Source organism: Sulfurimonas sp., assembly GCF_050296975.1.
Lineage (GTDB): Bacteria > Campylobacterota > Campylobacteria > Campylobacterales > Sulfurimonadaceae > Sulfurimonas.
Genome location: NZ_JBNKRX010000022.1, coordinates 1 through 43324 on the forward strand (window position 1 = coordinate 1; position 43324 = coordinate 43324).

Sequence of the window (43324 nt, forward strand, 5' to 3'; positions counted from 1 at the left end):
TTGAATTGTTTAATCTTTTGCCCAAGATTTTAAAATCATTGGCTTTATTAAAGTTATCTACTAACTACTATAAGTTAATAGACGGTTGTTGTTTTTTGTATTATTCAAGCTTCCGCTTGCTTAGTTTTCAATGATCTCAAACGTCTTCTCTGACTTCAACTCGAAGTCTCTCTTCGTTTGTGGACGGGAATTATAGAGAAATTAAACTTAAAATGCGTTTAATTAGCTGAAGGTCTTTTATAAAAGTTTTTTTATTATCTAATTAGCCTCAATTATCCAGCCACCACCAATTAATTTATCTCCATCATAAAAGACTGCTGCTTGACCTACTGCAACGCCAAATACACCTTCTTTTAAATCTACATATGCTTTATCATTTTCAATTTTCACATGACATGCAACTGCCTGAGTTCTATATCTTAGTTTAACAGTTGATTCAAACTCTTTTTCATCATTAAAAAAATTCAACTTATTAAGTATAACCTTGTTACAAAAAAGCTCTTCTCTCTTGCCAACTACAATTTGATTTTTTTCTGGAATAATCTTTGTCACGAAATGTGGATCATGTGCACCATTAACACTAAAGCCTCTTCTTTTTCCAATTGTATAGTGCATATAGCCTTTATGTTCACCTACAACATTTCCCTCTTTATCGACTACTTCTCCAAGCTGATCAACTTCTACATAATGTTTTAACACATCTGTATATGTAGTTTCCACAAAACATATTTCACTAGATTCTGCTTGTGATGCAAAAGATTCTAAGCCTTCTATAGAAGCAGCCAACTCTTTTATATCACTTTTCTTTCTTTCACCTAATGGAAACTTCAATCTTGGTAAAATATCTTTATTTATATAAAACAAAAAATAGCTTTGATCTTTTGTATCATCATCGGCAGCATACAAATATTTACCATCAGTTTTAATATAATGTCCTGTAGCTAAATATTCAGCTCCTATCTCATCAGCAAATTTAATCATTTCACCAAATTTTAGATTTCTATTACATAGTGCACATGGATTTGGTGTTTTTCCTTCTGAATATGCATGTATAAATGGTTGAAAAACTTTTTGATTGAAGATATCTTGAAGATCTAAGACATGCAGTTTTACACCTACATAATCTGCAGCTTTTTGAGCACGAGCTAAGTGAATCTCATGATAACCAGGTTTGGAGTGAAGTTTCATATATACACCTTCAACTTCATAACCTTGCTCTTTTAACAATAGTATCGTTATTGTAGAGTCAACACCACCACTCATACCAACTAAAACTTTTTTCACTTCATTAACCTTCAATCTAGTATAGTCACATTTTTGTAATTATATCAAATTAAAGTATATGAAAAACTTATTCTTTTAATTTATTTAATCTCTCTTTTTTAGTACCAATTGCTGTAATTTGTACACCAAAGTTTCCATCTACAATTACAACCTCACCCTCAGCTATAACATGATTATCAACTAAAATTTCCAATGGATCGTTTGCCAACTGATTCAATTCTATAACAGAACCAATATCCATATTTAATACATCTTTAAGTAACATCCTTTTTTTACCAATTCTTACTTTAACTGGTAACTTAACATCCATAATCAATGATATATTATTCATCTCTTCTTCTGAAAGTTTTATTTTATTATCTCTACAAGGTGAAGTATTATTAGTTGAACTATTATGAGTTGTAGATTCTACTTCAGAAGTTTGTGAAACATTTTCCGCTTTAGGATCAGCAAAAAGTTTATCAGTGAGTTTTTGATCTATTATAAACATTAAAAGGGAGTTTAATGAAGCTAAAGTAAATTGATACACATACATTTTACTAAATTGCTCTAAACTCACATCTTCACTTTCACCAATCAGTTCAATGTTTTCTACATTAAATGATAATATTGGCAACTCTTTTTGAGCAGAGAGTGAGTTAGCTATAGCACCAAAAATATTTGAAATTATCTCTTTAGTTGCATCGATATCATCATCACTTACATCTTCTCGATCACTCGCTTCTTCACCCATCATCATATCTGATAATGATGCTGCTAAATTTGGAGGTAAAGCAATCATAGCATCTGCTTCTACATCACCACTAATTTTTAATCTTACCAATACTATGGGTGGTACAATATTAGAGATAATGCTTAACTCTTGTTTTTCTTTAAGCTCTAATGTTGGAGCTGAGCCTACAAGTGCCTCTATGGTAGCAACTGTTTCATCTTCAAATAGTTTTATAAAGTCACTCATCTAATCCCCTTTTTCCTCTTCATTTTCTTCTAATAAATCATAATCATTTTCGGCTTCGTGTATTATATCTCGTACACCAGAAATTTTATCATGTCTTTGTCGCTCTAAATTTTCTAGTGCATATTTTACTTCATCTTTTTCTGTTTCAATAATTTCTGTAACATTTATAGATTTTCTAAATCTTCTTAGACCTATCTCTCCACGGAATCTATCTTTTCCATCAACAGACACAGTTACAATATCATCTGCTGGGCTTGATAATCGTAATACATCACCAATTTTTAATTCTAGTATTTCTCCCATAGAAAGATTAGCATCACCAAGCATCGCTTCAATATTTACTTTTGCACCACCAAGAAGAACTTTTAACTCTGTATTTCTTGATTTTTTTGAACTTGTTTCATTCAACATAAGATCACGTGATGCTAGTTTAGGGAGTACCGGTTCAAGAGATATAACTGGATAACAGATATTCATCATCCCTGAGCTGTGTCCAATAATAATCTCCATTACAACCATCACAACAATCTCATTTTGAGCAACGATTTGAACAACATTTGGACTTGATTCTTTTGACTCTATCGTTGGATATACATCCATAACAGGCCCCCAAGCCTCTTTAAGTGTACTCATCATTACACGTAAAATTGTCTCAAATAAAGAGAGTTCTATATCAGAAAACTCTCTTGTAGAGTCAAAAGGTTCACCTTTTCCACCAAGTAATCTATCTAACATTGGGAATGCTATTGAAGGGTTGATTTCAATAACACCACTTCCTTCCAGTGGTTTCATAGAAAAAACGTTGAAACTTGTAGGATTTGGGAGCGACATCAAAAACTCACCATATGTCATCTGATCAACTGAATGGAGCTGAATCTCAACAATACTTCTCATAATCGAAGAGATTTGAGATGCCAAACTTCTCGCCATTTTGTCATGTACACCACGAAATGCACGAAGTTGTTCTTTTGAAACTCTATTTGGTCTTTTAAAATCATATAAAGTTACTTGACGTTGGGGGATTAGATTTTCATCACCACTCTCAAGGACATCATCACCTTCGTCTTCAACAACATCCAATAATGCATCAATCTCTTCTTGGGAAAGTATATCTGCCATACTACGCTCCTATACTCTCTTTAATTTTATGTAAAACAGATTTATGAATTTGAGAAATTCTAGATTCTGTTATATTTAACACATCACTAATCTCTTTAAGTGTTAACTCTTCAAAATAATATAACTGAATAATCATCTGTTCTCTCTCTTTGTATCCAGAAAGCACATTTTTAATAACATCTATAAGCTCTTCTCGCTCAACCTGCGCTAATGCTGCACCCTCATCACCAACTTGCAGTTGGTCATGAAGAGGCATCACTGTATAAATATTTGAAGCTACACGTGCTTCATGAATTTTTTCTACATCTTCTTCTAAAACTGTTGCTAGTTCTTCATCAGATGGTTCTTCATCATGTGTCAATCTATACTCTTCTATTGCATGATCGATTGCTTTTACAAGTTTTCTATTTGCGCGACTTAAAACATCTAAACTTCGTAGATAATCTAACATAGCGCCATATACACGTTTTTTTGCATAACCCCAAAAATTATCGTTAAGTGAATCATCATAACGACGAGCTAGTTTAATTAACTCTTCAGTACCAATAGCAGAAAGATCAGAATATTCAATTGAGCTAGGAAGTCTTTCTTTGAGTCTAAATGCCATTGCTTTAACAGCTGGTAAATATTGTATTGCTAGTTGATCTTCACGATGTTTCATATCTTCAACGTAAGCATTTGGAATCATAATTTTTGCCCTGCTACATCTTCAGAATTCATTTTAATCGCGTAATCAGTTAATTTACATGCTGAGTCTATAAGCTTTTCACGTTTATTAATCTCTTTTACAAAAATATCAAGCTCTTTTTCATGATCATCTTTTGGAAAATGGTATGCACGAATGCTCACAGTTTTATAATAAAGAGCCACTATGATATGTGAGAACAGATAAAAGAAAATAGTGATAAAAAAAGTATATGTTAACAGCCCACCAGCGTCAAAAGATTTTAAAATGCCAAAAATAATCCCTACGAAAAAACCTTGAACTGTAAAAAAATACACAAAATTTTCACCTAGCATCTCAACTCCACCCTTTATTAAAAATGGTCCATCAAACGTTTAAAAAGACCACTAAGACCACTCTCAGCAGATTTTACGAGCACATTTCGTTCCAGCTTTGAGATAATTTTTTCAATAATAACTTCAATATCTTTTGTTGCTTGGGCTGAAGGATATAAAACTGAAAACAATGCTCTTTGTTTTACAGCAGAAGATACTCTTTGATCAATATTTATCTTCCCTAACAACTGCAAGTTTAAATTGCCACCGATATTTGCAAGGGCTACTTTTTTTATCTTTTCAAACACTCCAACTGCTTCTTTTTCACTTTTAACCTGATTCATAATCATATTTACATCGTCTCTAAGTGTTGCTATAGTTTTAATAGTCGCATATGCATCTGTAATAGCTGCTGGATCAGGGACAGTTACAACTATAACATCATCTGCGGCATTTAAAAACATTTGAATATGTTCTCCTATCCCAGCTCCAGTGTCTATAATCATTACATCAAGTTTATCTAAAACCTGTGCCTCTTCCATAAAACGCTCAAAAAGTGCTTTGTCAGAATATTTAAGTATCTCATCACCACTCTCTCCTGGGATAAGGATTAAATTACGAGTAATTGGTATCAAAATATCAGAGACTGTTGCTTCCCCTTTGAGAACGTGTAATATATTTTTTTTGATCTTTACATTAAACATTACATCAAGATTAGCAAGACCGATATCTGCATCAAAAATGCCTACATTTAAACCTCTTTGAGATAGAGAGTATGCAAGGTTTGAGCTGATAGTACTTTTACCAACACCACCTTTACCACTTGTAATAGCAATAAAACGTGTTTTCTTAGATTTTTTGGCACCATTTGATGAAACAAGTTCTTCTAATTTTTCAGCTTGATGTCCCATCATGCTTTACTCCTGTTAAATCCATGCAATAAACATTCAATTAAAAAATCGCTTGAAGCTACCACTAGGTCTTCGGGGACCTCTTGTCCAACTGAAAAATAACTAATTGGTTTTTTTGTCTCATAAGATAAAGAAAAAATATTTCCAAAACCTCTTGTTTCATCTAACTTTGTAAACATTAAAGTATCTACTCCAAGTGATGAAAAGTTTTCATATGTAATTTTTAAATCATCATATTTGATACTACTTGGCATAACAAGTACTACATCGATTTCATAATGTGTCGTATTAGAGTGTAAACACTCATAGATTTTTTCAATTTTCCCTTTATCATAAGGGCTAGAGCCCATAGTATCAATCAAGATACAATCACAATATTTGAGTGAGTCAAGCGCTGAAGAGAACTCTGGTGGATCAACAACAGTTTCAATACCTAGTTTCATCATACGAGCATACTGCATCAGTTGCTCAACTGCCCCAATTCTATATGTATCGAGTACTACTAAACCAACTTTATATTTTTTCTCCATTAAAAAAGAGTAACGTGCTGCTAATTTTGCAATCGATGTAGTTTTTCCAACTCCTGTTGGTCCTACTAACATAATCACTTTTTTAGCTCCAACTGCTGGCATTGATTCCTTGCGGATAGGTACCATTTTTCGTAAAATCGTTTGAAAGTAACGTTTAACTGTTGCAGAATTTTCTCTCATTTTAAGAGGCATATGCTCTAAAGTTACTTGCATTAACATATCTAAATGCTCTTTATTCATCCCACTTTGACTAGCCAGTCGATAAATCTCTGAAAACTCTGGTGGAATTTGATTTGAAAGATTTGGTGATTTTTCATCCCAAAACATATTTTGAATTATTTTTACTTTATCGGCAAGTTTATTGATCTCAGATTTGATCTCTTTTAACTCCAATGGTTCAACCAAAGGTACTTGAAAATCATTTTTTTGTTCATATTGGCTAAAAGGGTCTGTAACTTGTGAGATTTTTGAGATTTGTTCTGCTGCATTAGATATATCAAAAAGTACATCTTTAGATTCATCTTTTACAGGCTGCTGTGAATTTAAAGGCTTCTTTGGTCTTGAATACTCTGCTACTGTAGTGTTATCATCAACGCCAATAACTATCTCATAAAGCCCGTCTCGTCCTAAAGCTTTTTTCCGTAGTTCACGAGTTTCAATGAGCATCCCCTCATCACCAATTTGCATCTTTGCTTTTTTTAAAGCTTCTGATGGGGATTTTCCTGTAAATGTAAGCATTTTCATATCTTAGCACCTGTTAATGGAATCACTACACTCTCTCTTTTATACCAATGTGGATGTGGGACAACTAAATCTTTTGTTTTTATAATTCTATTGTTAAAGAAAATTATATCCAAATCTAGAGTCCTTGGTGCATTTGCAAAACTTCTTTTTCTTCCATATCGTTTCTCAACCCTTAACAAATAGTCCAAAAACTTTTTTGGCTGCATCGAAGTTTTAAAAAACATAATTGAGTTAAAAAAATCATCTTGGTTTGCATAACCAAATGGAGGATTTTTCAAAATCAACGATGTTTGAAATAACTCAACCCTTTTATCTCGTTTAAAATCAACAAATAGATGCTCAAACCTTCTTCGAACATCTCCAATATTTCCACCTATTCCTACTACAACTTCGTATCTACGTCTTGATCGAACTCGCTTAGAAAATGGAAAACGCAAACCATAAAATGAAATTAACCTTTCATCTATTTTGCGTTTTAAGTACATACTATGCTTGTTGGGCAGCAGCTTGTTGTGCTTGTTGAGCAGCTTTTATCTCATTCATAATTTGTAACATTCCCATCATAGCTAAATGATATCCAAAAGGACCAAAACCTACAATAGATGATGTACACACAGGAGCAATCATATTTGTTTGACGGAACTCTTCACGTCTGTGAATATTTGAGATATGTACCTCAATTGTTGGAATATTTACAGCAGCAATTGCATCACGAATAGCGATAGAAGTATGTGTATATGCTGCTGCATTGATGATAATACCATGTGCTTCACCATAACACTCTTGGATTTTATCTACAATTTCACCCTCTAAGTTACTTTGAAAAAATTCTATTTCTACACCATTTTGAGATGCAACTTCTTTCATTTGAGCATGAATTTGTTCTAGTTTCATTGGACCATAAATTTGTGTTTCACGAACACCTAACATATTTAAATTTGGACCTTGAATAACTACTATTTTCATTTTTTACCTTCATTTGTTTATTTGAAGTTATTCTACCGAAAAAAAGATTAAACAAATCAAAGTGTATAATTTTATTGAAATCTAATTGTAAAGAATTGTACAAATGAAAATTATATCACCAAACTATATTTTAACCCCAAATGAGTTATTTCAAAATCTCTCTATTGCTTTTGATAAAACAATCCAAAAAATTGGTTTTGAAGAGGATCTGATAAAAGAGTTTCCAGAAGCAGAAGTTATCAAATTGGCAAAGAACTCTTTATTGATGCCTGGGCTTATCAACGCACATGTACACATAGAGTTTTCAGCGAACAAAACACAACTCAGTTATGGTGATTTTATAAATTGGCTTTATAGTGTAATAGAAAATCGTGAAGAGCTCATCAATGGATGTGATCAAAACTGTATGTCAAAATCCATTGATGCTATGCTTGATCGAGGAATTACTACTTTTGGGGCGATTAGTTCCCATGCGATGGATTTAGATGCATGTGCAAATGCAAAACAAAATGTCGTTTTTTTCAATGAGCTTATCGGCTCCCAAGCAGGTATGGCTGATGCTTTATTTGGTGATTTTTTAGCAAGGCTTGATGCAAGTAAAGCTGTCAAACGTGAAGGTTTTATACCAGCAGTTGCAATCCATTCACCTTACTCTGTACACCCAATTCTTATCAAAAAAGCTTTAGAGATTGTTGCACGTGAAAATCTTAAACTCACAGCGCATTTTATGGAAAGTCAAGCTGAACGTGATTGGCTTGATGAGAGTAAAGGGGATTTTCAAGAGTTTTTCAAAAACTTCTTAAATCAAGAGAAAAATGTAAGCGATTCAAAAGAATTTTTAGAACATTTTAATACTACACCTACCCTTTTAACACATGTTGTAAAATCAAATGAAGATGAGCTACAAAAGATAAAAAACTCAAACCACACAATCATACACTGCCCAATATCTAATAGGCTTTTAGGCAATGGTGTACTTAATATAAAACAACTCAATGAAAATAATATCCCGTGGATAATTGCTACAGATGGTCTGAGCTCTAACTATAAACTTGATCTCTTTGAAGAGATGAAAATCTCTTTAATGACTCATGCAAATGCACCTCTTTTAGGTTTTTCCCAAAGCCTCATCAATGCAGCAACAAAAAATGCTGCCAAGGCACTTGGACTTAATACTGGAGAGATTAAAGAGGGGAAAAATGCTGATATGATTGTGCTTGATTTAGAAAATGAACCAAATGATGAGCTTATGACACATTTAATATTACATCACTATAATATATCAAAAGTTTTTATCAATGGAAAACTTGAAAAAGGGGAAATATAATGGGATTTTTAAAAGCTCTTTTTATACCAATAACTGCACCAATTAAGTTTATTCAAGAACATTTTAAAGCAACTGTTCTTGTACTAATAATTATATTACTATTTATGCCAAATGAAAATCAATCGAGTTTCAATCACAACTTAGAAAAAATCAATCTTGTTGGTCCTATCTTTGATGCAACTGAGGTTGTTGAAAAAATCGACAAAGCTACTAACAACACAAATGTAAAGGGGATACTTTTATGTGTCGATTCACCTGGTGGTGCCGTTGCTCCATCCATTGAAATCTCGTATGCTATTAAACGTGCAACAGCAAAAAAACCTGTGGTTGTCTATGCAAAAGGAACAATTGCTAGTGGAAGTTACTACGCAAGTATCTGGGCAGATAAAATTATCTCAAACCCTGGAAGTATGATTGGAAGCATTGGTGTGATTATGCAAGGGGCTGATGTAAGTGAGTTAATGGGGAAAATCGGTATCAAATCTCAAACAGTTCAAGCTGGAAAGTATAAACAAGTAGGGACATTGGACAGACCTTGGAGGGACTATGAAGTAAATGAACTCAATAAAGTGATCCAAGATACATATGATATGTTTAGCCATGATGTTGCAGATGCACGAGGACTTGATTTTACAAAACGTGATATCTATGCAAATGCACATATTTTTACAGCTTCACAAGCACAACAAGTAGGTTTAATAGATCAACTTGGTGTTGAAATTGATGCAAAAAATGAACTTATGCAACTTAGTGGTGTGACTGAAGCTATTTGGAATGAAGAAGATAAGTTTGAAAAACTTATGAAGCAACTCTCAACATCTACAGCAGTTACTTTGTATACATATTTTCCAAAGCTCTCTTTACAATAGCTATATTTCTCTTTTTTGAAGCACTTTAGCATGGATTACGACTGTATCACTTTGTGCTTCAAACTCTTCATCTACATTTAAAGAGTTCAGATCGATCACTTTATTTGCTTGAGAGATTTGAGCAAAACCTTTTTTTCGTTTTAATTTTGGATGATTAGATTCTAACATCTTTTGTAAATTGCTAATCTGCTCTTTATACCCATTTATTCTATTTTCAATTAGCTGAGGAAATCGCTCTAAAATATTTTTAACTTTTACGTCATAATTTTGCATTTTATATGCAATTGTTTGATTAAATCGCTCTTGTAAATTATTTATACTCTCTTTATAAAGTGTCAATTTTCGCTCAACTGAATGCTGTACAAATGATTTTTGTAAATGCTCTAATTCTTGACGTTTATTATAAACTTTTTGTGAAAGTGTCTGTGTCAATTGATTCGATAAAGAATCTAGATATTGCAACAATTCATTTTCATCAGGGAGTGCAATTTCCATAGCTGCACTTGGCGTAGGTGCTCTTACATCTGCTACAAAATCTGAAATGAGATAATCTATCTCGTGCCCAACTGCTGAGATAATAGGAGTATTTGCTTGATAGATTGCATCGGCAACACTCTCCTCATTAAAAGCCCACAAATCCTCTATACTTCCACCACCACGTCCTACAATAATAAAATCATACCTGTGTTTATCTGCTTGAGCAATGGCAGATGCAATAGCAAATGCAGCACCATCCCCTTGTACTAAAACATCATACAAATCAATTGATAGGTTTTTATATCGTTTATTTGCTACTCGAAGCATATCTTGTAAAGCAGCACCCGTAGCAGATGTGATAAGTGCTATTTTGGAAGGAAATTTTGGAAGTTGCTTTTTTCGTGCTTGATCAAAGTAGCCTTTGTCTGAGAGTTTTTTCTTTAACTGCTCATACGCTAAAGCTAGTGCACCTTGACCAGCTGGTTCAATCATAAAACAGTTTATCTGATATGAACCACGAGGTTTATAAACTGAGATTGCTCCATCAACTAAAACTTTAAGCCCCTCTTCTAAACGAAACTTGAGTTTTGTTGCATTACCTTTAAACATCACACAACTAATAGCTGAATCTTTATCTTTTAAAGTAAAATAGATGTGACCTGAATTATGAAAAGTGATTCGAGAGAGTTCCCCCTCTACAAAAACTCGCTCAAAACTGTTTTCTAAAAGAGATTTTATCTGTTCATTGAGAGCCGAGACAGAAAGTGTGTTCATAGCAAGAATTTATTTTTTTCTCGCTATAAAAAGTGTAGAGATATCCATAGAAAAACTTTGTGTGTATAACATCTCAAATCCAGCTTTCTCAAGTTCTTGTTGCATCCCTTCAATCGTTACAAAGTTTTCTATTGAATCTGGAAGATATGTATACGCTTCTAAATTTTTTGAGATTGCTCCACCTACATAAGGCAAAATTTTGTGCATATAAAAGTCTCTAATCTTGTCTTTGAGTGTTTTTTTATCTTGCTTCATAAACTCTAAAATCACTACAAGCCCACCTTGTTTTAAAACACGATTAAATTCATAAAATGCTTCTTGACGCTCTACAACATTACGAATTCCATATGTAATACTCACAATGTCAGCACCACCATCTTCTAATGGAATCTCGGTCGCTTTTGCTATATGATAAGAAAAATCTGGAAATTTTTTACGCGCAACATCTACCATTCCATTGGATGGATCAACACCAACAATCTCTTTTATCTCAATATCTGCTTTTGTTGCTTGTTTTTGCCAATGTCCCATCATATCACCTGTTCCACAAGCTACATCTACAATTTTTTCTATCTCTTTTTTATCAAGATAATTGTATGCAAGGTCACAAGCTTTTTTTCTCCAAGCGATATCTACACCCATACTCATAACACGATTGGCTGTATCGTATGTTGGAGCGATATTGTCAAACATTGAGACAATTTTTTCTTGTTTTTGTTCAGACATTTAAATTCCTTCTTTTCATCCACATAATTATATCTTCACCGACTTTATCTGTATTTAAAATCTCTAACTCTGCCTCAATATTTGTAAATACTCTACTGCCACCTAACTTTGGTGCAATATAACAAAGATACAAATCAACAAACTCTTTTGTAAGATTATAAAGTGTATCACCACCCTCAATCATAATATTTTTATAGTTTTTCATACTATCAAAATTATCTGCAATCATAACTTTGCGATTTTCTACTTGAAACAGAGGAATAGTAGTATCAAACTCTTTTTGCTTTGAGATAATCAAAATGTCAGGTGCCTTTCCATCTACAAGTCGTGCATCAAGTGTCGGTCGATCAACTCTTACAGTATTGCCACCAATGATTAAAAGATCACAGCTATCACGCATAGCATGTACTTGTTTTTTTGATTCTTGTGAGCTGATTGAGCCACCCTCAAAAGTTCCATTAAGTCGCTGAGCCCATTTAAAAAATACAAATCTACCCTCTAAAAACTTTTGAAATGGGATAAGTAAATCATTACACTCTTTTTCTAAAACACCATTTTGTACTTCTATGTGATTATCTGAAAGTATCTGGTTTCCATGTGAAGCTTCGGCATTAAAATCATTTGCCCCTACATAGACTTTTTTTACACCTAGTGCACTTAATAAATTTGCACACGATGGTGTTTTTCCAACATGTGAGCATGGCTCTAATGTTGTATATACATTACATTCGTGAAAAATGTCGTTATGGTTTTGAAGTAAAAAATTGTGAATCTCTTGTGATGAGGAAAGTTTTAAAATCTCTGTGTTGTTTGTAAGTTTATAATATGCTTTTTGCAAGGCATTAACTTCAGCATGTGGAGCACCTGCTTTTTGATGTGCTTCAACAGCCAAAATTTCGCCGCTTTGTCCTGTTATACAACACCCTACAGCAGGGTTTGGATATGTGAGTCCTTGATATTTCCAAGCCTCTTGCAAGGCTAAATGCATAAAAAAGTTGTTATCTATTTCCATTCAAAATAAGTTTTTGCTTTTTTTATGTCGTTAAAATCGATCTCAAACTTTTCATGTTCATCTTCAAATGTAAGGTTTGAGCCGTCAACTGCAACAAGTTTTGCTTTAATCTTATCTTTTTCACTTGTTGTAAATGAGATATCTTCATTAACAGATTTTGCAAAGTGATCTAAAGTGGTAAGTTTTCTCTCTAAACCAGGACTTCCAACTTCAAGTCTGTACTCACCAGAGAGCGGTGGTGTTACATCTAAAAGTGGTGAGATCAGATGTGTTAAGTCAACACATTGATCCATAGTCACACCTTTTCTTTTTCCATCTTCAAATTCAGGTGAAATGATAGAAACTCTATAAATAGTATCTCCAAATTCAGACACTACAGAAGTATCATAAAGCTCTAAGCCTACAGATTTCACCAATGATTCTATATCGTTTTGTAAACTCATTACTTCTCCTCTTTTGTATCTTTAGAGATTTTTTTAAATAACTCTTCGATTGTTTGTGTTTTTTTCAAATGTTCATCAAATTCAAAAGCAAGTTTAGGAGATTTAAACCAACCTTGATCTTTCATACAATAATCTTCAATAATTGGTCTTGCTTTTTTAATCTGTTTTAGTAAAAGTTTTTTTTCTTCATCATTAAAATAAGATGGGTCAATATACACCTTAGCATCACTTCTACCACGAGAACATTTCACAGCAGTTATACTTAACTCATGCAAACGTCCATCATTAAGTTGTGAAAGGGCTTCAGGAATCAACTCTTCAAGAACTGATTCTGTACGCTTAAGTTTGATCTGTGCTTCTGTCATGGCAGACCTCTTGTTATAGACTTACTTCTTGCTCAACTTTTTTGAATGTTTCAATTACATCGCCAACTTGAACATCTTCGTAGTTAGAGATGATAACACCACACTCATACCCATTTCCAATCTCTTCAACGTCATCTTTAAAACGTCTAAGGCTGACAAGTTCACCCTCAAATGCCACAACACCCTCGCGAATAACACGAACAAGTCCACCACGGATAAGTCTACCATCAACAACAACACATCCAGCAACCATACCTTTTGGTGATTTAAATACATCACGTACTTCTGCTTGACCTGTATTTTCTTCAGTGAATTTAGGAGCCATCATACCAGTTAACATTCCAGTCATATCATCAAGTAATTGATAGATAATTGAGTATGTACGGATATCAACATTTCTCTGTTTCGCTAATGCTTTAACTGAACCAGTTGGACGAACGTTAAATCCAAGAAGTACACAGTTTTCAGAGTTTCCAACAAGTTCAACATCGTTTTCTGTAATACCACCAACACCGCTAGAAATAATGTCAATTTTAACCTCTTCATTTCTAAGTTCTGAAAGTGAAGACTTAATTGCTTCAAGTGAACCATGAACATCGGTTTTAAGAACAATTTTAAGCGATTTTAGACGACCTTCAGCGATCATAGATGTCATATCTTCTAATGTTGATTTTGTAGATTTACTTAACTCTTTATGACGATCATATTCATAACGTTTTTGAGCGTATGCTTTTGCTTCTTTATCGTTTTTCATTTTCATCATAATTTCACCAGCAGCTGGAACTTCATTAAGACCGACAACAACTGATGTATGCGATGGTGGCACTTCTTTAACTTGTACACCATTTTCATTCATAAGTGCTTTTACACGTCCATATGCTTTTCCACAAACTACATAATCACCAACTTTAAGCGTACCGTTTTGAACAATCACAGTTGCAACTGCACCACGACCTTTTTCTAATGAAGATTCAACTACAGCTGCTTTTGCATCTGCTTTAGGGTTTGCTTTTAACTCTAAAATCTCAGCAGTTAATAGGATGTTTTCTAAAAGCTCATCAATGCCCATTCCGCTTTTTGCTGAAAGCGGGACAAACTCAATATCTCCACCCCAATCATTTGCAGTGATACCACGCTCCGCCATTTGAGCTTTAACCATATCTGGATTCGCTGTTTCTTTATCCATTTTATTCAGAGCTACAATAATAGGTGCACCAGAATCTTTAGCAATTTTGATAACTTCTTCAGTTTGCGGTTTTACACCATCATCAGCAGCAACCACGATGATAATAATATCTGTAATATCAGTACCACGTTGACGCATAGCACCAAATGCCGCGTGTCCTGGAGTATCGATAAATGTGATCTCTTTACCGTGTTGGTTGATCGTATATGCACCAATATGTTGCGTAATACCACCCGCTTCATCTTCTGTTACTTTTGCTTTACGGATTGCATCAAGGAGTGATGTTTTACCATGATCTACGTGACCCATAATTGTGATGATTGGTGGACGTTCTTGTGCATTTGGATCTTCCTCAGTTATCTCTGCTTCATCTACATAGTTAAACTCATCTTTTGGATCAGTAATGGTTACTTCTACACCAAACTCTTCAGATAAAATCTCAATCTCATCATTACCTAAAAAGTCATTTTTTGTCATCATCATACCAAGATCAAAAAGTACTTTGATGATCTCACCCATTGGACGATTAATTTTTTCTGCAAACTCATATACACGAATATCTTCAGGGATTTCTACATGAGTTACAACTTCATCTACAGGTTTTTCTTTTACATACTTTTTACGTTTATCACGAGCTACTCTTCTTGTTTTTGGAGCTTGTTTTTTATTTGCATTTCTACCAATTGGCTTTGGTTGTTTTGGTTTTTTAGGCTCATCATCAACAACCTCTTTAAGCTCAGTAGAATGGATATCAAGAAGCACTACTTGATCATCCATATCTAATGAAACATCTGACATCGAACCACTAAAAATATCTATATCAAGATCAAGTTTTCTACCTTGTTCTTTTTTCATAGCAGGAGTTGATTTTTCTTTTGCTTTTTTCTTTTTAGCAAGTTCTTCAAGTACCTCTTCGCTCATTTTTCCATATGAGGAAACTACTGCTTCTTGTTTTGCAGGTGCTTCAACTACTTCTTCTTTTACAGGCTTTTTCTTTTTAACAATTTTTAAACCAGATTTTTTTACAGCAGATTTAATTTTAGGAGAGTTATCATCTTGAACTTTTTGAGAAACTTCTTTAGTTTCTGGTAATTTTTTTGCCACTTTTGAAGATTCTTTTTCTTCTACCTGTGCAACAGTTTTAGAGTCATCAACTTTTGCTTCTTTTTTAGGAGTTTCTTCTTTTTTCTCTTCTTTCTTTAGTTCTGGTTTTTTTTCAGGTTTCACTTCAGCTTCTGCTGATTCACCATTCATGATATAGTTTGCTAAATTCTCAGCTTGTTCCATGCTTACAACACTTTGTGCAGATTTAACATCTAACCCTATTTTTGTGGCTTTATCTATAACATCTTTAGAAGTAATTCCTAACTCTTTAGCAATTTCATGTACTCTAACTTTTTCACTCATTCGTGACAATCTCCTTTAATTTATTCATAAGTTCATCTTTTTTATTACTTTTACATTGTCTCATCAATGCTTTTGTAATCTTCTTTTCATCACTTAGACAAATCTTACAAAAATAAAAACTTCTTCCAAACCCATTAAACAAAGATAATTCTGCATCCATGCACTTTATTCTTACAAGTTCTTCTTGTGCAAACTTCTCTCTACAAGAGATACACATCCTTGTTGGTCTATAAAATTTTTCCGCCATTATATCCAAATAATACTTGATTGTAACTGTTTATCGCTCTATTGTAAGACCGCTGTTATCAAAATCTAAAATTTTCACTGCAAACTCAGGAAACTTTTGTTTCAGACGGTTCGCTATCATCGCCGCATCATCATCATAAGCCATTGAAAAAAATGTACTACCACTTCCAGAGAGTGTACTCATCAATGCACCGCTCTCATAAGCAACTTTTTGTACTGCAAAGAGTTCAGGTAATGTTTTCATTCTTGCTTTTTGATGAAATCTATCCTGAGTAGCAAGTTTTAATACTTCCCAATCTTCATTAAAAAAAGCAGCTACTGTAAGTGCTGTATGAGAGAGATTATAAACTGCATTCTCTTTTGAGTAAGATTTTGGCAAAATCGTACGTGATTTTGAAGTATTCATCTGTTTATTTGGGATCACAACTATTGCTTTTAAATATTCTGGCAAATGTTTTTGTTGTGAAAATACTTTATTTTTTTCAATAGTAGCAACATTAAATCCACCCATTACAGCTGGTGTAATGTTATCTGGATGTGGCTCATAAACAAGTGCATGGTTTAAAATTCTACGTTTAGAAACCCGAATATTTGCTGCTTCATGCGCTGATGCAATCGCACTAACAATCACAGCAGATGAGCTACCAAGTCCTCTCGACATAGGGATAGAGTTATAAAAGGTAAATTTAAAGTTTTGCTGTTTATTTGTTAGTCTTGAATAATGCTCATTAAAAATACTTACAAAAAGGTTATTCCCTTTTAAACGTGTGTTATTTTCACCCTCACCTTTTATACTTACACTAAAAAATTTTGATGGATGAAATTCAACTTTGTTTCTTAAATCAACTGCTAACCCTAATGAGTCAAACCCTGGACCTAAATTTGCAGATGTAGCTGGTACGCTTATTGTCACTAATATTTTCCTATTAAACAGCAGCTATTTTATATAGTGGCGCTGTTTCCTCGCTAAAATCTTTATACTCCAGTAGATCGGGGAGCCTAAAACTCACCACCGGTACTGTTTCTAGTTTCTGTGTTTCTATCTTTTCATGCATTCTAACAAAAAATAGCTTTCCTATCGCTTTTATAGGTTGATTATTATTAAAATAAAATGCATCACGCGCATATAAGGGAATATTTTTTAAAATACTCAGTGACTTTAAAAATATATATGCTACTTTTATAGCCATAAAGCTCCCTGGCCCATTCACATAAAAAAGTGCTTTTATCTCATATTTTTCTAAAATTTCTCGAAAAATAAGTGGCAAAACATCAGAACTTTTTTCATCCGATGATTTCACCTCTATGAGTTTTTGATCTTCATAGATGCCAATTTGAATAGGTGAAATTAGCGTGATACAAACAACATCAACACCTTTACGCATACGCTTTTTCTAACTCTTTTAACTCTTCACCAACAAGCTCGATTACTTCATAGTTAGCTGGGTCTTTCAGAAGCTCAAGTGTAAGTTTGTGGTTTAGATCATGACTTCCTGCAAATGCTTCATAGTTTCCTATAAAGTTCATCCCAATTAAACTCATATCTCCAATAGCATCTAAGATTTTATGGCGAACGAACTCATCATCAAAACGCAATCCTTCTGGATTTAAAATCTTTTTATCATCCAACACTACTGCATTTTCTAAACTTCCACCAAGAGCTAAACCTTTTGAACGCAGATATTGTACCTCATGTAAAAAACCAAATGTTCTCGCACGAGAAATTTCCTCTTTATATGATTGTTTTGTAAATTTAAGCACATATGCTTGTTCTTGAATTACTGGATGTGGAAACTTGATTGTAAAATCATAACTCAAATCTTTTGCTGGGGAGAGTTTTACATACTTGTCCCCCTCTTGTATCGCAACTTCTTTTTTAATACGCATAATACGTTTAGGTTTATCTAACTCGACAACTTCCGCTTCATCTAAAAGCATACAATAACTTGCACTACTACCATCCATAACAGGGACTTCATCTGCATCAACAATTACACGTAAATTATCAATCCCATAAGCATAAACAGCGGAGAGGAGATGCTCAATTGTAGAGATAACATACCCTTCTTTACCAATAACTGTAGCCATTTTTGTATCAACAACATTCTCAGGAATTAGTGGGATAGACACATCTACATCACTTCTATAAAATACTATTCCACTCTCAGCTTCTAATGGTTCTAATCGAAGTTTTACAGGTGAACCTTTATGAAGACCTATTCCAACAAGTTCTACACTCTTTTTTATAGTTGTTTGATACATAAAGTCCCTTTTATCTTTGATCTATAATTTTTTTAGATTCTTTAATTATATCACTAATATTGAGTTTTATCCATTGTGAATCCATCCACTCTTGTGGACGCACTTCAATTCCTTGTACTAAAACACCAAAATGTAAATGATCGCCCATTGCATACCCTGTTTTACCAGTATTTGCTATCTTTGTATTTGCTGGTAGATGTTCTCCAACACTCACATCTATACTAGAACAATGTCCATAAAGGGTATAAAGTCCAAGTCCATGTGAAATTATTGGCATATTTCCATATAAACCATTATAGTCTGTAAAAACAACTTCACCACCATTTTGAGTCATAGTAGGTGCCATTGCATAACTCGCCAAATCGATCCCTAGATGATATGCTTCACTTACAAACTTATGATTATAGTAGTACTGTCTATGATCACCAAAATGTGCTACAACTTGTCCATTTTTGAGCGGATATATCTTTTGCACTTTGAAATCACTAATCATATCATTGGAAACTTTTGATGTAATTTCATGAATCAATTTTTCATTTTTTGCACGAACATCTTCATTGATAATTTTAAACTGTTCTAAAGAGTTTTCAATCCCCTGAGTCTCTTCAAACTCCTCAGATAATTCATAAATCTTCCCTTTTAAAAATTTATCAGAAAGGTCAATTTTTGAAAGCTTATAGGTTTTGTCTTTGAGGTAAAACGGTACATAAGATTTTGTTGTATTACCTGCACTATCCCTTGCAACTACTGTTGCTTTAAAACCTTTATCAATAACTGGCCATGCAATAAGTGCAATATAATACCCCTCTTTATAAAAAGGTTGTGCTTTAAATTTTTTATCATGATTTCCAAGAATATAAAACTCTTCTAGGTTTTCATCATTTACACTAAAGATAACTAAAGCAGCGCCACCACGAGAAATTTTATAAGAGTTATTGATAATGTTGATATTTGGTCTTTTTTTATCAATTGTAAGTGCAAATTCCTTTTTCGCATCGTTACCTTTTAAGAGGTTCCACTTACTTGCATCTATAGCTTCAACAACTATCTCTATTTTTTTATCTTTTAAAGCATATATACCCTTTGGAGGTTCTATTTCTAAGTCTAAAGATGTACTAGGCATAAGAAGTTGTTCATATTGTAACTGCTGCTCACCTTTAGAACTTTTCATAGATATTCTATACGCTTTAACTCCACTTTCATCGCTGATATTTAAGTGTAATGGCTCTTTAAAATTCCAAAAACCATTTGTATTAAGTGTTATTTGTGGAGCTACTCTCTCAAAAGTAGATGAAAAATATATATACAAACCTCCAGCAACAAGTGCCAACATTAAAAATAGTGTTATAAACGACGAATTATTTTTTTTTCTCAATTTTCTACCTTTATCTCTTTTAAAATTTTATTTTCATCTTTTTGTATCAAAACAACTTTATGTACATGTATGATCTCTAAAAGCTCTTGTGCTACAAGCAAAGCATCTGTCAACTTTGCACCACTTTGTTTAAGCATCGCTTCATCGATATAAACCTCAACCACTTTTGCTTCATTTTTTAGAACAAAGTTAGCAAATAGCAGTGATTTGAGTCTAAAAAGTGCTAAACTTTTACTGCTTTTTAAAAACTCATTGCAAGTTTTACAATCTGCACCTAGTGTAATCAACTCACTCATAGCACTCAGTTTTTTATCTTCACATAAAATACTTTTTAACCCATCTTCAACTAAAAAAGAGCTATAAAATGAAGTCGCAATCTTTTCATTCATTTTGATTGAATGGCTTTGAAACTCTTGATATAGACGCAAAGTATCTAAGTTCAACTCGATTTTGATATCGCCTGAACTTGGAACTATCTTGCGTACTTTATCAAACCAAGGTAAAAAAACAAACTTTTTATCAATCTCTTGTGTTGCAACTAATGAAACTTTTTTATGTAAAGTCAAAATATAGGTATAAAGTACATTTGCTAATGAAAATGTTTCATTATTTGCAATAAGAACAATATGTTTGTTTTCATTTATTTGATCTAATTCAACCACGATGCAATGCTACTTTTTGATTAAAATTATATACTATTTTCTATTCACTTTATAAACGTAAGCAAGAACTTCTGCAACCGCTTTAAAAAGAGATTCTGGAATTGGTCTATCAATATCTACTTCACTATATAGTGAACGTGCTAATGGTGGGTTTTGCACAATATGTACATCATTTTCTCGTGCAATTTTTTTGATCTGTTGCGCTATATTATCTACCCCTTTTGCAATAACAACAGGTGCACTATATTTCTCTTGATCGTATTTAATAGCTACTGCATAGTGTGTAGGATTGGTAATAATTACATCGGCTTGTGGTACTTCTGCCATCATTCTACGACGTGCTGTTTCCATCTGAATCTGTCTAATTTTTGCTTTTACATGAGGGTCCCCCTCCATGTTTTTCATCTCATCTTTGATCTCTTGTTTAGACATTTTCAAACCATCAAAATATTGCTTTCTCACTATTATCACATCGATGATTGCAAAAATAAATATAATAAGAAGCATCACTAAAGCAATAATAATAACTTTATCTCGCAACCATGAAAGTTGATCTTCAAGTCCAAAAAGTGCAACAGTTGGAAGTTCTAAAATAAAGTAAAAGAAAAAGACAAATCCTATACCTAATGTTGTAAAAGACTTTAGTGTTACTTTTATCCCCTCTATCAGCTTTTTAAGAGAAAAAAGATTTGCTGTTCCTTTGATTGGATCGATTTTTTTGATATCTGGAACAATTGCTTTTGTCGTAAATAAAAAACCAAATTGTGCAAATGCCGCTACAATTCCAGCAAGGGCAACTGCAATTGCCAAAGGCATAATCATAAGTAAAATTTCTCGAATAGATATAAGGAGTATATCCATGACAAACAGTTTATCTATAGGTGTTCCAACTAAAGAAAAATAATATTGAAAAAGGAGAATCATATGTTTTGCTATAAAAGGAAAAAGCATCAATGTAGCAAGTATCGCTACAAATAAGGTCATAACACCTGAAGCATCTTGAGATTTTGGAACATTCCCCTCTTTTCGGGCATCCTCTATCTTCTTGGGGGTGGGTTCTTCGGTCTTTTCTTGATCATCTGCCATTTATATTCTCCTGAACCCACAAAGCTTTTTTTAAAAAACTTTCTTTAGTGGCATAGTACCTAACGTAAAAAAAATCACTTGTTCTTTTTTCGTCAAAATTATGATATTTTCATAGAAAGATCGATCCAATTTGCTTGATGGATAAGTGAACCAGAGCTAATTGCATCTACACCAGTTTTTGCATACGACTCAATAGTCTCTAACGAGATATTTCCACTCGCCTCAAGTAAGATATGTGCATAATATTCATTTCGATATGCAACAACCTCTTGTACCTCTTGTGGTGTCATATTGTCACACATTACTATGTCTACACCTGCTTTAAAAGCCATTTTTGCAATTTCTAGCGTTTCAGCTTCTACTTCAATCTTTGCAGTAAAAGGGATCACTTCTCTTGCTTTTTCAATATATTCACTTAAATTCTCAATAGTTTTTAAATGTGTATCTTTAATCATTAAAGAGTCATCTAATCCCATTCTATGATTTGTAGCCCCTCCACAACGTGTAGCATACTTTTCAAAAACACGCAGCAATGGACGAGTTTTACGAGTATCTAAAAGTTTTACACCATATGGAGCTATGATATCTACATATTTTCGAGTGAGTGTAGCAATCGAACTTGCATGTAAGGCTAGATCAAGAAGTGTACGCTCAGTTTTTAAAACATCGTGGGAATTGCCTTTTACAATAGCAATTACATCCCCTTTTACAAAACGCTCACCATCTTTTTTACCCCAGATGATCTCTAAGTTTTCTTCGTTTGCTAAAACATCTATATATCTTACCCCTGCAAAAACACCATCACATTTAGCGATAATATCTGCTTTTGTAGGTGCACTTGGCTCTACTAAAGCGTAAAGATCACCACGTCCAACATCCTCAGCAAGTGCTGCTTTAACAAACTCTTTTATCATAATGCCAACATTCTTTCTAATGCAATTTTTGCCCATTTTTGAGTAGACTCATCAACATCAATCTCATTGATTGGATTTTCATCTTCAATCGCTTTAAGTGTCATATATACATCTTCTAAAGTTGTTTCATTCATTGTTGGGCATTCTGGTTTTGTTGAACTAAGTACATATGTATTTGCTGGACGCAAACGATTTACCATATTGAACTCTGTTCCAACTGCTACTTTTTGATCAGCTGGAAGTTCTGTGATGTACTTGATCAACTGCGAAGTTGAGCCCACAAAATCACTCGCATCACAAATAGCTGGATCACATTCAGGGTGTGTCGCTATCTTAATCCCCGGATATTTTTTTCTAAAAAACTCTATATCCTCTACAGTGAAGAGTTGGTGCACTGAACAAAAACCGTCATAACAGATAATATCTGCCTCTTTTGGATCACCGCCTTGACCTATAACCATCGATTTTAATCCCATTTGATTTGCGATATTTTGCCCTAAACAACGATCAGGTACAAAAAGAATTTTTTTCCCCTCTTTAAGAGCCGTTGTTATAATTTTTTTTGCGTTTGAGCTTGTACATACCATACCACCCATCTCACCAACTTTTGCTTTTACATCTGCATTTGAATTGATATAAGTGATTGGTAAAATATTCTCTTTTGCGATCCCATGGTCATTTAAAAACTTTACAGATTCATCATAATAAAGTCCATCGATCATTTTTGCCATTGCACAACAAGCAATCTTTGGCATAACTACGCGTTTTTGTGGGCTTAAAACTTTTACACTCTGCCCCATAAATCCAACACCACAAAACAAAACAAACTCTGCATCATCTGCTTGTGTACGCATAGCAAGTTCTAAAGAATCCCCAGTAATATCTGCAATCTCAAACACCTCATCACGTTGATAAAAGTGTGCAACGACAGTAACGCTCAATTTATTTTTTAATCTGTCAATTTCACTTCTTAATTCTTCGTTACTTAATTTCAAAAAAAATCCTCAAATTATTAGTACTGAAATTATATCAAAATTTATTTAGCATAATCATAGTAGAATTTTGATATTGAAATTAACTCAAGGTTATATATGGACATTCTTTTTAATATAAATATTCAATTTTATATTGCTGCTTTTTTAATTGGTGGTATCCCATTTGGTCTACTTTTGGCAAAAACTTTTGCTGGAGTAGATATCAAATCTTCTGGAAGTAAAAGTATTGGAGCAACAAATGTGCTTCGTGTTGTAAAAGAGACAAACCCAGCTTTAGCAAAAAAACTTGGAGCTGCAACACTTATACTTGATGCACTTAAAGGCATAGTGGTACTTTTAGTTGGATATCTAGTAGGGGTCAGTGAAGCTACACTTTGGGCGATAGCTGTTCTTGCTGTAATTGGACACTGTTTTTCACCTTATTTGAACTTTGAAGGTGGTAAAGGGATTGCAACTGGTCTGGGGGTAATGATGTTTATGCTTCCAATTGAAACCTTAATTGCTTTAGTTGTTTGGGTTGTTATGGCAAAAACAGTTCGTATCTCATCTATCTCATCACTCACAGCAGTTTTAGCAATGCTTATTGCTAGTTTTTTTATACATCCAGAGATTGCTCATGCACCTATTGTACTTATAGTATTTATCTTATTTTATAAACACATACCAAATATTATTCGTCTCATCCAAGGTCAAGAGAAAAGAGTTATCTAAAGTGAAAATATATGTAGAAGATCTAAAATTTCAATGTATTATAGGGATTTTAGACTTTGAACGTCATACACCTCAAGATGTGATTATAAATCTAGAGATAGAGTATCTTTTTAATAAAGAGTTTATCAATTATGCTGATATTGTTCAAATGATAAAAACTCTTATGATAAAACAACAATTTTCACTCCTTGAAGATGCAATTTTAGAAATTTCTAAGCGTTTACAAGAGAAATTTCAGCAGATAAATACCCTTAAATTAAAAATCACCAAACCATCTATACTTCCCGATTGCAGGGTAAGTATAGAAGATTTTTTTGATTTCAAATCTTAAACAAAACTTCACTTTTTATTAAAAAAAATTGAAAAAAACTTTAAAGTTACCTAAAATTATGTTATTATTCCACTCACATATTTTTAAGAGATAGGAAATAATTAATGCGTATTCTTATTATAGAAGATGAAGTAACATTAAATAAGATGCTTGCTGAGGGACTTAAAGAGTTTGGTTACCAAAGTGATGTAGTTGAAACTTTAAAAGATGGTGAGTATTACCTAGACATCCGTAACTACGATTTAGTTCTTATGGACTGGATGCTTCCAGATGGAAACTCAGTAGATATCATTGGTGATATCAAAGCAAATACACCAAAAACAGTTGTAGTAGTTCTTTCTGCTAGAGATGATAACGAAAGTGAAATCGAAGCTCTACGTGCTGGTGCTGATGACTATATTAGAAAACCTTTTGATTTTGAAGTACTTATTGCTCGTTTAGAAGCACGTTTACGTTTTGGTGGAAGTAATATCATCGAAATTGAAGACTTAACTATCAATCCTGAAGAGGAAAAAATTACGTATAAAGAGACTGAAATTGAACTCAAAGGGAAACCTTTTGAAGTACTTACTCACTTAGCTCGTCACCGTGATCAAATCGTTTCAAAAGAGCAACTTTTAGATGCTATTTGGGAAGAGCCAGAATTAGTTACTCCAAATGTTATTGAAGTTGCTATCAATCAAATCCGTCAAAAAATGGATAAACCTTTAAGTATAACTACAATCGAAACTGTACGCCGTCGTGGATACCGTTTCTGTTTTCCAAAAGAAGTAAGTTAAATGATGCTATAATCTCCTAAATTTTTTGGGAGATTATCTACAATGTCACGCCAACAAAGTATAAGAAAAAACTTCTTATTTCAACTTTTAATCTCCTCAGCTTCACTTATATTTATTTTTTCATCACTTTTATATTTTTATATTGAAAAGTCAATTTATGATGAAAAAAAAGATGAACTTATCCATTATGCACAAAACATCTCTAATTACAAAGCTGTTTATGATTTTGGTGAATTGCCAGATAACTTTTTATCTTTAAGTATCGAAGTTATCTCTTTAGTATCAGATACTGAGCATATTGAGGTGTATGAAAAAACTGAAAATAAAAAAACATATTTAACGCTTATCTATCCGTTTGATTCTAAAAATGATGTCTATTTAAAACTTATAAAAGATATCTCACCAACAAAACACCTTTTAAAGAAGATATTAAACTACATTTTTATCATCAATATTGTTGGTTTTTTACTTGTAATTCTTTATGCAATTACCTTGTCAAAAATGCTTGTAACACCTATTAAACAACTCAGTCATGATTTGGCTAATATGAATGAACATCTTATGCGTCCTATTCAAATGGATGAGATTCCACAAGAGTTTGCACCACTTGCAAGAACTATCAACCACCTAATAGCAAGAATTCAAAACTTTGTAAAATATCAAAAAGAGCTTTTTATTGGTACTGCGCATGAGCTTAAAACTCCTCTTGCTGTCATTAAGCTCAAAAATCAAGTAACACTCATTAAAAAACGTTCAGTTGAGGAGTATATAGAAGCAATCAATACAACAAATAAAACTGTTGATGAGATGAATATAATTGTCTCAAATATCTTAAATATAGGTCGCCAAGAGGGTGCACAACTTGATAAACCACAACAAGTTGATGTGATTAGTTTTCTCAAACAAAAAGCAAATGATTTTAAACTACTTGCAGAAAATGAAGGTAAAACCTTAGAGATAAATTTTACACCAGATGTTTTTATGGCAACACTTCAAGTGGGACTTTTAAATCAAATTATTCAAAACTTTTTACAAAATGCTCTTAAATTTACCCCTGAAGATAAAAAAGTGATTTTACAAAGTTCTCAAGATGACTTTGGACTTTTAATTGAAGTGATCGATGAAGGATGTGGGATCGATGAAAGTGTTGACCTTTTTGCTCCATTTAAACGCCAAGGAAATAAAAGTGGTGTAGGACTTGGACTCTTTTTAGCCAAAAGTGCTGCAGATGCTTTGGGAGCTAGAATTAATCTCACAAATAGAGATGATGGGATCGATGGGACAAGAGCTTGTTTACAAATCAATTCTCAATTATCTTGTATACTTCCTCAAAAATGATTTGACTTCTGACAAGAAGTTGATTACTTTCAAATTTAATAAAGGTTTATTTTGTTATAAATCGAACACATAAATTAAACTAATACACTATAAGGTTTTTAAAAATGGCTTTATTAATTGATGACGAATGTATAGCATGTGATGCTTGTCGTGAAGAGTGTCCAACAATAGCTATAGAAGAAGGCGATCCAATCTATTTTATTGATCCAGACAGATGTACTGAGTGTGTAGGTGTATATGATGAACCTGCTTGTATCTCTGTTTGTCCAGTTGATTGTATTATTCCTGATAAAGATAACGTAGAAACAATTGCGGAATTACAATTTAAATATAAAAATTTAGACCTAGAAGAGTAACAAACATTGGCAAAACGAGTTTCTGTGATAGATATTGGTTCTAACTCCGTTAGAATGGTTATCTATGAAAAAACTTCCCGTTTTGCATTCCACCTACTTCATGAAGAAAAATCAAAAGTAAGAATCTCAGAAAGTGCATATCAACACGATGGAGTTCTTCAAGAGATTCCAATGCAACGAACTTTTGATGCACTTGAAAACTTTTTAAAGATATCAGAATCTTTTAAAGTCAAAAAGGTCTTATGTGTAGCTACTTCTGCACTTCGAGATGCCCCCAATAGGCAAGAGTTTATCCAGCGTGTTAGAAATACACTTAAATTAAATATCAAAATAATCTCTGGAGAAAGAGAGGCTTATTTTGGCGCAATTGCTTGTGCAAACCTTCTTCCAAAACAATCAGACGCAATGAGTATAGATATTGGTGGTGGATCAACTGAGATCACCTTCATAGATGCAAATAATGTTTCACATACACAATCTCTAAAACTAGGAACTGTTCGCTTGAAGGAACTCTTTTTTGATAAAGATGATCTCAAAGGTGCAAAAGAGTATATAAAAAAAGAGTTGCAAAAAATTCCTTCAAAAGAGATATCTACCCTTATTGGAATTGGGGGGACATATAGAGCTATATCATCTGCCATCCAAAAATCTCAAAGCTATCCACTTAAAAAACTCCATGCTTTTGAAACAACACAAGAAGTTTTTATTCCATACCTAGAAAATATTTTAAAAGCTGATGAACAAAAATTATCTGATTTGTATATTGACAACAATAGATTTGATGTTATTAAACCTGGTGCACTAATTTTAAAGATGATTATCTCAAAGTTTGCTATTGATAAATTCATTACAAGTGGTGTAGGAGTTAGAGAAGGTGTTTATTTAGCTGATCTTCTTAGAAGTTCAAAAGATCAATTTCCAGCCAACTACAATACTTCTGTTCGCTATATTCTTGATGCACATTTAAGCGATAAACATTTCTCAAACAATCTAGCTACATTAACAAAACATCTTTTTAGTATAACACAAGAGTATTTTGGACTAGATAGCTCTTTTAAACAACAACTTACGATTGCAGCAAAACTTTACCCATCTGGAAGTAATATCCACTTTTATTCACAAAATAAACATAGTTATTATATAGCACAAACTGCTTTAGAGTATGGCTTCACACATCAAGATATTACACTTATCTCTACACTGATGAAGTATGCAAAAAACAAACTCCCTGCAAAATCACATCTGGAAAAATACCAAAGACTTTTACCTCAAGAGAGTGTTGTTAATTCACTGAGTTTTATCCTCTCTTTAGGTATCACACTTTTAAATCATAGACCTAGAAATATCGATCTTGAACTTTCATTTAAGAATGGTATTTTAGAAGTGAAAAGCCAAAGTAATCTTTACTTGGCTAAAGAGAGTATAGCAAAGCTACAATGTTTAAAAGATTTTCAGGTCGTTTTTAACTCTTAAAATCTTTGTCCCATTGTAAATTCAAATGTTGATGTTTTATCATTCGTTTGTGGGTTTATAGGTCTTGCGAACATCAACTGAATAGGTCCAACTGGACTAAACCACTCAATCCCTGCTCCATATCCAGCACGTGCAATATTGTTGTCTAAAAGTGTAGTTTCAGAAATTGTATCAGTTATAAATCCCCAGTCAAGATAAGTAACTAAACGCATTTTTGCTTTTGGAACAAGTGGAAAACTCACCTCTAAAGAGTTAGAAAATGTTTGCGTACCACCAATTCTTCTTATGCCATCTGTAGCGGTTGAATCTGAGATAGTTGGCGAAAGTGAATAGGATTCATACCCTCTTACACTTCCTATACCACCCATATAAAACTTTTCAGCTAGTGGGACATAACCTGTATCTATGATATTATAAAATCTTGCTTTATATCTGAAAATTGCATCAAATCCTACAAACTCATCAAGACCTCTATAGATAGCAAAATTAGTTCTAGATTTTAAGAAGTTTGCATCTGCTCCAATACCTGTTTTTTCAAAGCTTTGTGAAAGTTCAAATCCAGTTCTTGGAAGATAATAATCATCAGTATTGTCCCATTTAGCACTTACTGTGACACCAGATTTTGAATACTCTTCAAAATAGTACGATGGGTAAAGAGATGTATTAAAATCACTACCAAAAGAGTAAGAGTTTTTTGAGTAACCATACCCTATATATCCACTTACATATCTTGTAAATCTATGCCCCATTCCAACAGAAGCACCATCAGTTGTAACTGTATAATCGTTATAGTCGTATGATGAATGAAAAATAGACATATTTCCAGAAAAGTCACTATCATTGAGTCTTGGATTTGAAAGACTTAGAGAGATATTTTTGCTTGTTTGTGATTTTTCAGCTTTTACACCAACATTAATTCCACTTCCCCAAATATTTCTATCACTAACACCAATACTTACAAGCAATCCACCATAAGAACCATATCCACCACCAACTTGAATATTTCCAGTTGGAGCTTCTTTTACTTTAACGATTAAATCCATTGACTCATTGTCAACTCTTTTCTCTTCTATTGTTGTACTATCAAAGTATCCTAAACGCCCTATTGCATTTCTTGAATCTTTTAAATCTGTTAAAGAATACATATCATTTGGTCCAAGGAAAAGCTCACGACGCACTATTCTATCAAGTGTGCGTGTATTTCCTGAAATAGTTACATTTCTAATCTTTACCTTATTCCCTGGCTTAATTTGAAAAATAACTTCAACAGTTTTATCATCCTTATTTTTTCTTAAATCTGGTACTACTTGCACATACGCATACGATTGATCTGCAATGAGTGTTTTGATCTTTTCTGCATCTTCTCTAAAAGTTTTAATATTAAAAACTTCATCCTCTTTAAGTGTCAAAAGTTCACGAATTTTTTCATCTGTAACAACTTCTTTTGTTTGATGTATAGAGATTTTTGAGATAGTATACTGCTCACCCTCTACAACTTGATAAGACATATCTGCTTGATAACTATCAAAATTGACGCGTACAAATGGTTCATCAATTTTTGCATCCAAATAACCATTTTGCATATAAAAATCACGAATTCTTAGATTATCATATTCTAGGTCTCTTAGACTCATTTTTCCATCATTTCGACCCCAGAACCACCCCATAAATTGATGCTCTTTATTTGCGATAACATCATCAAAATCATCACTATCTAAACCATAAACACCGTTGTATTTTAAACTATCGATGATGATCTCTTCACCCTCATTAACTAAAAAAGTGACCTGAATACTTCCATTTTCTAAATAAGTAGTTTCAACTTCTACAACAGAGTCCATTTTCCCCTCTGCAGCGATTGCATCAACTATACGACGTTTTGCAGCTTCAATCTTCTTTTCATCGTAAAGTGTCCCCTTTTTAATCTGGATTACACCATCTTTAAAATCTTCATCATTCTCTTTGTAGCCTTTAAGTTCAACTTTTGAGATAATAGCTTTTTCTTTAAAATAATAGTCTAAGTTTCCATTTTCAAACTCTGCCCAGACATCATTAAAGTAACCCTGTTTAAAAAAAGTTTTTATCGATTTATCAATCGTTTTCACATCGATGTTATCACCTTTGTCAAAGTCTAACATTCTTAAAGCAACATTCTCGGAAATATGTACCATTCCATGAAAGTTGATTGACTTCACTACCTCCGCATAAAGCGAAGATGTGAAAACTACAAATAAGACCGATAAAAATATTTTCATTAAAATTCCATATATAAAATTGGAGTAGATTTTACCTATTTTGAGGTTAATATTAAGTAAATTCAGTATAATTTACAAAAAAAACAAAATATAAAGAATGTAACTATGAATATCGCAATAATTGGTTTAGGTCTAATGGGTGGTTCACTTGCACTAAGTTTACAAAAATTAGACTTTGTAGATAAGGTTGTAGGTTATGACCACAATAATGAGCACCAAAAAGTAGCAAAAGAACTTAATTTAGTTCACGAGATAGTTTCCCTAGACGAGGTAAAAAAAGTTGATGTTATCTTTTTGGCTATTCCAGTAAATGGGATTATCCGTGCATTAGAAGATTTAAAAGATGTAAATGAAAACACTACAATCATCGATCTTGGAAGTACTAAAGAAAAAATCGTAAATTCTGTTCCTGCTGAAATTCGGAAAAATTTTGTTGCAGCACATCCAATGGCTGGAACAGAAAACTATGGTCCACAAGCTGCAATCGAAGGTTTATATGAAGATCAAGTTGTAGTACTTTGCAATTTAGAAGAGAGTGGAGAACTTCAAGCACAAGTTGCTAGAAAAATCTTTAAAGCGATAGGGATGAAAAAACATTTTATGAAAGCACGTGAACACGATCGCCATGCTGCTTTTATCTCTCATATGCCCCATGCCATCGCTTACTCTTTAGCAAATACCGTTATGAAACAAGAAAATAAACATAACATTTTAGCACTTGCGGCTGGGGGATTTCGCTCCATGAGTCGTTTGGCAAAAAGTTCACCAAATATGTGGGGAGATGTCTTTAAACAAAATAAGACAAATATTCTTGAAGCAATCAATCTTTTTGAAAAAGAGCTATCAAATATGAAAACAGCTATCGAAAATGAAGAGTGGGATGCTGTTCATAAAGAGATGTCAGATGGAAATAAACTCTACAATATCTTTAAGTGATATTGTACTTTTTAAGTAACTCTTTTAATCTCTTTTTATCTATCTCCTCTTTTTCACTTGTATAAAGATTTTTCTCTAAAGTTTCAACAATTTTCTTGATCTCGCTATCACGCTCTTTGTAAGGTAAAAGTTTCATAAGTAGGAGCTTTTCATCTTTGATAGAGACTTTTTTTTCTGAATTTGTAAATGTTTTATCTTTAAGTAACATGATGCTCACACCTATAAATATCCCTACAAATAAAGCAAATACTATATACAATACATTTGTACTTGTTTCTTGTTTAATCTCATCTTTTTGCTCAGATTTTTGCACTTGTGGTGTTTCATCTTTTTTGATTGTTAGAGGTTGCTGTGGTTTTACAGCTGAACCTTTGAGCGTGATATCTATAGCTTCTGTTTGAATACGTTTGAGTTGTTTTGTTTTGGTATCAAAATATGTCAAAACAAATGGTTCGATTGTAAAATCATGATCGCCCACAAAAACAAGTTTTTGCGTCAATACATCATCATTTATCTCAATCTTTTCATCAAAAACATTGACACCATCAATATGTGGTTTAAAACTCTCAATATCCTCTAAATTACCACTCCCTTTTACACTTACAACAACGTTTACTGCTTCATTAGGATTGGTTGTTGTTTTATCAGCTTTTGCATCAATGGTAAAATCACCTATAAACTTTGCATTATTTGGAAGTGGTTTTACATCTATATTGAGCTCATTTGAAAAGTAACTTTTCCATTGAACTTGCGGCATAAATGAGGGACTCCAGCCACTTGCATTTACCCTTGATGCAACTCTAAGCTCAGCTGGTGTAATTGTGAGATTACCCTCTCGTTGTGGTGTAAGTGTATATTCAACTTTTGTAACCACATATGCTCCATCACTCTCTTGTTTTGGTTTTGATTCAGATTTTTTCCAAAAGCCTTTAAAATCTGATGGGATAAATTTATTATCAATTACAGAAACATCTTTTCTTTGTCTAAGTGTCAGTGTTAATTTTACACTTTCTCCTACATAGGGATCAGTTTTTGAGATATCATAACTAAGAAAAAATGGTTGTCCCGCTTTTTGTGTTTGTTTTTCAACTGTAAGTGAAACACTATTTGATTTTACAGTTTTACCATCTATAGTAAGTGCAACGGGTTCAATTGTACAACTTTTTTGTGCGACAAACTGATACACAAATGTTTTTGTTTTTTTGTAGTCACTCCCTATCATTTCAATATTTGTTCGTGAACCACTGGAGATGATATTTTGTCCACAGAGTTGATAAAGTGAAGGGGCAGAAACATCTGAACCATCCACTTTTAAAGAGTATGAAACTACATCCCCCATTGTTGCAACATCAGGGGAGAGTTCTGCTTTTACTCCTGCAAAAAGTGTCGTTGTTAAAAATATAAAAAATATAAAAAATTTACCAAGGTTTTTCATCTTGACTCCTTTGGATTTGTTGATCTTGATTTAGTTGATATAAAAAAGTTTTTTGTTTTTGATTGAGTGCTTTAAGCCATTTTTTCTCTTCAGCATCACTCATTTTTGCTTTTTGTTGTTGCATAGCTCCATTTTGTTGTGCATCCAATTTTTCCTCTTTATTTTCTTTATTTTGTTGCTCTTGCTCTTTTTGTTTTTGGCTTTGCTCATTATCTTTTTCTTGGTTTTGTTTTTGTTGGTTTTGCTCTTTATTTTTTTGTTGTTGGTCGTTATTTTGCTGATTTTGATCTTGAGAGTTTTGATTTTGCTGATCTTTTTTATCTTGTTTTTGTTGCTCTTTTTGATCTTTATTTTGTTTCTTTTGGTCTTTGTTTTTATCTTGATTTTTATCGTTTTTCTGGTCGTCTTTATTATCTTTTTGCTGTTGTTGCTTTTTCTTAAGTGCTTTTTTTACTGCTTCAAGATTCTCTCGTGTATCTTTATCTTCTTTAAGTTTCAATGAGTTTTCATACGATTCTATAGCACTTTGCAAACTTTTTTCATCACCCATTTTTGCATATGAATTTCCAATATTTGCTAGTTTACTTGCTTCTTGTTTTTTATCTGAAAAATGAGCTTTTTTATACTGAGATATCGCTTTTTTATACTCTTTTTGTTTATACAAAGAGTTTGCACTATTATAATAACTTGCATCATTTTTATGTTGTTTTGCATACTCTTTGTACACATCCTGTGCTTTTTCAAACTCCCCTTTTTCATAAGCAGTTTTTGCATTATTGAGATCAACAAAATCTAAAACACCAGCTTTGAGATTCACCCCATTCATCAAAGATAAAACTAAAATGATCGAAGCTGGAACTTCAACTTTTTTTCGTTTACTCATTGAAGAGGTTGCTATTAAAAATATCAACATAGCAAGACCTAATGGATAATAAAACAGTGGTATATATTTTGTAATTTTTTTAGATTTTCGCTCTTTTTTTTGTGCAACTGATTCTATCTCATGTAACATTGCTGTGATGTCCTCGTTGGAGTTTACAGCTTGTATATACACACCACCAGTTTTTACAGCTAACTCAGAGATATTTTCATTGAGTTTTGAGATGATTATTTTGCCGTTTTGTTTTATAAACTCCCCACTTTCTTCCCGTATAGGTGCACCTTGTTTAGTCGCCACACCTAAAACAAAAACTGCTATGTTATTCTCTTTGGCATAGGCTATCTCTTTTGAAAAATCATCATTATCACCACCATCACTAAGTACTAAAAGGTACTTTTTTCCTTCACTTTGTATGCCGTTTTTTACAACTTCCAACATTGAGAGCAGATTTGTCCCTTTTTCTGTGATGGAGTTTGTATCAAGCTTATCGAGTAAAAATGCAACTACATCATGGTCTAAACTTAGAGGTGAAACAAGGTAAGAATTCTTTGCATACGCTACAACACCCAAACGCTCACTTGGGGAGAGTTTTAAAAGCTCTAAAGCCTTATGTTTTGCAAGTTGTAACCTATTTGGATATAAATCCTCAGCTAACATAGAGTCTGAAATATCAAGGGCGATGATAATATCTGCACTTTTTGCTTGTATCTCAATCTCTTTATCTTTTATAACAGGTCCTGAGAGTGCTAATACCATTAAAATTGCCATTAAAAAAAACAGCGCATTTCGTGCTTGTAAGCTGAGTGTATTTGCACTCACACGTAACTTTTCCATCACCTCATCGGAAAAGAAACTTGCTTGGTTCTCTTTTTGTGTAAGTAAAAGTGCAAAAAGTATAAAGATTATAGGAAGCATTAAGTATAAAAATTCAGGGTGTAAAAAACTCATCACATACCTCCTCGTTTATTTCTTAAGTATACATACAACATTAAAGAGATAAGTGCTATAAAAAGTGGATAAAAAAAGTAGTATTGTTTATAACTAAATGTCTCATTTTTTATCTCCGATTTTTCTTGTTTATCTATCTTTTCATATATCTCTTTAAGTTGTGAAGCATTGGAAGCTCCATATGCTGTCCCATTTGTATCTTGTGCTATTTTCGATAAAACTGCACGGTTATACTCATTTGGTGCACCTATCCCTATCGGGTACACTTTTACATGCTCTTTTTTAGCCATATCAAGAGCAACATCTAGTGGTATTTTATCGATCCCTTGTGTTGAGTAACCATCTGTTAAAAGAATCGCTATCTTTGTTTTAGAATCACTATGTTTTAAAAGATTTACACCTTGAGCAAGTCCCTCATAAAGAGCTGTATACTTTCCGGCTATCCCCTCATGAAGTTGTGAAACTAATGAAGAAAGGATATTTTTATCATACGTAAGTGGGGAAGCTATAAAAGAGTACTGCCCAAAAACAACCAATCCCATGTTGTCATTTTGACGTTTTTGAACAAAATCTTTTACTATATTTTTCACAACATCAAAACGACTCGCTCCTGGGTTTAACATATCAAAACCACGTTGTGCCATAGACTCAGAAGCATCTAAAATAAGCACTATCTCATACCCTTTTTTAGGTTTTAATTCATAAGGTTCATCTTTAACTGGAGACATCAAAGCCAAAATCATCATCACAATTCCAAGCCACTTTAGTAAAAACAATAACTTTGAAGCACTTATGGAGTTGTGTATAAACTGTGCTGAATGCGGGAAATAGATAGAGGGTAATCTCATTTTACAAAGCGTTTCACACGCTATATAAAAAAAGATTACAAATGCTATTTTAGGAAATTCAAAATACAGACCACTAAAAAGATCAAACATCTAATATTCCCTTATATACATCTATCTGTCTAAGAGTATCTGCATCAAATGCCTCTACACTCTTTTTATATTTGTACGCTTGTAGTTTTTCAACCATAAGTTCATAATGTTTGAGATGTCTTGGAGTGTCGTCCTTAAATACTGCTCCATACATTGTTAAATCATACGCTGATTGCTTAGTATCATGCATATCTAAATCTTTTAATCGAGCAAGATAGTCTTTTCTTTTGTTATATCTTTTTCGCTCTTTAAAGTATCTATATAAAAGGTATAAAACCCCTATAACAATAACTGTTACAGCAATTACAATCGCTAAAAAATAATAAAAAGAGTACTCTTGAACCTCCATCAAAGGTTTTATGTCGTGTAGAGGTATCTCATTTGTATTGTTTATATCCATCTATCTACCCTCAAATACACGTCTAAGTGCAACACCAACACTCTCATTTGTATATACTTTTGTAAATCTCACTTGCTGTTTTCTCAGTGTTTCATAAAGTTTTCTATCGTGTAGATGTACTTTTTTTGCATATTCTTTCACACTAGCGTTATTAAAATCACCCTCTAATACAGCCCCACTCTCTGGATCAACCAAAGAGGCAAAACCCATGTGAGGTGGGTGTTCTTCTAAATGATCTCTCACTATCAAAGCGATAACTTCATGTTTTTTTGCCAATATCCTAAAATCAGGCAGTTCAAAAAAATCACCTATAACTACTATGAGAGACTTTCTTTTGAGCCTTTTAAATAAAGTATCTGAGAGATTTTTATAATCTGCTTGATGGTTTAATGGATCGAACTCTAAAATCTCTTCAACTGCACGATGTACTTGGTAGAGTTTTTTACTTGGCTTTAGGTGTGAAATAAGTCGATCACTAAAGTTATAAGTACTTAATAGATCGCCGTTTTTTATCACTGAAAAACTAAGCATTGCTACAAGTTCAGCGATTACATCTTGTTTAAATCTTTTTGAACCAAAATAGATACTTCCATTGAGCATCGTAGCTACTACGACATTAAGCTCTCGCTCTTCACGAAAGATTTTGATATAAGGACGCTGCATCTTTGCTGTGATATTCCAGTCAATATGACGTATATCATCTCCAGCCATATACTCACGCAATTCTATAAAATCATACCCCTCGCCTTGAAAGATAGATGGATTGTTTCCAACCATCTCTGAAAACACTTGACGACGAGCTTTTACTAGGATTTTTTGTAACTTTGACAAATGAGCACCTTAACTACGGAATAGGAACAATCTCAAGCACTTTTTGGATAATCTCATCCGTTGTAATACCATCTGCTTCTGCTTCATACGTAAGCACTATACGATGACGCATCAACTCTTTTACGATGTACGCGACATCAACAGGTGTAACATAATCTTTACCACGCATAAATGCCATCGCTTTTACCGCTTTAAACATATCGATACTCACACGAGGAGATGCACCAAATTGGATAAAATCTTTTATCTCAGCTAAACCATAACTCTCTGGCTCTCTTGTTGCTGAGATAAGCTCGATCATATACTTCTCAACCTCTTCATCAACATGTACAGCTTTTATAGCTTCTTTAATAGTTGTGATATCATCTTTATTTAAAACAGCTTGTATAGTTTCAAAGTTTCCACTTGAGATGCGTCTTGCTATCTCTAGTTCTTCCTCTTTTGTATTATATCCCACTACAAGTTTTAACATAAAACGATCAAGTTGTGCTTCTGGAAGCTGGTATACACCTTCTTGCTCAACAGGATTTTGTGTAGCCATTACAAAAAATGGCAAATCAAGTTTAAACGATGTATCACCGATAGTTACTTGCTTTTCTTGCATCACTTCAAGCAGAGCTGATTGTACTTTTGCTGGAGCACGGTTGATCTCATCGGCAAGTAAAAGGTTTGTAAAGATTGGACCTTTTTTGATTTTAAACTGATTGTTTTGTGGATCATATATCTCAGCACCTAAGATATCTGATGGCAACAAGTCTGGAGTAAACTGTGCACGTTTAAAGTTAAGCCCTAAAGCTTTTGACAATGCATTTACAGTTGTAGTTTTTGCAAGACCAGGGACACCCTCGATTAAGATATGCCCTTCACATAAAAGTGCAATCAAAAGTGAGTCGATCATTTTTTCTTGACCAACTACAACTTTTGCAACCTCTTTTTTTACTTCTTCTATTTTACTTATCATAGTTTCACCTATTACTATTTATAAACTAGTGTAAGTATAGTTATTTGTGGTAAACAATATTTAAATATTGAGGTTTAAAACCTTATCAATTCCATCTTTTTGAATTTTCTCATTTAATTGACGCACTAAATCTTGTCTAGCAACTTCATATCCTTGTGAAGATTGCCCTACTAAATGAAGTACATTTGAAGCTATGTTTACCCCTTTAGAATTTTTTGTCATTATATGTAATTCTGCACGTGCTAACGTAAAACCATAAGCATTTGCTTTACTCACAGCTGTATCTATAACTACTTTATAGTGCATCTTCCCACTACTACTGATATGAAAACTTTTTTCACTTAACGCTTTTTCTATAGGAGTATTTAGATTTTGAACGTTCGAGCTTACAGAAAAACTGATGTTTGATTGGTAATACTTGTAATTTTTATCTATTTCACTCAGAGCTTGTAAGTACTTACTTGAATCAAATCGAGCATTCAACTCCTTCATAACTACTAAAGTGTTTGGTACATCTTCAAACTCTTTTTTTTGTTCTTTGTAAAAAAGATATTTTGTTAATGCGTCTGCACTTAAACTTCTCTGTTTTGAATGCAATAAAGAGATGCGTTGCTCTAACTCTTGTTGTAAACTTGTAAAAAGTTTAGATTTATCCGAACGGATTAAAACTGCATACTTTTTAAATCCTAAACTTTGAGCTTGAATCACTTCATAGTTACTGATTCGTATCTCTTTTACATCTGAAGATACATCAGAATTATACTCACCCTCTTGGGAGTTTATACTCCCCTCTTTGACAGTTGTTTTTGCTCTGTATGTTGAAGAGATTGAGACACTTAAAGTTGAAGCCATATAACTAAGTGCATTTGTGAGCGCTTCTTTTTTATCTTTTCCTTCACCCATCGCATAGAGTGTTGAAGTATTTGAAAGTGGAGGTGTTTGATACCATGCTGGAAGTTCTTGGCTTAGGGGAGCTACCTCTAGTTGTGTTGATGATCCACATCCACTCAATAAAATTCCAACTAGTATAAAAACTGAAACTATCACTTTACTCATCTATTTATCTGCTCCATTGTTCGTTTACGTTTCTCAATTAAACTCTCTATTCTCACTACTGCATTATTGATCTCTTCAACTGGTTCTATCATTAGATTATCTGCATATCCATAGTACTCTTTTGCTTCATCATAGTTCCCTTGTGCCTCTTTGATAACACCCAAATTATAAAAAGGTACATAACTTTTTTGTGCAGTTGCATCAACTAAATCCATCAAAAGTTTTTCTGCTTTGTCATATCTTCCTTGTTCTATATATGTTAATGAAACTTTCAAAAGCTGCTCATCTCGATCTGTATAATCAATATCTGGTTTTTCTAAAAGTGCTACATCAAACTGTTTATAGTGAGGGGTGAGTTTATATGTAAAGCTATCAGCTATCGCATTTGCTAGATATTGCCCAGCCATTTCACGTGACGGTAATACACGAGAATCATCTATACAATGTTTGTCTGTACTTGAGCGAGTAAGTGTGTCTGCATAAATCACATCCCCTTTTGTTACATCAATCACTCGTATATCTGCTGAGAGACTAGAGACTCTTTTCATACAACTAACATTATAGTACGACAACTCTGTACATTTTGAGTTTGCACATCTAACACGCTGTTCATAAAAACGACTATCTTGGATGGATGGAGAACTAACATGCCCAGATATGATCGCTTGAGCCCCTATGATATTTCCAATTTTTACAGCATCTTTTGGATCAACTAAACCACTGTTTTGAAGTTTTTGCTCACTTATAATGTTGTCAAAATCTTTTCTACTTACAATTGTAAAATATTTTTTATTGTCAAGCTGAAACCCTGCTAATTTTGCCTCAACCTTATCAGATAAACCTACACGATCATTATCGAAGTAAGTAACTGTTATTTTTTTTGTTTGAGAGATTCTATCTACCTCTGCTGGTTCAAGTGCTTTTATACCAACTCTTTGTGCACAACTAGTGAAAGTGAGTACTATAAGTATAGCAACTAAAAAACTCTTTTTCATTCATGCCCCTTTGTGAAATGATTGTAGTTAAATATAGTTTAATTTTCTCTAAAATAATCTTCTAAAGAAAAATCGCTATTTTCTTTGAAAACTCTTGACATATGCGTTCTTTTTGTCTATAATTCCAGCCTCTTAAATAAGAGAAACAAAATGTCTTGTTAGCTCAGCTGGTAGAGCACGTCACTTTTAATGATGTGGCCGATGGTTCGAATCCATCACAGGACACCATTTATTTTGTACGCAAAACGAGCAAAAGCCCGTTTTACTACGTTAACACTAGGTTTTACTCAGTGTAAAGCTCATCGTACTAGTTCGATTGTGATAACAGCATACAAATTTAATTATCAACCACAAAAAGTGGCCCCATCGTCTAGCGGTTAGGATCCATGGTTTTCATCCATGTTACAGGAGTTCGAGTCTCCTTGGGGTCACCAACTTTTTATTTTATTTCAAACTATAATCTATCGGAATTGTTAAAGTAAGTTCTTCATCAGGTTTTGGAAGTTTATCTTCTAGACTTTGGATAGTTTCAACTGCTGCATTTGAAAGAATTTCATATTTGCTATCAAGTACCTCTATATTGGAGATTTTTGCATCTTTTGAGAGTGTAAATTTGACAGTTACAACCCCTTCAATACCTTGTTTTCTTGCTCGTCTAGGGTAGTAAAAATTCTCTTTTAAAAGTGCTACGATCTCACTTACATGTAAAGAGAGATATTTGTCACTTAACTCCTCGGGTGATTTTTGAACGATAACTTCTGTTTCGCATTCAGTATCGACATCATCTTTTTGTACTATATTTTGCACCACGGGTTTTGTTGTGTTTATTTCCTCTTTTTGCACTACAACCTTTTGCTCTATGACCTCTTTTTTCTCTACACTTTTTTGCTTGGTAACTTTAGGTGTAACGATTGGCTCTTTTATCTTTTTTTGTACAGGTTTTTTAACTTGTTCAACAGTTTTTACAATCTCTTTTTGAGGTTTTACGACAGGTTTTTCTATTTTTACAGTACTGAGGTTAATTGTAGTAGTACAACATGCACAAAGATGTTGTTCATTATTGGAGTAAGCGGCTATCGCTTTATAGGAGAAAAAAATTGCCGCTGCCAATACACTATGTATCAACAGTGACAAAATAAGGGAATTGGAATATCTAAACTTAAATAGCGCGTTTAAATTCTGGATAAGCTTCAACACCCACTTCTTGTACATCTAACCCCTCTATTTGTGCTTCATCATCAGCTCTAAATTTTACAACTTTATTTATAACAAACAGTACTGTATATGAAACTGTAAAGACAAATATAGCTACAACAGCTACACCTTTAAGTTGTCCAAAGAATGTAATTTCATGTAAAGCTTTTACTTTCTCAGACACAAATAAACCTACAGCTAAAGTTCCCCAGATACCATTTACCAAGTGAACTGAAAGTGCACCAACAGGATCATCGAGTTCAAATTTATCAAACACAGGTACTGCAAAAACAACTAATGCTCCACCAATTGCACCAATTAAGATTGGTGTATACATATCATAAAGGTCTGGTCCAGCAGTAATCGCTACAAGTCCACCAAGAGCCCCATTTAAAATCATAGTAATATCTAAAAGTTTATATCTAAAGTACATAATTATACCAGCAATTATCGCCCCAGCCAAACCTGCTGTGTTAGTATTCATAATAGTTTTTGCAACAGTGTCCGCATTCTCTACACTAGATATCGATCCAACACTTCCACCATTAAATCCAAACCAACCTATCCAAAGTAGCATAGCTCCAAGTACTACCAATGGAATATTTGAAGCAGGAACAACGTGAATCTTTCCATCTTTATATCTTCCACGACGAGGACCCATTATCATGATAGCGGCTAAAAGTGCCCAACCACCAGTTGAATGTATAACTGTAGAACCCGCTAAATCATACATATTTATATCTAAAAATGTATCAGCCAGAACATCAGCTCCCCAACTGATATTTACTATAAATGGATAGATAAATCCACCCATAATGACTGTAAAAAACATTAAAGGGATTATGCGAACTCGCTCACTTACCCCTCCACTCATAATATTTACAGTTTTTCCAACAAAAGCCATTTGAAATAAAAACGCAGCCCAGATACTCATAGATGTATTTTCCCATGATCCAAATGCAATCGTATACCCTACTAAAAGAAACATTATAGAAGCTACTGCATATATCATAGTATTTACTGTAAGTACTGATGAAACATTTTTAGTTCTTACAAGTCCAGCTTCTAGCATAGCAAAGCCTGGAACCATAAATATAATTAAAACCATTGAGAAAAGTGCGAAGAAAGTATCTATTATATACTTTATATCAAGTTCTGACATACAAACCCTTTTTTTGAAGTGTAAAGGGAATTTTATCTAAAAGAAGATTGGATTTTTATTAAAATTATTTCGTATGGAAAGGTTTTTGCATATGCGAAATGCATATGCATGGAAAAGTTAAAATAACTGCTACTTTAGATAGCTTCGTTATCTTCTTCACCAGTACGGATACGGATAATTTTATCTACATCGCTAACAAAGATTTTACCATCACCGATTTTACCTGTACGAGCAGCTTCAACAATTGTATTTACAGTTTGTTCAACCATCTCGTCAGTTACAACCATCTCCATTTTGATTTTTGGTAAAAAATCTACTACATACTCAGCACCACGGTAAAGTTCAGAGTGACCTTTTTGACGACCGTAACCTTTTACTTCACTTACAGTCATACCTGTTACACCGATCTCTGCTAGTGCATCTTTTACATCTTCTAATTTAAATGGTTTTATAACCGCTTCTACTCTTTTCATATCTAAAAACTCCATTCATTTCTTATCGAGGGATTTACTCCCCTCGATTTTAATTTTAAAATTGTAACCATTTTTATGGTTTAAATCAACTCTATTATACGTTTAAAACTTTTTCACCATGAACAGCTTCATCAAGACCAAGTTGTTCAGTTTCTTCATCAACTCTACCACCGCCAGTGATTGCAGAAGCGATATAGTAAACGATAACAGTACCAACAAGAGTGAAGATACCAAC

At 33.3% G+C, this 43324-nt stretch carries 45 protein-coding genes, 2 tRNA genes and 1 pseudogene; 11 read left to right on the forward strand and 37 right to left on the reverse strand.

The features are described 5' to 3' along the window. Positions 1-258: 258 nt before the first annotated feature. The 9 genes from mnmA to aroQ are packed head-to-tail and all read right to left on the reverse strand — an operon-like array spanning position 259 to position 7511. On the reverse strand, positions 259-1299 hold the full coding sequence (gene mnmA, locus ACQY56_RS05995; protein ID WP_428739485.1) for a tRNA 2-thiouridine(34) synthase MnmA: 1041 nt from the start codon (positions 1297-1299) through the stop codon (positions 259-261). Between the two features lie 52 nt (positions 1300-1351). Continuing rightward, positions 1352-2242, reverse strand: a complete 891-nt coding sequence (gene fliY, locus ACQY56_RS06000) for a flagellar motor switch protein FliY (protein ID WP_428739486.1) — start codon at positions 2240-2242, stop codon at positions 1352-1354. Continuing rightward, positions 2243-3361, reverse strand: a complete 1119-nt coding sequence (gene fliM, locus ACQY56_RS06005) for a flagellar motor switch protein FliM (RefSeq protein WP_428739487.1) — start codon at positions 3359-3361, stop codon at positions 2243-2245. It abuts the gene before it with no gap. 1 nt (position 3362) lies between these two features. Continuing rightward, on the reverse strand, positions 3363-4049 hold the full coding sequence (locus tag ACQY56_RS06010; protein ID WP_428739488.1) for an RNA polymerase sigma factor FliA: 687 nt from the start codon (positions 4047-4049) through the stop codon (positions 3363-3365). Beyond that, complete coding sequence (locus ACQY56_RS06015) at positions 4046-4381, reverse strand: hypothetical protein (protein WP_428739489.1); 336 nt, start codon at positions 4379-4381, stop codon at positions 4046-4048. Before ACQY56_RS06015 ends, ACQY56_RS06010 begins: the two co-directional genes overlap by 4 nt. 17 nt (positions 4382-4398) lie before the next feature. Continuing rightward, a complete protein-coding gene (locus ACQY56_RS06020) occupies positions 4399-5274 on the reverse strand; it encodes a MinD/ParA family protein (RefSeq protein WP_428739490.1) in 876 nt (291 codons plus the stop codon). After that, positions 5271-6545 (reverse strand): flagellar biosynthesis protein FlhF, encoded by a 1275-nt coding sequence (gene flhF, locus ACQY56_RS06025; RefSeq protein WP_428739491.1) that lies wholly within the window; start codon positions 6543-6545, stop codon positions 5271-5273. Before flhF ends, ACQY56_RS06020 begins: the two co-directional genes overlap by 4 nt. Then, positions 6542-7030 (reverse strand): 2-amino-4-hydroxy-6-hydroxymethyldihydropteridine diphosphokinase, encoded by a 489-nt coding sequence (gene folK / locus ACQY56_RS06030; protein ID WP_428739492.1) that lies wholly within the window; start codon positions 7028-7030, stop codon positions 6542-6544. The genes flhF and folK overlap by 4 nt, the downstream gene beginning before the upstream one ends. A 1-nt stretch (position 7031) precedes the next feature. Next, a complete protein-coding gene (gene aroQ, locus ACQY56_RS06035; protein WP_428739493.1) occupies positions 7032-7511 on the reverse strand; it encodes a type II 3-dehydroquinate dehydratase in 480 nt (159 codons plus the stop codon). Positions 7512-7614: 103 nt separating this feature from the next. Here aroQ and mqnF point away from each other — a divergent pair, with 103 nt between their 5' ends. Together mqnF and sppA are read left to right on the forward strand one after the other, a co-directional pair. Beyond that, on the forward strand, positions 7615-8838 hold the full coding sequence (gene mqnF, locus ACQY56_RS06040) for an aminofutalosine deaminase family hydrolase (protein WP_428739494.1): 1224 nt from the start codon (positions 7615-7617) through the stop codon (positions 8836-8838). Continuing rightward, positions 8838-9707, forward strand: coding sequence for a signal peptide peptidase SppA (sppA, locus tag ACQY56_RS06045; protein ID WP_428739495.1), 870 nt, complete (start codon positions 8838-8840; stop codon positions 9705-9707). Before mqnF ends, sppA begins: the two co-directional genes overlap by 1 nt. Here sppA and xseA read toward each other — a convergent pair whose 3' ends face one another. From xseA to nadA, 15 genes are all read right to left on the reverse strand, one after another. Further along, positions 9708-10958 (reverse strand): exodeoxyribonuclease VII large subunit, encoded by a 1251-nt coding sequence (gene xseA / locus ACQY56_RS06050; RefSeq protein WP_428739496.1) that lies wholly within the window; start codon positions 10956-10958, stop codon positions 9708-9710. 9 nt (positions 10959-10967) lie between these two features. Next, the gene (ubiE, locus tag ACQY56_RS06055; RefSeq protein WP_428739497.1) at positions 10968-11684 is read right to left on the reverse strand and encodes a bifunctional demethylmenaquinone methyltransferase/2-methoxy-6-polyprenyl-1,4-benzoquinol methylase UbiE; all 717 of its coding nucleotides are present in this window, start codon (positions 11682-11684) and stop codon (positions 10968-10970) included. Further along, on the reverse strand, positions 11677-12696 hold the full coding sequence (ribD, locus tag ACQY56_RS06060; RefSeq protein WP_428739498.1) for a bifunctional diaminohydroxyphosphoribosylaminopyrimidine deaminase/5-amino-6-(5-phosphoribosylamino)uracil reductase RibD: 1020 nt from the start codon (positions 12694-12696) through the stop codon (positions 11677-11679). The genes ubiE and ribD overlap by 8 nt, the downstream gene beginning before the upstream one ends. Beyond that, positions 12687-13139 (reverse strand): ribosome maturation factor, encoded by a 453-nt coding sequence (locus ACQY56_RS06065; RefSeq protein ID WP_428739499.1) that lies wholly within the window; start codon positions 13137-13139, stop codon positions 12687-12689. Before ACQY56_RS06065 ends, ribD begins: the two co-directional genes overlap by 10 nt. Beyond that, positions 13139-13504 carry a 30S ribosome-binding factor RbfA gene (gene rbfA, locus ACQY56_RS06070; RefSeq protein WP_428739500.1) on the reverse strand — a complete coding sequence of 122 codons (366 nt, stop codon included), beginning with the start codon at positions 13502-13504 and terminating at the stop codon, positions 13139-13141. Before rbfA ends, ACQY56_RS06065 begins: the two co-directional genes overlap by 1 nt. 13 nt (positions 13505-13517) lie before the next feature. Next, positions 13518-16097: a translation initiation factor IF-2 gene (gene infB, locus ACQY56_RS06075; RefSeq protein ID WP_428739948.1), complete on the reverse strand. Its 2580-nt coding sequence runs from the start codon at positions 16095-16097 to the stop codon at positions 13518-13520. Then, entirely contained in the window at positions 16090-16344 is a 255-nt protein-coding gene (locus tag ACQY56_RS06080) for a DUF448 domain-containing protein (RefSeq protein WP_428739193.1), read from the reverse strand. The genes infB and ACQY56_RS06080 overlap by 8 nt, the downstream gene beginning before the upstream one ends. A gap of 30 nt (positions 16345-16374) precedes the next feature. Then, on the reverse strand, positions 16375-17256 hold the full coding sequence (gene thrB / locus ACQY56_RS06085; protein WP_428739194.1) for a homoserine kinase: 882 nt from the start codon (positions 17254-17256) through the stop codon (positions 16375-16377). A 13-nt stretch (positions 17257-17269) separates the two neighbouring features. Next, positions 17270-17728, reverse strand: coding sequence for a hypothetical protein (locus tag ACQY56_RS06090; RefSeq protein WP_428739195.1), 459 nt, complete (start codon positions 17726-17728; stop codon positions 17270-17272). Continuing rightward, positions 17721-18605, reverse strand: coding sequence for a UDP-3-O-acyl-N-acetylglucosamine deacetylase (gene lpxC, locus ACQY56_RS06095; RefSeq protein ID WP_428739196.1), 885 nt, complete (start codon positions 18603-18605; stop codon positions 17721-17723). The genes ACQY56_RS06090 and lpxC overlap by 8 nt, the downstream gene beginning before the upstream one ends. A 10-nt stretch (positions 18606-18615) precedes the next feature. Beyond that, positions 18616-19980 carry a M23 family metallopeptidase gene (locus ACQY56_RS06100; protein WP_428739197.1) on the reverse strand — a complete coding sequence of 455 codons (1365 nt, stop codon included), beginning with the start codon at positions 19978-19980 and terminating at the stop codon, positions 18616-18618. Next, on the reverse strand, positions 19977-20642 hold the full coding sequence (locus tag ACQY56_RS06105) for a hypothetical protein (RefSeq protein WP_428739198.1): 666 nt from the start codon (positions 20640-20642) through the stop codon (positions 19977-19979). Before ACQY56_RS06105 ends, ACQY56_RS06100 begins: the two co-directional genes overlap by 4 nt. Before the next feature lie 33 nt (positions 20643-20675). Continuing rightward, entirely contained in the window at positions 20676-21728 is a 1053-nt protein-coding gene (flhB, locus tag ACQY56_RS06110) for a flagellar biosynthesis protein FlhB (protein WP_428739199.1), read from the reverse strand. 98 nt (positions 21729-21826) lie between these two features. Beyond that, the gene (gene nadC, locus ACQY56_RS06115) at positions 21827-22642 is read right to left on the reverse strand and encodes a carboxylating nicotinate-nucleotide diphosphorylase (RefSeq protein ID WP_428739200.1); all 816 of its coding nucleotides are present in this window, start codon (positions 22640-22642) and stop codon (positions 21827-21829) included. Beyond that, positions 22639-23637, reverse strand: coding sequence for a quinolinate synthase NadA (gene nadA / locus ACQY56_RS06120; protein ID WP_428739201.1), 999 nt, complete (start codon positions 23635-23637; stop codon positions 22639-22641). Before nadA ends, nadC begins: the two co-directional genes overlap by 4 nt. A gap of 96 nt (positions 23638-23733) precedes the next feature. Here nadA and plsY point away from each other — a divergent pair, with 96 nt between their 5' ends. From plsY to ACQY56_RS06150, 6 genes are all read left to right on the forward strand, one after another. After that, positions 23734-24348 carry a glycerol-3-phosphate 1-O-acyltransferase PlsY gene (gene plsY, locus ACQY56_RS06125; protein WP_428739202.1) on the forward strand — a complete coding sequence of 205 codons (615 nt, stop codon included), beginning with the start codon at positions 23734-23736 and terminating at the stop codon, positions 24346-24348. A 1-nt stretch (position 24349) separates the two neighbouring features. After that, the gene (locus tag ACQY56_RS06130; RefSeq protein ID WP_428739203.1) at positions 24350-24679 is read left to right on the forward strand and encodes a dihydroneopterin aldolase; all 330 of its coding nucleotides are present in this window, start codon (positions 24350-24352) and stop codon (positions 24677-24679) included. A 104-nt stretch (positions 24680-24783) separates the two neighbouring features. After that, the gene (hsrA, locus tag ACQY56_RS06135) at positions 24784-25458 is read left to right on the forward strand and encodes a homeostatic response regulator transcription factor HsrA (protein WP_193112985.1); all 675 of its coding nucleotides are present in this window, start codon (positions 24784-24786) and stop codon (positions 25456-25458) included. A gap of 42 nt (positions 25459-25500) precedes the next feature. Further along, the gene (locus tag ACQY56_RS06140; RefSeq protein WP_428739204.1) at positions 25501-26796 is read left to right on the forward strand and encodes a sensor histidine kinase; all 1296 of its coding nucleotides are present in this window, start codon (positions 25501-25503) and stop codon (positions 26794-26796) included. A gap of 104 nt (positions 26797-26900) precedes the next feature. Next, positions 26901-27152 (forward strand): YfhL family 4Fe-4S dicluster ferredoxin, encoded by a 252-nt coding sequence (locus tag ACQY56_RS06145; RefSeq protein WP_428739205.1) that lies wholly within the window; start codon positions 26901-26903, stop codon positions 27150-27152. Between the two features lie 6 nt (positions 27153-27158). Further along, positions 27159-28625, forward strand: coding sequence for a Ppx/GppA phosphatase family protein (locus ACQY56_RS06150; RefSeq protein WP_428739206.1), 1467 nt, complete (start codon positions 27159-27161; stop codon positions 28623-28625). Here the strand turns inward: ACQY56_RS06150 and bamA are convergent. Beyond that, positions 28622-30880, reverse strand: coding sequence for an outer membrane protein assembly factor BamA (gene bamA, locus ACQY56_RS06155; protein WP_428739207.1), 2259 nt, complete (start codon positions 30878-30880; stop codon positions 28622-28624). The genes ACQY56_RS06150 and bamA overlap by 4 nt on opposite strands. A gap of 105 nt (positions 30881-30985) precedes the next feature. Between bamA and ACQY56_RS06160 the strand changes: the two genes are divergently transcribed. Further along, positions 30986-31816 carry a prephenate dehydrogenase gene (locus ACQY56_RS06160; RefSeq protein WP_428739208.1) on the forward strand — a complete coding sequence of 277 codons (831 nt, stop codon included), beginning with the start codon at positions 30986-30988 and terminating at the stop codon, positions 31814-31816. Here the strand turns inward: ACQY56_RS06160 and ACQY56_RS06165 are convergent. Genes ACQY56_RS06165 through ACQY56_RS06200 form a run of 8 tightly spaced genes read right to left on the reverse strand, consistent with a single transcriptional unit; the run spans position 31809 to position 40260 of the window. Further along, a complete protein-coding gene (locus ACQY56_RS06165; protein ID WP_428739209.1) occupies positions 31809-33251 on the reverse strand; it encodes a BatD family protein in 1443 nt (480 codons plus the stop codon). The genes ACQY56_RS06160 and ACQY56_RS06165 overlap by 8 nt on opposite strands. Beyond that, the gene (locus ACQY56_RS06170) at positions 33235-35079 is read right to left on the reverse strand and encodes a VWA domain-containing protein (protein ID WP_428739210.1); all 1845 of its coding nucleotides are present in this window, start codon (positions 35077-35079) and stop codon (positions 33235-33237) included. The genes ACQY56_RS06165 and ACQY56_RS06170 overlap by 17 nt, the downstream gene beginning before the upstream one ends. Next, positions 35079-36017 (reverse strand): vWA domain-containing protein, encoded by a 939-nt coding sequence (locus ACQY56_RS06175; protein WP_428739211.1) that lies wholly within the window; start codon positions 36015-36017, stop codon positions 35079-35081. Before ACQY56_RS06175 ends, ACQY56_RS06170 begins: the two co-directional genes overlap by 1 nt. Beyond that, on the reverse strand, positions 36010-36417 hold the full coding sequence (locus tag ACQY56_RS06180; RefSeq protein WP_428739212.1) for a hypothetical protein: 408 nt from the start codon (positions 36415-36417) through the stop codon (positions 36010-36012). The genes ACQY56_RS06175 and ACQY56_RS06180 overlap by 8 nt, the downstream gene beginning before the upstream one ends. Further along, positions 36418-37248 (reverse strand): DUF58 domain-containing protein, encoded by an 831-nt coding sequence (locus tag ACQY56_RS06185; RefSeq protein ID WP_428739213.1) that lies wholly within the window; start codon positions 37246-37248, stop codon positions 36418-36420. Between the two features lie 13 nt (positions 37249-37261). Continuing rightward, on the reverse strand, positions 37262-38209 hold the full coding sequence (locus ACQY56_RS06190) for an AAA family ATPase (protein WP_428739214.1): 948 nt from the start codon (positions 38207-38209) through the stop codon (positions 37262-37264). 60 nt (positions 38210-38269) lie between these two features. After that, positions 38270-39265, reverse strand: coding sequence for an LPP20 family lipoprotein (locus ACQY56_RS06195; RefSeq protein WP_428739215.1), 996 nt, complete (start codon positions 39263-39265; stop codon positions 38270-38272). Next, complete coding sequence (locus ACQY56_RS06200) at positions 39262-40260, reverse strand: CsgG/HfaB family protein (protein WP_428739216.1); 999 nt, start codon at positions 40258-40260, stop codon at positions 39262-39264. Before ACQY56_RS06200 ends, ACQY56_RS06195 begins: the two co-directional genes overlap by 4 nt. Before the next feature lie 152 nt (positions 40261-40412). Between ACQY56_RS06200 and ACQY56_RS06205 the strand changes: the two genes are divergently transcribed. Further along, a tRNA-Lys gene (locus tag ACQY56_RS06205) sits at positions 40413-40488 on the forward strand. Positions 40489-40619: 131 nt separating this feature from the next. After that, positions 40620-40694, forward strand: a tRNA-Glu gene (locus tag ACQY56_RS06210). Positions 40695-40704: 10 nt separating this feature from the next. Here the strand turns inward: ACQY56_RS06210 and ACQY56_RS06215 are convergent. From ACQY56_RS06215 to ACQY56_RS06230, 4 genes and pseudogenes are all read right to left on the reverse strand, one after another. After that, a complete protein-coding gene (locus tag ACQY56_RS06215; protein WP_428739217.1) occupies positions 40705-41370 on the reverse strand; it encodes a TonB family protein in 666 nt (221 codons plus the stop codon). A gap of 49 nt (positions 41371-41419) precedes the next feature. Continuing rightward, positions 41420-42616 (reverse strand): ammonium transporter, encoded by a 1197-nt coding sequence (locus ACQY56_RS06220; RefSeq protein ID WP_428739218.1) that lies wholly within the window; start codon positions 42614-42616, stop codon positions 41420-41422. 134 nt (positions 42617-42750) lie between these two features. Further along, positions 42751-43089: a P-II family nitrogen regulator gene (locus ACQY56_RS06225; RefSeq protein WP_428739219.1), complete on the reverse strand. Its 339-nt coding sequence runs from the start codon at positions 43087-43089 to the stop codon at positions 42751-42753. Positions 43090-43183: 94 nt separating this feature from the next. Next, positions 43184-43324 (reverse strand): annotated as a pseudogene (locus ACQY56_RS06230) (ammonium transporter); the annotation flags it as partial.

What these genes read in the sequence shown, in the direction of transcription:
- fliY (WP_428739486.1), bottom strand. Translation starts at nt 2,242, where the DNA reads ATGAGTGACTTTATAAAACTATTTGAAGATGAAACAGTTGCTACCATA.
- fliM (WP_428739487.1), bottom strand. Translation starts at nt 3,361, where the DNA reads ATGGCAGATATACTTTCCCAAGAAGAGATTGATGCATTATTGGATGTT.
- ACQY56_RS06010 (WP_428739488.1), bottom strand. Translation starts at nt 4,049, where the DNA reads ATGATTCCAAATGCTTACGTTGAAGATATGAAACATCGTGAAGATCAA.
- ACQY56_RS06015 (WP_428739489.1), bottom strand. Translation starts at nt 4,381, where the DNA reads ATGCTAGGTGAAAATTTTGTGTATTTTTTTACAGTTCAAGGTTTTTTC.
- ACQY56_RS06020 (WP_428739490.1), bottom strand. Translation starts at nt 5,274, where the DNA reads ATGATGGGACATCAAGCTGAAAAATTAGAAGAACTTGTTTCATCAAAT.
- flhF (WP_428739491.1), bottom strand. Translation starts at nt 6,545, where the DNA reads ATGAAAATGCTTACATTTACAGGAAAATCCCCATCAGAAGCTTTAAAA.
- folK (WP_428739492.1), bottom strand. Translation starts at nt 7,030, where the DNA reads ATGTACTTAAAACGCAAAATAGATGAAAGGTTAATTTCATTTTATGGT.
- aroQ (WP_428739493.1), bottom strand. Translation starts at nt 7,511, where the DNA reads ATGAAAATAGTAGTTATTCAAGGTCCAAATTTAAATATGTTAGGTGTT.
- mqnF (WP_428739494.1), top strand. Translation starts at nt 7,615, where the DNA reads ATGAAAATTATATCACCAAACTATATTTTAACCCCAAATGAGTTATTT.
- sppA (WP_428739495.1), top strand. Translation starts at nt 8,838, where the DNA reads ATGGGATTTTTAAAAGCTCTTTTTATACCAATAACTGCACCAATTAAG.
- xseA (WP_428739496.1), bottom strand. Translation starts at nt 10,958, where the DNA reads ATGAACACACTTTCTGTCTCGGCTCTCAATGAACAGATAAAATCTCTT.
- ubiE (WP_428739497.1), bottom strand. Translation starts at nt 11,684, where the DNA reads ATGTCTGAACAAAAACAAGAAAAAATTGTCTCAATGTTTGACAATATC.
- ribD (WP_428739498.1), bottom strand. Translation starts at nt 12,696, where the DNA reads ATGGAAATAGATAACAACTTTTTTATGCATTTAGCCTTGCAAGAGGCT.
- ACQY56_RS06065 (WP_428739499.1), bottom strand. Translation starts at nt 13,139, where the DNA reads ATGAGTTTACAAAACGATATAGAATCATTGGTGAAATCTGTAGGCTTA.
- rbfA (WP_428739500.1), bottom strand. Translation starts at nt 13,504, where the DNA reads ATGACAGAAGCACAGATCAAACTTAAGCGTACAGAATCAGTTCTTGAA.
- infB (WP_428739948.1), bottom strand. Translation starts at nt 16,097, where the DNA reads ATGAGTGAAAAAGTTAGAGTACATGAAATTGCTAAAGAGTTAGGAATT.
- ACQY56_RS06080 (WP_428739193.1), bottom strand. Translation starts at nt 16,344, where the DNA reads ATGGCGGAAAAATTTTATAGACCAACAAGGATGTGTATCTCTTGTAGA.
- ACQY56_RS06090 (WP_428739195.1), bottom strand. Translation starts at nt 17,728, where the DNA reads ATGCGTAAAGGTGTTGATGTTGTTTGTATCACGCTAATTTCACCTATT.
- lpxC (WP_428739196.1), bottom strand. Translation starts at nt 18,605, where the DNA reads ATGTATCAAACAACTATAAAAAAGAGTGTAGAACTTGTTGGAATAGGT.
- flhB (WP_428739199.1), bottom strand. Translation starts at nt 21,728, where the DNA reads ATGGCAGATGATCAAGAAAAGACCGAAGAACCCACCCCCAAGAAGATA.
- nadC (WP_428739200.1), bottom strand. Translation starts at nt 22,642, where the DNA reads ATGATAAAAGAGTTTGTTAAAGCAGCACTTGCTGAGGATGTTGGACGT.
- plsY (WP_428739202.1), top strand. Translation starts at nt 23,734, where the DNA reads ATGGACATTCTTTTTAATATAAATATTCAATTTTATATTGCTGCTTTT.
- hsrA (WP_193112985.1), top strand. Translation starts at nt 24,784, where the DNA reads ATGCGTATTCTTATTATAGAAGATGAAGTAACATTAAATAAGATGCTT.
- ACQY56_RS06140 (WP_428739204.1), top strand. Translation starts at nt 25,501, where the DNA reads ATGTCACGCCAACAAAGTATAAGAAAAAACTTCTTATTTCAACTTTTA.
- ACQY56_RS06145 (WP_428739205.1), top strand. Translation starts at nt 26,901, where the DNA reads ATGGCTTTATTAATTGATGACGAATGTATAGCATGTGATGCTTGTCGT.
- bamA (WP_428739207.1), bottom strand. Translation starts at nt 30,880, where the DNA reads ATGAAAATATTTTTATCGGTCTTATTTGTAGTTTTCACATCTTCGCTT.
- ACQY56_RS06160 (WP_428739208.1), top strand. Translation starts at nt 30,986, where the DNA reads ATGAATATCGCAATAATTGGTTTAGGTCTAATGGGTGGTTCACTTGCA.
- ACQY56_RS06165 (WP_428739209.1), bottom strand. Translation starts at nt 33,251, where the DNA reads ATGAAAAACCTTGGTAAATTTTTTATATTTTTTATATTTTTAACAACG.
- ACQY56_RS06170 (WP_428739210.1), bottom strand. Translation starts at nt 35,079, where the DNA reads ATGAGTTTTTTACACCCTGAATTTTTATACTTAATGCTTCCTATAATC.
- ACQY56_RS06175 (WP_428739211.1), bottom strand. Translation starts at nt 36,017, where the DNA reads ATGTTTGATCTTTTTAGTGGTCTGTATTTTGAATTTCCTAAAATAGCA.
- ACQY56_RS06180 (WP_428739212.1), bottom strand. Translation starts at nt 36,417, where the DNA reads ATGGATATAAACAATACAAATGAGATACCTCTACACGACATAAAACCT.
- ACQY56_RS06190 (WP_428739214.1), bottom strand. Translation starts at nt 38,209, where the DNA reads ATGATAAGTAAAATAGAAGAAGTAAAAAAAGAGGTTGCAAAAGTTGTA.
- ACQY56_RS06195 (WP_428739215.1), bottom strand. Translation starts at nt 39,265, where the DNA reads ATGAGTAAAGTGATAGTTTCAGTTTTTATACTAGTTGGAATTTTATTG.
- ACQY56_RS06200 (WP_428739216.1), bottom strand. Translation starts at nt 40,260, where the DNA reads ATGAAAAAGAGTTTTTTAGTTGCTATACTTATAGTACTCACTTTCACT.
- ACQY56_RS06220 (WP_428739218.1), bottom strand. Translation starts at nt 42,616, where the DNA reads ATGTCAGAACTTGATATAAAGTATATAATAGATACTTTCTTCGCACTT.
- ACQY56_RS06225 (WP_428739219.1), bottom strand. Translation starts at nt 43,089, where the DNA reads ATGAAAAGAGTAGAAGCGGTTATAAAACCATTTAAATTAGAAGATGTA.